General features: G+C 70.8%; 52 protein-coding genes and 4 pseudogenes. 31 read left to right on the top strand and 25 right to left on the bottom strand.

Going from position 1 to position 56659, the window contains the following annotated elements:
• The first annotated feature begins 32 nt into the window (after window positions 1-32).
• The 9 genes from pdxT (at window position 33) to ACWPOB_RS10635 (ending at window position 9101) form a co-directional block, all read left to right on the top strand.
• The gene (gene pdxT, locus ACWPOB_RS10675) at window positions 33-653 is read left to right on the top strand and encodes a pyridoxal 5'-phosphate synthase glutaminase subunit PdxT (RefSeq protein WP_455400793.1); all 621 of its coding nucleotides are present in this window, start codon (window positions 33-35) and stop codon (window positions 651-653) included.
• 64 nt (window positions 654-717) lie between these two features.
• A complete protein-coding gene (locus ACWPOB_RS10670) occupies window positions 718-1470 on the top strand; it encodes a YebC/PmpR family DNA-binding transcriptional regulator (protein WP_100057598.1) in 753 nt (250 codons plus the stop codon).
• 101 nt (window positions 1471-1571) lie between these two features.
• Window positions 1572-2150: a crossover junction endodeoxyribonuclease RuvC gene (ruvC, locus tag ACWPOB_RS10665; RefSeq protein ID WP_006941029.1), complete on the top strand. Its 579-nt coding sequence runs from the start codon at window positions 1572-1574 to the stop codon at window positions 2148-2150.
• Window positions 2147-2740: a Holliday junction branch migration protein RuvA gene (ruvA, locus tag ACWPOB_RS10660; protein ID WP_455400792.1), complete on the top strand. Its 594-nt coding sequence runs from the start codon at window positions 2147-2149 to the stop codon at window positions 2738-2740. Before ruvC ends, ruvA begins: the two co-directional genes overlap by 4 nt.
• A gap of 41 nt (window positions 2741-2781) precedes the next feature.
• Window positions 2782-3831, top strand: coding sequence for a Holliday junction branch migration DNA helicase RuvB (ruvB, locus tag ACWPOB_RS10655; RefSeq protein WP_455400871.1), 1050 nt, complete (start codon window positions 2782-2784; stop codon window positions 3829-3831).
• Window positions 3832-3948: 117 nt separating this feature from the next.
• A complete protein-coding gene (gene yajC / locus ACWPOB_RS10650) occupies window positions 3949-4290 on the top strand; it encodes a preprotein translocase subunit YajC (protein ID WP_100057596.1) in 342 nt (113 codons plus the stop codon).
• A 125-nt stretch (window positions 4291-4415) separates the two neighbouring features.
• Window positions 4416-6140, top strand: coding sequence for a protein translocase subunit SecD (gene secD / locus ACWPOB_RS10645; protein ID WP_455400791.1), 1725 nt, complete (start codon window positions 4416-4418; stop codon window positions 6138-6140).
• Window positions 6141-6142: 2 nt separating this feature from the next.
• Complete coding sequence (secF, locus tag ACWPOB_RS10640) at window positions 6143-7345, top strand: protein translocase subunit SecF (protein WP_455400790.1); 1203 nt, start codon at window positions 6143-6145, stop codon at window positions 7343-7345.
• Between the two features lies 1 nt (window position 7346).
• Entirely contained in the window at window positions 7347-9101 is a 1755-nt protein-coding gene (locus tag ACWPOB_RS10635) for an ABC transporter substrate-binding protein (protein WP_455400789.1), read from the top strand.
• Between the two features lie 96 nt (window positions 9102-9197).
• Here ACWPOB_RS10635 and ACWPOB_RS10630 read toward each other — a convergent pair.
• A pseudogene (locus ACWPOB_RS10630) lies at window positions 9198-9929 on the bottom strand (RNA-guided endonuclease InsQ/TnpB family protein); the annotation flags it as partial.
• 63 nt (window positions 9930-9992) lie between these two features.
• Window positions 9993-10307, bottom strand: a complete 315-nt coding sequence (locus ACWPOB_RS10625; RefSeq protein WP_455400788.1) for a helix-turn-helix domain-containing protein — start codon at window positions 10305-10307, stop codon at window positions 9993-9995.
• A gap of 89 nt (window positions 10308-10396) precedes the next feature.
• On the opposite strand from ACWPOB_RS10625, the gene ACWPOB_RS10620 reads away from it, so the two are divergent.
• From ACWPOB_RS10620 to ACWPOB_RS10595, 6 genes are all read left to right on the top strand, one after another.
• Window positions 10397-10954, top strand: coding sequence for an adenine phosphoribosyltransferase (locus ACWPOB_RS10620; RefSeq protein ID WP_100057047.1), 558 nt, complete (start codon window positions 10397-10399; stop codon window positions 10952-10954).
• Between the two features lie 91 nt (window positions 10955-11045).
• Window positions 11046-13352 carry a RelA/SpoT family protein gene (locus tag ACWPOB_RS10615; RefSeq protein WP_455400787.1) on the top strand — a complete coding sequence of 769 codons (2307 nt, stop codon included), beginning with the start codon at window positions 11046-11048 and terminating at the stop codon, window positions 13350-13352.
• 78 nt (window positions 13353-13430) lie between these two features.
• Window positions 13431-13655: a putative ATP-grasp target RiPP gene (locus tag ACWPOB_RS10610; RefSeq protein WP_065922608.1), complete on the top strand. Its 225-nt coding sequence runs from the start codon at window positions 13431-13433 to the stop codon at window positions 13653-13655.
• A gap of 95 nt (window positions 13656-13750) precedes the next feature.
• Window positions 13751-14776 carry an MvdC/MvdD family ATP grasp protein gene (locus ACWPOB_RS10605; protein WP_455400786.1) on the top strand — a complete coding sequence of 342 codons (1026 nt, stop codon included), beginning with the start codon at window positions 13751-13753 and terminating at the stop codon, window positions 14774-14776.
• On the top strand, window positions 14773-15852 hold the full coding sequence (locus tag ACWPOB_RS10600; protein WP_455400785.1) for a TIGR04500 family putative peptide maturation system protein: 1080 nt from the start codon (window positions 14773-14775) through the stop codon (window positions 15850-15852). The genes ACWPOB_RS10605 and ACWPOB_RS10600 overlap by 4 nt, the downstream gene beginning before the upstream one ends.
• A complete protein-coding gene (locus tag ACWPOB_RS10595; protein WP_455400784.1) occupies window positions 15849-17993 on the top strand; it encodes a peptidase domain-containing ABC transporter in 2145 nt (714 codons plus the stop codon). Before ACWPOB_RS10600 ends, ACWPOB_RS10595 begins: the two co-directional genes overlap by 4 nt.
• 14 nt (window positions 17994-18007) lie before the next feature.
• Here ACWPOB_RS10595 and ACWPOB_RS10590 read toward each other — a convergent pair whose 3' ends face one another.
• From ACWPOB_RS10590 to ACWPOB_RS10580, 3 genes are all read right to left on the bottom strand, one after another.
• Window positions 18008-18802: a peptidylprolyl isomerase gene (locus ACWPOB_RS10590; RefSeq protein WP_455400783.1), complete on the bottom strand. Its 795-nt coding sequence runs from the start codon at window positions 18800-18802 to the stop codon at window positions 18008-18010.
• A 112-nt stretch (window positions 18803-18914) separates the two neighbouring features.
• A complete protein-coding gene (locus tag ACWPOB_RS10585) occupies window positions 18915-19709 on the bottom strand; it encodes a peptidylprolyl isomerase (protein ID WP_455400782.1) in 795 nt (264 codons plus the stop codon).
• Complete coding sequence (locus ACWPOB_RS10580) at window positions 19709-20581, bottom strand: peptidylprolyl isomerase (RefSeq protein WP_455400781.1); 873 nt, start codon at window positions 20579-20581, stop codon at window positions 19709-19711. The genes ACWPOB_RS10585 and ACWPOB_RS10580 overlap by 1 nt, the downstream gene beginning before the upstream one ends.
• Window positions 20582-20748: 167 nt before the next feature.
• Here ACWPOB_RS10580 and ACWPOB_RS10575 point away from each other — a divergent pair, with 167 nt between their 5' ends.
• Genes ACWPOB_RS10575 through ACWPOB_RS10560 form a run of 4 tightly spaced genes read left to right on the top strand, consistent with a single transcriptional unit; the run spans window position 20749 to window position 24141 of the window.
• The gene (locus ACWPOB_RS10575) at window positions 20749-21432 is read left to right on the top strand and encodes an MBL fold metallo-hydrolase (protein WP_455400870.1); all 684 of its coding nucleotides are present in this window, start codon (window positions 20749-20751) and stop codon (window positions 21430-21432) included.
• A 54-nt stretch (window positions 21433-21486) separates the two neighbouring features.
• Entirely contained in the window at window positions 21487-22761 is a 1275-nt protein-coding gene (gene hisS, locus ACWPOB_RS10570; protein WP_455400780.1) for a histidine--tRNA ligase, read from the top strand.
• Complete coding sequence (locus ACWPOB_RS10565; protein WP_455400779.1) at window positions 22748-23392, top strand: hypothetical protein; 645 nt, start codon at window positions 22748-22750, stop codon at window positions 23390-23392. Before hisS ends, ACWPOB_RS10565 begins: the two co-directional genes overlap by 14 nt.
• Window positions 23393-23436: 44 nt before the next feature.
• On the top strand, window positions 23437-24141 hold the full coding sequence (locus ACWPOB_RS10560) for a phosphodiesterase (protein WP_455400778.1): 705 nt from the start codon (window positions 23437-23439) through the stop codon (window positions 24139-24141).
• Between the two features lie 71 nt (window positions 24142-24212).
• On the opposite strand, the gene ACWPOB_RS10555 is transcribed toward ACWPOB_RS10560, so the two are convergent.
• On the bottom strand, window positions 24213-24707 hold the full coding sequence (locus tag ACWPOB_RS10555) for a hemerythrin domain-containing protein (RefSeq protein WP_100058160.1): 495 nt from the start codon (window positions 24705-24707) through the stop codon (window positions 24213-24215).
• 98 nt (window positions 24708-24805) lie between these two features.
• Window positions 24806-26554, bottom strand: coding sequence for an aa3-type cytochrome oxidase subunit I (gene ctaD / locus ACWPOB_RS10550; protein WP_029543495.1), 1749 nt, complete (start codon window positions 26552-26554; stop codon window positions 24806-24808).
• 302 nt (window positions 26555-26856) lie between these two features.
• Here ctaD and ACWPOB_RS10545 point away from each other — a divergent pair, with 302 nt between their 5' ends.
• The 3 genes from ACWPOB_RS10545 to ACWPOB_RS10535 all read left to right on the top strand — a co-directional run bounded on the left by ACWPOB_RS10545 (window position 26857) and on the right by ACWPOB_RS10535 (window position 28208).
• Entirely contained in the window at window positions 26857-27273 is a 417-nt protein-coding gene (locus ACWPOB_RS10545) for an Hsp20/alpha crystallin family protein (RefSeq protein WP_100058830.1), read from the top strand.
• Between the two features lie 31 nt (window positions 27274-27304).
• On the top strand, window positions 27305-27622 hold the full coding sequence (locus tag ACWPOB_RS10540; protein WP_455400777.1) for a hypothetical protein: 318 nt from the start codon (window positions 27305-27307) through the stop codon (window positions 27620-27622).
• A gap of 307 nt (window positions 27623-27929) precedes the next feature.
• Complete coding sequence (locus ACWPOB_RS10535) at window positions 27930-28208, top strand: J domain-containing protein (RefSeq protein ID WP_455400869.1); 279 nt, start codon at window positions 27930-27932, stop codon at window positions 28206-28208.
• Between the two features lie 80 nt (window positions 28209-28288).
• Here ACWPOB_RS10535 and ACWPOB_RS10530 read toward each other — a convergent pair whose 3' ends face one another.
• The 7 genes from ACWPOB_RS10530 to ACWPOB_RS10500 all read right to left on the bottom strand — a co-directional run bounded on the left by ACWPOB_RS10530 (window position 28289) and on the right by ACWPOB_RS10500 (window position 38247).
• Window positions 28289-29452 (bottom strand): amidohydrolase, encoded by a 1164-nt coding sequence (locus ACWPOB_RS10530; RefSeq protein WP_455400776.1) that lies wholly within the window; start codon window positions 29450-29452, stop codon window positions 28289-28291.
• Window positions 29453-29482: 30 nt separating this feature from the next.
• Window positions 29483-31390 carry an alpha/beta hydrolase family protein gene (locus tag ACWPOB_RS10525; RefSeq protein ID WP_100057546.1) on the bottom strand — a complete coding sequence of 636 codons (1908 nt, stop codon included), beginning with the start codon at window positions 31388-31390 and terminating at the stop codon, window positions 29483-29485.
• Window positions 31387-33171 (bottom strand): N-acetylglutaminylglutamine amidotransferase, encoded by a 1785-nt coding sequence (locus tag ACWPOB_RS10520; protein WP_455400775.1) that lies wholly within the window; start codon window positions 33169-33171, stop codon window positions 31387-31389. The genes ACWPOB_RS10525 and ACWPOB_RS10520 overlap by 4 nt, the downstream gene beginning before the upstream one ends.
• 30 nt (window positions 33172-33201) lie before the next feature.
• On the bottom strand, window positions 33202-35817 hold the full coding sequence (locus ACWPOB_RS10515; RefSeq protein ID WP_455400774.1) for a glutamate--cysteine ligase: 2616 nt from the start codon (window positions 35815-35817) through the stop codon (window positions 33202-33204).
• A 131-nt stretch (window positions 35818-35948) separates the two neighbouring features.
• Window positions 35949-37169 (bottom strand): hypothetical protein, encoded by a 1221-nt coding sequence (locus ACWPOB_RS10510; RefSeq protein WP_455400773.1) that lies wholly within the window; start codon window positions 37167-37169, stop codon window positions 35949-35951.
• The gene (locus ACWPOB_RS10505) at window positions 37166-37534 is read right to left on the bottom strand and encodes a type VII secretion target (RefSeq protein WP_455400772.1); all 369 of its coding nucleotides are present in this window, start codon (window positions 37532-37534) and stop codon (window positions 37166-37168) included. Before ACWPOB_RS10505 ends, ACWPOB_RS10510 begins: the two co-directional genes overlap by 4 nt.
• 35 nt (window positions 37535-37569) lie before the next feature.
• Window positions 37570-38247: a TetR/AcrR family transcriptional regulator gene (locus ACWPOB_RS10500; protein WP_006930622.1), complete on the bottom strand. Its 678-nt coding sequence runs from the start codon at window positions 38245-38247 to the stop codon at window positions 37570-37572.
• Window positions 38248-38445: 198 nt separating this feature from the next.
• Between ACWPOB_RS10500 and ACWPOB_RS10495 the strand changes: the two genes are divergently transcribed.
• The 4 genes from ACWPOB_RS10495 to ACWPOB_RS10480 are packed head-to-tail and all read left to right on the top strand — an operon-like array spanning window position 38446 to window position 43457.
• Entirely contained in the window at window positions 38446-39990 is a 1545-nt protein-coding gene (locus ACWPOB_RS10495; protein WP_100058752.1) for an amino acid permease, read from the top strand.
• A 1-nt stretch (window position 39991) separates the two neighbouring features.
• On the top strand, window positions 39992-40831 hold the full coding sequence (locus ACWPOB_RS10490) for an urea amidolyase associated protein UAAP1 (RefSeq protein ID WP_455400771.1): 840 nt from the start codon (window positions 39992-39994) through the stop codon (window positions 40829-40831).
• 2 nt (window positions 40832-40833) lie between these two features.
• Complete coding sequence (locus tag ACWPOB_RS10485; RefSeq protein ID WP_455400770.1) at window positions 40834-41490, top strand: urea amidolyase associated protein UAAP2; 657 nt, start codon at window positions 40834-40836, stop codon at window positions 41488-41490.
• A complete protein-coding gene (locus ACWPOB_RS10480) occupies window positions 41487-43457 on the top strand; it encodes a 5-oxoprolinase/urea amidolyase family protein (RefSeq protein WP_455400769.1) in 1971 nt (656 codons plus the stop codon). Before ACWPOB_RS10485 ends, ACWPOB_RS10480 begins: the two co-directional genes overlap by 4 nt.
• Window positions 43458-43517: 60 nt before the next feature.
• On the opposite strand, the gene ACWPOB_RS10475 is transcribed toward ACWPOB_RS10480, so the two are convergent.
• Window positions 43518-43877 carry a RidA family protein gene (locus ACWPOB_RS10475; protein ID WP_029543516.1) on the bottom strand — a complete coding sequence of 120 codons (360 nt, stop codon included), beginning with the start codon at window positions 43875-43877 and terminating at the stop codon, window positions 43518-43520.
• 74 nt (window positions 43878-43951) lie between these two features.
• Between ACWPOB_RS10475 and ACWPOB_RS10470 the strand changes: the two genes are divergently transcribed.
• Window positions 43952-44971, top strand: coding sequence for an Rv2578c family radical SAM protein (locus ACWPOB_RS10470; RefSeq protein ID WP_455400768.1), 1020 nt, complete (start codon window positions 43952-43954; stop codon window positions 44969-44971).
• 78 nt (window positions 44972-45049) lie between these two features.
• Here the strand turns inward: ACWPOB_RS10470 and ACWPOB_RS10465 are convergent, their stop codons facing one another.
• The 6 genes from ACWPOB_RS10465 to ACWPOB_RS10440 all read right to left on the bottom strand — a co-directional run bounded on the left by ACWPOB_RS10465 (window position 45050) and on the right by ACWPOB_RS10440 (window position 51707).
• On the bottom strand, window positions 45050-46465 hold the full coding sequence (locus tag ACWPOB_RS10465) for an amino acid permease (protein WP_455400767.1): 1416 nt from the start codon (window positions 46463-46465) through the stop codon (window positions 45050-45052).
• A 301-nt stretch (window positions 46466-46766) separates the two neighbouring features.
• Window positions 46767-47192, bottom strand: a complete 426-nt coding sequence (locus ACWPOB_RS10460; protein ID WP_455400766.1) for an ATP-binding protein — start codon at window positions 47190-47192, stop codon at window positions 46767-46769.
• A complete protein-coding gene (locus ACWPOB_RS10455) occupies window positions 47182-47520 on the bottom strand; it encodes an STAS domain-containing protein (RefSeq protein ID WP_455400765.1) in 339 nt (112 codons plus the stop codon). The genes ACWPOB_RS10460 and ACWPOB_RS10455 overlap by 11 nt, the downstream gene beginning before the upstream one ends.
• Window positions 47517-49481, bottom strand: a complete 1965-nt coding sequence (locus ACWPOB_RS10450) for a glycosyltransferase (RefSeq protein WP_455400764.1) — start codon at window positions 49479-49481, stop codon at window positions 47517-47519. Before ACWPOB_RS10450 ends, ACWPOB_RS10455 begins: the two co-directional genes overlap by 4 nt.
• Entirely contained in the window at window positions 49478-50719 is a 1242-nt protein-coding gene (locus tag ACWPOB_RS10445; protein ID WP_100057016.1) for a PP2C family protein-serine/threonine phosphatase, read from the bottom strand. The genes ACWPOB_RS10450 and ACWPOB_RS10445 overlap by 4 nt, the downstream gene beginning before the upstream one ends.
• Window position 50720: 1 nt before the next feature.
• Window positions 50721-51707 carry a glycoside hydrolase family 26 protein gene (locus ACWPOB_RS10440; protein WP_455400763.1) on the bottom strand — a complete coding sequence of 329 codons (987 nt, stop codon included), beginning with the start codon at window positions 51705-51707 and terminating at the stop codon, window positions 50721-50723.
• 183 nt (window positions 51708-51890) lie between these two features.
• Between ACWPOB_RS10440 and ACWPOB_RS10435 the strand changes: the two genes are divergently transcribed.
• Window positions 51891-53711 carry an NAD(P)-binding domain-containing protein gene (locus tag ACWPOB_RS10435; RefSeq protein WP_455400762.1) on the top strand — a complete coding sequence of 607 codons (1821 nt, stop codon included), beginning with the start codon at window positions 51891-51893 and terminating at the stop codon, window positions 53709-53711.
• Window positions 53712-53833: 122 nt separating this feature from the next.
• Here the strand turns inward: ACWPOB_RS10435 and ACWPOB_RS10430 are convergent, their stop codons facing one another.
• The gene (locus tag ACWPOB_RS10430; protein WP_100057015.1) at window positions 53834-54271 is read right to left on the bottom strand and encodes an SRPBCC family protein; all 438 of its coding nucleotides are present in this window, start codon (window positions 54269-54271) and stop codon (window positions 53834-53836) included.
• Between the two features lie 143 nt (window positions 54272-54414).
• On the opposite strand from ACWPOB_RS10430, the gene ACWPOB_RS10425 reads away from it, so the two are divergent.
• Window positions 54415-54714 carry a protease inhibitor I42 family protein gene (locus ACWPOB_RS10425; RefSeq protein WP_455400761.1) on the top strand — a complete coding sequence of 100 codons (300 nt, stop codon included), beginning with the start codon at window positions 54415-54417 and terminating at the stop codon, window positions 54712-54714.
• Here ACWPOB_RS10425 and ACWPOB_RS10420 read toward each other — a convergent pair.
• On the bottom strand, window positions 54701-55159 hold the full coding sequence (locus tag ACWPOB_RS10420) for a hypothetical protein (protein ID WP_455400760.1): 459 nt from the start codon (window positions 55157-55159) through the stop codon (window positions 54701-54703). The genes ACWPOB_RS10425 and ACWPOB_RS10420 overlap by 14 nt on opposite strands.
• Window positions 55160-55313: 154 nt before the next feature.
• On the opposite strand from ACWPOB_RS10420, the gene ACWPOB_RS10415 reads away from it, so the two are divergent.
• Window positions 55314-55697 (top strand): VOC family protein, encoded by a 384-nt coding sequence (locus tag ACWPOB_RS10415; protein ID WP_100057012.1) that lies wholly within the window; start codon window positions 55314-55316, stop codon window positions 55695-55697.
• A 97-nt stretch (window positions 55698-55794) separates the two neighbouring features.
• Window positions 55795-55938, top strand: a pseudogene (locus ACWPOB_RS10410) (IS256 family transposase); the annotation flags it as partial.
• A gap of 138 nt (window positions 55939-56076) precedes the next feature.
• Here ACWPOB_RS10410 and ACWPOB_RS10405 read toward each other — a convergent pair.
• Both ACWPOB_RS10405 and ACWPOB_RS10400 read right to left on the bottom strand, forming a co-directional pair.
• Window positions 56077-56241, bottom strand: a pseudogene (locus tag ACWPOB_RS10405) (IS1380 family transposase); the annotation flags it as partial.
• A pseudogene (locus tag ACWPOB_RS10400) lies at window positions 56242-56606 on the bottom strand (IS1380 family transposase); the annotation flags it as partial.
• Window positions 56607-56659 lie beyond the last annotated feature (53 nt).

Here is a 56659-nt window from a genome sequence, read left to right as displayed (position 1 = left end):
GCGTCGGCCCGTCCCCGACAGAACAGGCGACAGTGGGAAGTTCTCCGACCATCGGCGTGCTCGCGCTCCAAGGCGATGTACGCGAGCACCTGGCCGCACTCGAGGCGGCCGGCGCCCGCGCGATCGGGGTGCGCCGGACCGCCGAGCTCGACGCCGTCGACGGCCTGGTGATTCCCGGCGGGGAGTCCACCACGATGAGCCGGCTGCTGCAGGTGTTCGACCTGCTCGAGCCGCTGCGCGCCCGGCTGAAGGCCGGCCTGCCCGCCTACGGGTCCTGCGCGGGCATGATCCTGCTCGCCTCGCAGGTGCTCGACACCCGCCCCGACGCCGAGCACCTCGACGCCCTCGACATCACCGTCCGGCGCAACGCGTTCGGCCGGCAGGTCGACTCGTTCGAGGCCGACCTCGACGTCGCGGGCATCGAGGGGGATCCGGTACGCGCGGTGTTCATCCGAGCGCCCTGGGTGGAGGAGGTCGGTCCCGGCGTGCAGGTTCTGGCCACCGTCCCCGAGGGACCGGCCGCCGGACGGGTCGTCGCGGTGCGGCAGGGGGCGGTGATGGCGACGTCGTTCCACCCCGAGGTCACCGGTGACCTGCGAGTGCATCGGCTGTTCGTCGACACCGTCCGTTCGGGGCAGGACGGCGCGGAGTAGAATCGACCCTCCGAACCAGTCGGACCCGGTCCGACCTCACCTCGCCGGAAGGGGCTCCAATCGAATGAGCGGCCACTCCAAATGGGCCACCACCAAGCACAAGAAGGCGGCCATCGACGCCAAGCGCGGCAAGATGTTCGCGAAGCTGATCAAGAACATCGAGGTGGCGGCCCGGACCGGCGGTGGTGACCCGGCGGGCAATCCGACGCTGTACGACGCCATCCAGAAGGCGAAGAAGAACTCGGTCCCCAACGACAACATCGAGCGGGCCCGCAAGCGCGGCGGCGGCGAGGAAGCCGGCGGCGCGGACTGGCAGACCATCACCTACGAGGGCTACGGACCCAACGGTGTCGCCGTCCTCATCGAGTGCCTCACCGACAATCGCAACCGCGCGGCGGGCGAGGTCCGCACCGCGATGACCCGCAACGGCGGCAACATGGCCGACCCCGGCTCGGTGTCCTACCTGTTCACCCGCAAGGGCGTCGTCGTACTCGAGAAGAACGGCCGCACCGAGGACGAGATCCTCGAGGTGGTGCTCGAGGCCGGCGCCGAGGAGATCAACGACCTCGGTGACAGCTTCGAGATCGTTTCCGAGGCCGGCGATCTCATCGCTGTGCGCACCGCGCTCGTCGAGGCCGGCATCGACTACGAATCGGCCGACCCGGACTTCCGGGCCTCGGTCGAGGTCCCCGTCGACGCGGACAGCGCCCGCAAGGTGTTCAAGCTCGTCGACGCCCTCGAGGATTCCGATGACGTGCAGAACGTCTACACCAACGTCGACGTCTCCGACGAGGTCCTCGCCGAACTCGACGCCTGAGTCGGACGGCTCCCGGCCGGGGCTGCGTGTCGATACCGCGACGCGCCGCCCCGGCCGCTATGCTCTCGAACAGTTGTTCGTAGCGGTCGAGAGGTGAACGGGTGCGCGTGATGGGTGTGGACCCGGGACTGACGCGATGCGGCTTCGGCATCGTGGACACCGGCCGCGGGCGCGAGGTCGCCGCCGTCGCGGTGGACGTGATCCGCACACCCCCCGACCTGGAACTGCCGTCGCGGCTGCTGCGCATCTCCGCGGCCGCCGAGGACTGGCTCGACCGATTCCGGCCCGATGTCGTCGCCGTCGAGCGGGTGTTCTCCCAGCACAACGTCCGCACCGCGATGGGCACCGCCCAGGCCGGGGGAGTGGTGGCGCTCTCCGCTGCCCGACGCGGCATCCCGGTGGCGTTCCACACCCCCAGCCAGGTGAAGTCCGCCGTGACCGGGAACGGCTCGGCCGACAAGAAGCAGGTCACGGCCATGGTCACCAAGATCCTGGGCCTCGCCACCGCACCGAAGCCCGCGGACGCGGCGGACGCCCTCGCCCTCGCGATCTGCCACTGCTGGCGTGCGCCCATGCTCGCACGCATGGCCGCCGCCGAGGCCGCCGCGGCCGAACAGAAACGACGGTACGAGGCGCGGCTGCGGGAACAGGCCGCCGCGCGGAAGGCAGGTGCACGGTGATCGCCTCGGTGCGCGGGGAAGTGCTCGAGATCGCACTCGACCACGTCGTCATCGAATCCGCGGGGGTCGGTTACCGGATCCACGCCACGCCCGCCACCCTGGCCACGCTCCGCCGCGGCGAGGACACCCGCCTGGTGACGGCGATGATCGTGCGCGAGGATTCGATGACGCTGTACGGGTTCCCGGACCCCGACGCCCGGGACCTGTTCGGGCTGCTGCAGACGGTTTCCGGTGTCGGACCCCGGCTCGCCATGGCCACCCTGGCCGTGCTGGATCCGGATTCGCTGCGTGCGGCCCTCGCCGACGGCAACACCGCCGCCCTGACCCGGGTGCCGGGCATCGGGAAGCGTGGCGCCGAACGCATGGTCGTCGAACTGCGGGACAAGGTCGCCGCGTTCGCCGGAACCTCCGCCCCGGCCGCGGTGGTCGGCTCGCCCATGCGCGACCAGGTGGTCGAGGCTCTCGTCGGACTCGGCTTCCCCGTCAAGCAGGCGGAGCAGTCCACCGACACGATCCTCGCGGGTGACCCGCACTGCGACACCTCCACCGCGCTGCGGTCGGCGCTGGCCTTGCTGGGCAAGAGCCGATGATCGAGGACTTCCCCCCTGCGGGCGCCCCCGACGAGGCGCCGATGACCGCCGAGTACACCCCCGCCGACGGCGACGTCGAGGCGAGCCTGCGGCCGAAGAACCTCGACGACTTCATCGGCCAGCCTCGGGTGCGGGAACAGCTGCAGCTGGTGCTGCGCGGGGCGAAGCTGCGTGGCGGCACCCCGGATCACATCCTGCTGTCGGGCCCTCCGGGCCTGGGTAAGACGTCGATGGCCATGATCATCGCCGCCGAACTCGGGTCGTCGCTACGGCTGACGTCGGGCCCCGCCCTCGAGCGGGCCGGCGACCTGGCCGCGATGCTGTCCAACCTCGTCGAGGGCGACGTGCTGTTCATCGACGAGATCCACCGCATCGCGCGTCCCGCCGAGGAGATGCTGTACCTGGCGATGGAGGACTTCCGAGTCGACGTCGTCGTCGGCAAGGGCCCGGGCGCCACGTCGATCCCGCTCGAGGTCGCCCCGTTCACCCTCGTCGGCGCCACCACCCGTTCCGGCGCGCTGACCGGACCGCTGCGCGACCGGTTCGGTTTCACCGCTCACATGGACTTCTACGAGCCGGCGGAACTGCAGCAGATCCTGTTGCGCTCGGCCCGGATCCTCGGCATCGACCTGGGCGAGGAGGCGAGCACCGAGATCGCCGGCCGTTCCCGCGGCACCCCGCGCATCGCCAACCGGCTGCTGCGGCGGGTCCGCGACTACGCCGAGGTCCGCGCCGACGGCATCATCACCCGCGAGATCGCGCAGGCCGCCCTGGCGGTCTACGACGTCGACGCGCTCGGCCTGGACCGGCTCGACCGTGCCGTGCTCGGCGCGCTGGTCCGCAGCTTCGGGGGCGGACCGGTGGGCGTGTCCACGCTCGCGGTGGCCGTCGGTGAGGAACCCGGCACCGTCGAGGAGGTCTGCGAACCGTTCCTGGTACGGGCGGGGATGATCGCGCGCACTCCGCGCGGACGGGTCGCGACCCAGGCCGCGTGGCTGCAGCTCGGGCTGACACCGCCGCCGGAGGCCGCCACCGGCGGCATCGAGGTGCGGGCCCGCGAACCGCAACCCGGCCTGTTCGACGACGAATGACGGGTCGGCCACCGGCGCCGGTACAGGAGCTGCGCCGGTAATGGCACACTGGTCTACTGCGCCGGTCCACGACCGCCGGCGCCCGATACCGGACGACCTCGAGGACTGACTTCAACGATGGAACTGCTCTTCCCGCTGCTGATCCTTGCCCTGCTGGTGCCGACGTTCCTCGGCATCCGGCGCCAGAAGAAGGAGATGCAGAAGACCACGGAACTGCAGGACTCGCTGCAGGTCGGCGACCGGGTGATGACCACGGCGGGGCTGCACGCCACCATCGTCGCGCTCACCGACACCACCGTCGATCTCGAGATCGCTCCCGGCGTGGTGACCACCTGGGCCCGGGTCGTGGTCCGCGAGCGGGTCACCGATCCCGGCTCGACGACGGACGAGACCGGTGGCCTCTCGCTGGACAAGGGCGACGACACCGAGCCGCCGGCCGGCCGGCCGACCGAGCACTGAACGGTCGGACACCGACCGGTCGACACCCCGGCCGATGTGCGGGCCGCGCCGGGGGCCGCGCCCGACGGGTGCGGTGGCCCCGTGACCAGCGCATCACTCACTCGCATCGAGGAGACTGACAGACCGTGGCACCTTCCAACGGATCGGTGCATCCAGTTCGCTCCCTCGCCCTGTTCGGGGCGATCCTGGTGGCGCTGTATGCCCTGATCTTCTTCACCGGGGACAAGTCGGCGACACCGAAACTCGGCATCGACCTGCAGGGCGGCACCCGGGTGACCCTCACCGCCCGCACCCCGGACGGCAGCGCGCCCAGTCAGGACAGTCTCCGGCAGGCCCAGCAGATCATCGAGACCCGCGTGAACGGCCTCGGCGTGTCCGGCTCCGAGGTGGTGATCGACGGTGACAACCTGGTGATCACGGTTCCCGGCGACGACAGCTCGCAGGCCCGCACCCTCGGCCAGACCGCACGGCTGTACATCCGGCCCGTGATCGGCCAGCCCATTGCCAGCGCGAACGCCGCGCAGCCGGCGCCCGGGCCCACGGACCCGCAGGCTCCCGCCCCCGCGACGCCGGCGCCCGACGCCGCCACGCCCGCTCCCGAACCGCAGGGCCGGCCCTTCCCGGCGCAGGATCCCACCGACACCCCGGCGCCTGCCACCGACACCCCGGCGCCCGCCACCGACACGCCCGTCCCGACGCCGGTCCCGGCGCCCGCTCCCGCGGAGGATCTCGACCCGCAGGCCCGGGCCGCCGCGGACATCGCCGCCGCCAAGGAGACCCGGCAGAGCGAGGACCCGGCCGTCCTGCAGCAGGCCATGGCCACCCTGGACTGCTCGGCCGCCGACCCGCTCGCCGGCAACGACGATCCGGCAAAGCCGCTCGTCGCGTGCTCCACCGACGGCACCGCCGTCTATCTGCTCGGCCCGAGCATCATCGACGGCCAGCAGATCACCGACGCCTCCTCCGGCTACAACACCCAGCAGTCCCGCTACGAGGTCAGCCTCACGTTCGATTCCGAGGGCAGCAGCACCTGGGCGCAGTTCACCGCCGCCAGCATCGGCCAGCAGGCCGCGTTCGTCCTCGACTCCAAGGTGGTCAGCGCGCCCGTGATCCAGGGCGCCACCCCCGCCGGCAGCGCGACCTCGATCACCGGCAACTTCACCAACACCCAGGCCACCGAGCTCGCCAACACCCTCAAGTACGGCTCGCTGCCCCTGTCGTTCGCCGCGTCGGAGGCCGAGACGGTGTCCGCGACCCTCGGCCTGGCATCGCTCGAGGCCGGGCTGATCGCCGGCGTCGTCGGCCTGGTCCTCGTGCTGCTCTACAGCCTCGTCTACTACCGCATGCTCGGCGTGCTCGTCGCGCTGTCGCTGGTGATGTCCGGGCTCGCCGTGTACGCGGTGATGGTGCTGCTCGGCCGCTACATCAACTTCACCCTCGACCTTGCCGGAATCGCCGGCCTGATCATCGGCATCGGCATGACCGCCGACTCGTTCGTGGTGTTCTTCGAACGCATCAAGGACGAGATCCGTGAGGGCCGGAGCTTCCGCTCCGCCGTGCCCCGCGGCTGGGCCCGGGCGCGCCGGACCATCCTGTCCGGCAACGCCGTGAGCTTCATTGCCGCCGCGGTGCTCTACGTCCTCGCGGTCGGTCAGGTCCGCGGCTTCGCCTTCACCCTCGGCCTGACCACCATCCTCGACGTCGTGGTGGTGTTCCTGGTGACGTGGCCGCTGGTGCACCTGGCGTCGACGTCGAAGTTCTGGTCCAAGCCGAGCGTGAACGGTCTCGGCGCCATTCAGCAGGTCGCCCGTGAACGCCAGCTCGCGGCTGCCTCGGCGAAGGAGGCGTGACGATGACCGACACCACCACGACCGCACCCCGGCACAGCGTCCTCTCGCGCCTCTACACCGGCACCGGCGCGTTCGAGATCGTCGGCCGCCGCAAGTTCTACTACCTGCTCACCGGCGCCATCGTGCTGGTGGCGCTGCTGAGCATGCTGATCCGCGGCTTCACGTGGGGCATCGACTTCGAGGGCGGCACCCGCATCCAGCTCCCGGCCGCCGAGGGCGTCACCACCGAGCAGGTGGAGACGGTGTACTCCGACACCCTCGGCACCGAGCCCGTATCGGTGCAGACCGTCGGGTCCGGCGCGGGCGCCTCCATTCAGATCCGTTCGGAGGCCCTCGACCTCGAGCAGGTCCGGACCCTGCAGAACGCCCTGTACGACGAGTTCCAGCCGACCGGGCCCGACGGCGTGCCGTCGCGCGACGCGATCAGCGTCGCCGACGTCAGCGAGACGTGGGGCGGACAGATCACCCAGAAGGCCCTCATCGCGCTCGCGGTGTTTTTGGTGCTCGTCAGCATCTACATCGCGGTGCGCTACGAGCGGGACATGGCGCTCGCGGCGCTGGCCGCGCTGTTCTTCGATATGATCGTCACCGCGGGGGTGTATTCGCTCGTCGGATTCGAGGTCACCCCGGCCACCGTCATCGGCCTGCTCACCATCCTCGGCTTCTCGCTGTACGACTCCGTGGTGGTGTTCGACAAGGTCGAGGAGAACACGCGCGGCATCCTGCACCTGCATCGTCGGACCTACGCCGAGCAGGCCAACCTCGCCGTCAACCAGACCCTCATGCGGTCGATCAACACCACGGTCATCTCGGTGCTGCCGGTGCTCGCGCTGATGGTCATCGCGGTGTGGCTGCTCGGCGTCGGCACCCTCAAGGACCTCGCCCTGGTCCAGCTCGTCGGCATCGTGGTCGGCGCCTACTCGTCGATCTTCTTCGCGACTCCGCTGCTGGTGACCCTCAAGGAATGGCGCGGGCCGGTGGCCGCACACACCCGCAAGGTGCTCGCCAAGCGCGGCGCCGCCGAATCGCGGACCGTGCCCCCCGCCGGGGAGGCCGTCGGCGCGCACGCCGCCGCGACACCCGTGTCCGTGACCAAGCGCATCGGAGCGACCACGACGGCGGGCGCCGGGACCGCGCCGGTGGCCGAACGCACCCCCAGACCGGGCGTCCGGCCCACCGGAAAGCGCGCCAAGAGAAGGCACTGACATGTCGGCACCCGAGCACACACGTCGAGCCCGGCGCCGCCGGTCCGTCCGCGCGGCGATCGCGGGCGCGGCCGCCGCGGCGGCGCTCGCCGCGACCACCGTCGCCTGTGGCACGACGGAGGAGTCCCTGCCCTCCATCGGGTATGCCGTCGACAACACGGTGACCACCTACAACGCCAACACCGTGGACGGTGCCGCCTCGGGAGCCCGGCAGGCCCTGGCCCGCGTGCTGCCCGGCTTCGGCTACGTCGATCCGGCCGGTCAGGTGATCTCCGACACCGACATCGGGGCGGCCACCGTCGTCTCGCAGGACCCGCTGACCGTCCAGTACCGGCTGTCCCCGGACTCCGTGTACTCGGACGGGGTGCCGATGTCGTGCGACGACCTGGTGCTGGCCTGGGCCGCCGCCAGCGGCCGATTCACCGCGCCCGACGCCTCGGGTGCTCCGGCGAACCTGTTCTCCGCCGCCCGGCGCTCCGGCTACGTCGACATCGAACGGATCGACTGCCAGACCGGGTCCAAGGACGCCACCGTCGTCTTCCGCGCCGGCCGCGCCTACGCCGACTGGCGAGCCCTGTTCGGCGCCACCGAGCTGATGCCGGCGCACGTCGCTGCCCGGGTCTCGGGGGTGCCCGACGTGGTCGCCGCCATCGGCGGTGGCGACGTCGAAGCGCTGCGCCGGCTCGCCGACTTCTGGAACACCGGGTGGAACCTGACCCCCGGCCGGCTGGACCTGTCGCTGCTGCCGGCCTCCGGCCCCTACCGGATCGAGTCGTTCACCGACGACGACGGGCTCGTCCTCGTCGCGAACGAACGCTGGTGGGGCAACAAGCCCGGCACCGATCGGATCGTGGTGTGGCCGCGCGGCACCGACGCCTCCGCGGCGGCCGCCGACGGCCGCGTCCACGTCGCCGACACCGGCACCGGGGCACTCGACCTGTCCCTCGGGGACGACGTGGAGACGACGGCCGCGGCGTCGCGCAACGTCGAGCAGCTCGTGCTGGGCACCGGCGGGGGCAGCCTCGGCGCCGCCGCCGCGCGCCGGGCGTTCGCGCTGTGCGTGCCCCGGTCGCAGTTGTTCGACGAGTTCGGCCGGGTCGGGGACGTACCCGCCACCGGACTCGGTTCCGGGACGACGTCGTCGCGGCTGCTGCCCGCCGACTCGCCGCTGTACCCGGGCGTGTCCGGGCCCGCAGCCCGCTACGACCGGGCGGACACGACCGCGGCGCAGGCCGAGCTCGCCGCTGCGGGGACGGACCGCATCACCGTGCGGATCGGGTACCTCGGCCCGGACCCGCGGCGCGCTCGCACCGTCGAGCTGATCGCCCAGTCCTGTCGCGAGGCGGGCATCGAGGTGGTCGACGCCGCCTCGGACACGTTCACACCGTCGCAGCTCACGGCGGGACAGGTCGATGCCGTACTGGCCGGGACCGCCGTCGCGGCAGGGGCGGGGGGCACGGCCGACATGCAGGACGCACGCGGCGCCCTCAACTCCGCGGCCGGCAGCAACGTCGGGCGCTTCGCCGACGCCCGGGTCGACCAGATCCTCGACGCCCTCGCCGTCACCACCGACGACGCCACCATCTCCGGTCTGGTGGGTGAAGCCGAGACGATCCTGTGGACCGCGATGCCGACCCTGCCGCTGTACGCGCAGCCCCGGGAGACGACGTTCGCCGGCGGCCTGCGTGCCGCCGTCGCCAACCCCAGCGCTGCCGGTGCGGGCTGGAACATGGACAGGTGGATCCTCAACAGTTGACTTCCTCCCCGACCTGAAGGACGGGGATTCCTGCTTCGACGGCAACTGCCGGAAAGGAGAACTCCTTTGCGGTCTTACGTCGCCTCCACAGGCGTTTTACCTCTCTGCCAGCCCGACAGCGAGGATGTTCCTGGCCGCGTTCACGTCCCGGTCGTGGACGGTGCCGCATCGGCAGGTCCATTCCCGAATGTTCAGCGGCAACCGCTCGTGCAGCGCTCCGCAGGCCGAGCACACGCGGGTCGACGGATACCAGCGGTCCACCACCCTCAGGTCGCGGCCGTACCAGTCGGCCTTGTATTCGAGCATGGCCCGCAACTGCCGCCAGCTCGCGTCCGAGATACTCCGGGCCAGCGTGTGATTGGCGACCATGTTGCGCACCGTCAGATCCTCGATGGCGATCGCTTGGTTTTCGCGGATCAGCCTCGTGGACAGTTTGTGCAGAAAGTCGGTGCGACGGTCGGTAGTCCGCCCGTGGACGCGTGCCACCCTGCGGCGCGCCTTCTCCCGGTTGTGCGACCCCTTCTGCTTCCGGCACAGGGCACGGTGGGCCCGCGCCAGGGTGCGCCGGTCGCGGCGTTCGTGGCGCGGGTTGGTGATCTTCTCCCCGGTGGACAGTGCCGCCAGGGCGGTCAGCCCCACATCGACGCCGACCACGCTCGTGGTCTCGGGCAGGGTCGTGACGGTTTCTTCGACCAGCAGCGACACGTGCCAGCATCCGGCACTGTCCCGGGAGACGGTGACCGTAGACGGTTCCGCGCCGTCGGGCAGTGGCCGAGACCAGCGGATGTCGAGAGGTGCCTTCATCTTCGCCAACGTCACCGCGCCGTCCTGGAAACGAAACCCGGATCGGGTGCACTCGGCGGACGCTCGGGACTTCTTGCGCGATTTGAATCACGGATACCGGGCGCGCTTGGCGAAGAAATTGGCGAACGCCGCCTGTTGATGGCGCAGCGTCGGTTGCAGCGGCACCGACGACACCTCGTTGAGGAACGCCAGATCGTCGGTCTTCTTCCACCCCGTCAGTGCCGCCGATGCCTGAACGTAGGTGGTCTTTCGGTGCTCAGTGGCGTACGCCCTGGTGCGTTCGTCGAGCGCCTTGTTCCAGACCACGCGAACACACCCGAACGTGCGGTTCAGTTCCGCAGCCTGGTCCGGGGAGGGGTAGAAGCGGTACTTGTATGCCCGCTTCACCACCCTGCCCGCCAAATCTCACACAATACACCGTCGCAATGTAAGGAAGGGGGAAGGCGCTTGCTCCCGGCTCCGAAGGACTGGGTTTCCGCGCCGAATCTCCGATGAACAGCAGCCCCCTCAGAGCAAGCTCCCTGATCGAACGTGCCGCCACGGCGGTCACCGCCCGTACCCGCTGGGTCGACGACTTCCCGACGCCCGGCGTCCGCTTCGCCGACCTGACCCCGGTCTTCGCCGACGGCGAGGCCTTCGGGGCGGTCATCGCCGCGCTGGCCGCCACCGCGCCGGACGCGGAACTGGTGGCCGGCGTCGACGCCCGCGGCTTCCTGCTCGGCGGCGGCATCGCCCACGCTCTGGGTATCGGCGTCCTCGCGGTGCGCAAGGCCGGCAAGCTGCCTCCGCCGGTGGACACCCGCGAGTACTCCCTCGAGTACGGCACCGCGGCGATCGAGATTCCGCAGGATTCGGTTCGGTTGCGCGGGCGGCGGGTACTCGTCGTCGACGACGTGCTCGCCACCGGCGGCACCCTCTCGGCGACGGCGGAGCTTCTCGACGCGGCCGGTGCCCTGGTCGTCGCGGTGGCGGTGGTGACCGAGATCGAGGCCCTCGGCGGGCGGGCGCGGCTGGAAAAGTACCCGGTGACGTCACTGGTTCGGCTCTGAGAGCTAGAGTTGGCGCAGGTGCCGGTGGTTCCGGACGACGAGGAATGTGCGGCGGTGCGTCCGGTGTGCATCGGCGACGGGAGGTGTGGGCATGACCCAGAATCTTGATCGGTCCCAGAACTCCGGTCCGACCCCGACCTCGGCGTCCACGTCGGCCTCCCGCCGGGTGCGGGCGCGGCTGGCGCGCCGCATCACCGGGCAGCGCAGCACCAACCTCAAGCCGGTGCTCGAGCCGCTGGTCACGATCCACCGTGAGCTGTACCCGAAGGCCGACCTGTCGGAGCTGCAGCGCGCCTACGACGTGGCGGAGGAGCGGCACGCGTCGCAGAAGCGCAAGTCCGGCGACCCGTACATCACCCATCCCCTCGCGGTCGCGACGATCCTCGCCGAGCTCGGCATGGATACCACGACGCTGATCGCGGCGCTGCTGCACGACACCGTCGAGGACACCGGCTACAGCCTCGAGCAGCTCACCGCCGAGTTCGGTGAGGAGGTCGCCCACCTCGTCGACGGCGTCACCAAGCTGGACAAGGTGGTGCTCGGCACCGCCGCCGAGGGCGAGACCATCCGCAAGATGATCATCGCGATGGCGCGCGACCCCCGGGTCCTGGTGATCAAGGTCGCCGATCGGCTGCACAACATGCGCACCATGCGCTTCCTGCCGCCGGAGAAGCAGGCCCGCAAGGCGCGCGAGACCCTCGAGGTGATCGCGCCGCTCGCGCACCGTCTCGGCATGGCGACGGTCAAGTGGGAGCTCGAGGACCTGTCCTTCGCGATCCTGCACCCGAAGAAGTACGAGGAGATCGTGCGGCTCGTCGCCACCCGGGCGCCGTCGCGCGACACCTACCTGGCCAAGGTCCGCGCCGAGATCAACGCGACGCTCGCAGCGTCGCGGATCGAGGCCACCGTCGAGGGCCGGCCGAAGCACTACTGGTCGATCTACCAGAAGATGATCGTCAAGGGCCGCGACTTCGACGACATCCACGATCTGGTCGGCGTGCGGATCCTGTGCAACGAGATCCGCGACTGCTACGCCGCCGTGGGCGTCGTGCACTCGCTGTGGCAGCCGATGGCGGGCCGGTTCAAGGACTACATCGCCCAACCGCGGTTCGGCGTGTACCAGTCGCTGCACACCACCGTGATCGGCCCCGAGGGCAAGCCGCTCGAGGTGCAGATCCGCACCCGCGAGATGCACCGCACCGCCGAGTTCGGCATCGCCGCGCACTGGCGGTACAAGGAGACCAAGGGCAAACACTCGGGCGACGTCGCCGAACTCGACGACATGGCGTGGATGCGGCAGTTGCTCGACTGGCAGCGCGAGGCCGCCGACCCCGGCGAGTTCCTCGAGTCGCTGCGTTACGACCTCGCCGTGAAGGAGATCTTCGTCTTCACCCCCAAGGGCGACGTGATCACACTGCCGTCCGGGTCGACGCCGGTGGACTTCGCGTACGCCGTGCACACCGAGGTGGGGCACCGCTGCATCGGCGCGCGGGTCAACGGCCGGCTCGTCGCGCTCGAACGCAAGCTCGAGAACGGCGAGGTCGTCGAGGTCTTCACGTCCAAGGACCCCAATGCCGGGCCGAGCCGCGACTGGCAGTCGTTCGTGGTCTCGCCGCGCGCGAAGGCCAAGATCCGGCAGTGGTTCGCGAAGGAACGCCGCGAGGAGGCGCTCGAGGCCGGCAAGGACGCCATCGGCAAGGAGGTCAAGCGGGTCGGGTTGCCGCTGCAGCGCCTGATGAACGCGGACCTGATGCAGGCAGTGGCCAAGGAGCTGCGGTACGCCGACGTGTCGGCGCTCTACACCGCGGTCGGTGAGCACCACGTCTCGGCGCACCACGTCGTGCAGCGCCTCGTCGCGCTGCTCGGCGGGGTCGGTGGCGTCGAGGAGGAACTCGCGGAGCGGTCCACCCCGTCGTCCATTCCGACCCGGTCCCGGCAGAGCGGTGACTCCGGCATCCTCGTGCCCGGCGCGCCGGGCACGGTGTCGAAGCTGGCCAAGTGCTGTACGCCGGTGCCCGGCGACGAGATCATGGGCTTCGTGACCCGCACCGGCTCGGTGAGCGTGCACCGCACCGACTGCACCAACGCCGGATCCCTGCAGCAGCAGTCCGAGCGGATCATCGAGGTCAAGTGGGCGCCGTCCCCGTCGTCGGTGTTCCTCGTGGCCATCCAGATCGAGGCGCTCGACCGGCACCGGCTGCTCTCGGACGTCACCAAGGCGCTCGCCGACGAGAAGGTGAACATCCTCTCGGCGTCGGTGACCACGACCGGCGACCGGGTCGCGGTGAGCCGCTTCACGTTCGAGATGGGCGATCCCAAACACCTCGGGCACGTGCTCAACGTCGTCCGCAACGTCGAGGGCGTCTACGACGTGTACCGGGTGACCTCCGCGGCATAGCAGGCCCGCGGCATAGCAGGATCGGCGACCCCACGTCGCCCATCCGCACGTCGCGGTCCGTGAGCCGACGCTAAGCGCATGCTAAGCGCGCTGCGCGATCGTTCTCCTCGCCGGACGGTCCGGCACATCCTGACAGAGGAGAACGCATTGCGTAACACCGTCATCACCGCCATTTCCGCCGAGGGCGCGGAGCTCGACGAGGCGCGCCTCGCGACCGTGTCCGGCGGTCGTGCGTGCGAGGATCGGTCGAGCAAGACGATCGACATGTCGACCGGCGCGGTCGGTACCGATCAGGACTTCTGACGGACTGAGGACGCCGGGTGGGGAGGCGGCTCGCCTCGCCCACCCGGCGCTCGTCCGTCGACCGATCCGATCCGATCCGCCCCGAGGAACAGCTCATGAGCGCGCATCCCGCCCGCATCCTGGTGCTCACCCAGCCGGGTGACCCGCACGCAGACCACGTCGTCGACCTGTTGCGCCGGCGCGGCGCCCGGGTCGTCGTGTTCGACCCCGCCGATTTCCCTGTCCACGCGTCGATCTCCGTCGGCTACACCGCGAGCGGTGCGGTCCGCCGCACCCTCGACCACCGCGGTGGGCGGAGCGACCTGTCCGCCGTCGACACCGTCTGGTTCCGTCGCCCACGCAACCCGCGGGCGCACCCGGAGGTCACCGCCCCGGCGGTCCGCGAGTACGTCGAAAAAGAATGCGAGGCAATGACCTCCGCACTCTGGGACGACCTGGACTGTCTCGCGGTGCCGGGAACGCGGGCCGCGATCCGGCTGGCGGCCCGCAAGACCGCCCAGCTCACCCTGGCCGGCCGCCTCGGGTTCGAGCTTCCGCCCACGATCGTGACCACCTCCCCGGACGAGTTCCTCGATTTCTGGGACCGGCACGAGGGGCAGGTGATCAGCAAACCGCTCGACCGGCCGTTCCTGATCGACGGTGACGACGGCTACTTCCGAATGTGCGAGCCTGTCACGACGACGGACCTGGGGCACGCGGAGGCGATGCGCCTGTGCCCGATGATCGTGCAGGGCTATGTGCCCAAACAGATCGAGGTGCGGGTGACGGTGGTCGGGCAGCGGGTCCTCGGCGCCGCTATCCACAGCCAGGACAGCAACCACACGCGGCTCGACTGGCGCAGCTACGACCCTTCCACGACCAACTACAGCCGGCACGAGTTGCCGGCCGCGCTCGCCGCGTTGTGCCGCAGTCTGGTGGCCGAACTCGAATTACAGTACGGGACAATCGATCTCATACTCACCCCGGACGGTCGCTACGTGTTCCTCGAGATCAACCCGTCGGGGCAGTGGTTGTGGATCGAGGACGCGACAGGTCTGCCCATCTCCGACGCACTGTGCGAGCTGCTGCTCGACGGTGCCCACCGCACCCGGCGCCCCGCCGTCCAGGAGGTGCCCGCATGATCGCCCCGGCCGGCGCGGCGCTCGACGACGCTGCTCTCGGGCAGGCGCTGACTCTGCTCGCGCGCCTCAACACCGACCCGGCTGCGGCCGGGTCCGCGGAGGAACTGCTGGCGGCCCTGCGGGCGGAGCACCCCGGACTGCGCCTTCGCCTGCTCCGGCACCGGGAAGCCTACGGGGACACCGTGCAGTTCGGCCTGCTCGTCACCGGGCCCCGCGGTGGCACCGTCACGCTGTCCTGGGCGCCGCCGTCGGAGGTGCCGTGGATGTTGCGCGGCGCGCAACGCAGCGCCGAATCGATGCTGCTACGCGTCAACGGCGAGGCGCTCGACATCCAGCACGCGATGGCGTATCTGGACGTGATGTGGGAGCAGACGGCCCTGCTCGACCGCCTCGTCGACGTGTGTCTCGTCCAGCAGGAACTCGCCGAGAACCCGGTGACGCTGACCGACGGTGAGCTGCAGGACGCCATGGACGCCTTCCGTCGCGCGCGCGGCCTGCTGACCCCGGCCGCGACCGCTGCATGGATGGCACGGCGGCACCTCGACCACGCGGCGCTCGAGGAGATGGTGGCACGCGAGGCCGCCGTTGCCGCGCTGCGCACGCGGGTGACGGTCGACCGCGTCGGCTCGTGGTACGCGGCACACCGATCGACGTGCGACCGGCTCCGGATCGCCCGCGTGCGCTTCGTCGACCGCGCCGCCGCCGAGCGGTTCGTCGCCGCGTTCGCCGAGCGACGACGCACCTGCGGCACCCCGGCCGACGCGTTCGGCGTGGCGCTGACGGCTGTCGCCCCGTCCATTCCGCTGAGGGCCGAGCTGGTCGAGCGGACCGTGGCCGACCTCGACCTGGGCTCCGGCCTGGCCGATGCGGTCGCGGTCGCGCCCGGCACGCTGCTGCCGCTGCGGTCGGTCGGAACGGAATGGGAAGTGGTACAGGTGCTCTCGCGCACCGCCGCGTCCGAGTCGGACCTGTTGGAGCAGGCCTCGCGGCGGTTGTTCGACGAGTGGCTCGCCGACCGGCGCCGCACCGCCCGGATCGAATGGTTCTGGGGCGAGGCGGAGAAGACGCCGCGGTGACGCGCCGGATCCGGCCGCTCGCTCAGACCGGGATGTCCGATTGCGGCGCGGCGTGCCTGGCGATGATCTTCGCCTACTTCGGCGTCCCACGCGGCGTCGCGGACCTCGTCGACGAGCTGGGAGTTTCCCGCGACGGACTCACCGCCCTGGCGCTCGTGCGATGTGCCCGCGGCCACGGGCTCGACGTCCGCGCCTTCGGTCGCTCCGCCGACTCCGTCGCCGGGGGCGGTGCACAGCTGCCCGCCGTCGTGCACTGGGACGGCAACCATTTCGTGGTGGTCGAACGGTGCACGGAGCGGCACGTGCACATCGTCGATCCGGCGCGGGGGCGCCGGCGCCTGACCCGGGCACAGTTCCGCGACGGGTACTCGGGCGTGAGCATCGAGTTCGGCCCCGGCGACCCGTCGGTCTATCCGCCGCCGGCCCCGCGCGCCTCCTGGCGACGAACGTTGCCGGCCCGGTTCCTGCACGGCCACCGCGCACTGCTCGCGTCGGTCGTGGTGGCCTCGATCGCGTTGCAGGCGATCGGGATGACGCTTCCGGTGGTCTCGGCGATTCTGGTGGACCGGGTCCTGCCGAGCGCCGACCGCCCGCTGCTGTACGCCGTGGTCGGTGCGACGGTCGTCGCGTGCCTTGCGCACGGTGCGGTCGGGGTGGTGCGCAGCCGGATGCTGGAGGCGCTGCGCCGGCGCGCCGACGGTGAGCTCACCGGCGCCGCCGTCGCGCACCTGCTGGCATTGCCGTATGCATACTTCGCTCGACGGGGAACCAGTGACGTGGTGCAGCGGGTCTCGAGCGTCGGGGCGATTCGGGAGCTGCTCACCGGACCCGTCGTTGCGGCGGTGCTCGACGGGCCGTTGGCGCTGACGTACCTCGCTCTGCTGCTGTGGTGGGCGCCGATGCTCGGCGGCACGCTGATGGTGCTCGCGACGGTGCAGATCGCCCTGATCGTGGGCACCGGCCGCCGGGTCGGTCAGCTCGGTCAGGAGGAATTGCGCGCGCACGCCCTTGCCGAGGGGCGCCTGCTCGAGACCGTGAACGGCATCGAGACGGTGAAGGCGTCCGGTTCCGAGGCGGCTGCGGCCGCGCAGTGGCACGCTCTGTTCACCACCGCCCTGGACGCGGCGTCGCGCAGTGGCCGCCTCGAGGGTGTGGTCGAGTCGCTGGTGGCCGGTCTCAGGGTGGCGGCGCCCGCGGTCCTGATGATCGTCGGCATCGTCGGCGTGCTGGACGGACGGCAGACGCTCGGCGCCATGATCGCCGCCAACGGGGTCGCGCTCGCCGCGCTCGCCCCGCTCGGCTCGGTGGTGTCGGTGCTGCAGCGGCTGCAGTTCGCGGCGGCCCACCTGGCTCGGCTGCGGGACATCGTCGACAGCGACGTCGAGCAGCACGGCCGGAGCGTGCGGCCCGCCCCGGCACTCAGCGGCGCGATCTCGCTGCGCGGCGTCGGATTCCGCTACGACCCGCGCTCGCCGTGGGTGGTGCGCGACATCGACTGCGACATCCGCGCCGGGTCGACGGTCGCGCTGGTGGGACCGTCCGGCTCCGGCAAGAGCACCCTCGCCCGCCTGCTGCTCGGACTCTACGAGCCGACGGAGGGACGGGTGCTGTTCGACGGACACGACGCCGCGGACCTGGAATCCCGTTCGCTGCGCGCCCAGTTCGGGGTGGTGACGCAGAACAGCGCCCTGTTCACCGGGACCGTCGCGCAGAACATCGCCGCGGGACGGGCGGAGGCCTCCCTCCCTCGCATCGTCGAGGCCGCGAAACTGGCGCACATCCACGACGCGATCGTCGCCATGCCGATGGGGTACGAGACGATGCTGCGGGACGGGTCGGGCCTGTCCGGTGGGCAGTGCCAACGGATCGCGCTTGCGCGGGCGGTGCTCGGTGCGCCCCGGGTGCTGTTGCTCGACGAGGCGACCAGCGCCCTCGACGCCGCGACGGAAGCGTCGGTCGTGGCGTCGCTGGGAGGTCTGCGCCAGACCCGGATCGTCATCGCGCACCGGCTCAGCACCGTCCGCACCGCAGATGTGATTCTCGTGCTCGACGACGGCAGGATCGTCGAAAGGGGCGACCATCACGAACTGCTGAGCCGGGACGGGCGGTACGCGGAACTCGTCGCCCTGCAGACGCGGTAGGTGGCCGGCCACACTCACCCGACCGCGACGATCCGCATCGGGGTCAGGGGGCGCCCACCGCCCAGGGGGCTCGAGCCGTCGTCGCCCGCCGCGGCGACCTCCTCGAGCGCCCGCAGGCCGGATTCTCCGACGGTGCCGAACACCGAATACTGCGGCTGCAGTAGGGAATCGCCGAACACGAGCAGGAACTGACTGCCGTTGCTGTCCCGGTGCCCGGCGTTGGCCATCGCGACGGTGCCGCGCGGATACACGACGGGGGACGGCAGGTAGCCGTTCTCCCCGCGGACGACCGTGACGGGGTACTCGTCGGCGAACGTGTAGCCGGGCCCTCCCGTCCCGGATCCGGTGGGGTCGCCGCACCGGAACATCTGCATCCCCGGTTCGTCGGTCACGTGATGGCACTCGGTCCCGTCGAAGAAGCCCTGCCGGGCGAGGCCGACGAAACTCTGCACCGCACACGGCGCTGCGGCGCGCTCGAGGACCATCGGGACCGGACCCGCGGAGGTCGTCAGCGTCAGCTCCACCGTCCCGGTCGCGGGTACGGACGTCGACGCGGGCACGGTCGCCGTCCTCGCGGCCGGCCCGGCGGCACGGAACGCGCAGGCGACGGTGGCGGCCGCCGGTTCCGGCCGCGGCGGCATCGCAACATAGGCGGACGGGTCGAACCCGGGGGAGGTGGCGGCCGCGGTGGTCGTCGCCCGCAGCGCGGCAGGGGCGGGCCCGGTGTCGGAAGCGGCACACGCCGCAGCCGCGAGTGCCGCGCCGAGGGTCGCGGCCAGGCGCGCGGCAATGGAGGTACCAGAGGTCACAGACACGGCACAGTAGACGATCCCGTCACAATCCGACAGACCCCTGCCGGCGGCGGGGACGCGAACGCCCCGCCCACCGGCGGGTGGGCGGGGCCTTCGGAGACGCGCCGGATCAGTCCGTGCGGACGGCGGTCAGCGTCGTCGGCGCCGCCGGTGGTCCGTCCGGTCCGCCGCCGTCCACCCCGGCCGCGGCGATCTCGTCGAGGGTCGCCAGGCCGGCCTCGTCGATGGTGCCGAACACGGTGTACTGCGGCGGCAGGATCGAGTCGCGGTAGACCAGGAAGAACTGGCTGCCGTTCGTGCCGGGGCCGGCATTGGCCATCGCGAGCGTGCCCCGCGGGTAGATCATCGGATTCTGCGCCTGCGGATCTCCGGCCGCGTACTGGTCGGTGGGGAACTCGTTGGCGAACTCGTAGCCCGGTCCGCCGGTACCCGTGGCGGTGGGATCGCCGCACTGCAGCACCGACAGCGTCGGGTCGGTCGTCAACCGGTGGCAGTCGGTGTCGTCGAAATACCCCTGGGAGGCCAGCGACAGGAAGCTGCCGACGGTGCACGGGGACAGCTCGCCCTGCAGGGTCAGCCCGATGTCGCCCTGGGTGGTTGCCACGGTGACGTCGGTGTCGGCGGTGGGGACGGCCTCGGCGCGCGGCGGCTGCACCGGCTTCGCGGCCGGTCGACCGTCGGACGGGTACGCGCAGCTCACCGTATCGGGCAGCGGCTCGGCCCGCTGGGCGGGCAGGGCCGGGAAGTCGGACAGCGACGGTGCGGACGTCGGCGCCGAGGCCGCGGCGCTCGACGTGGACGTCGCGGCCCCGTCTCCCGGATCGTCGGAGCAGCCGGTCAGCAGCAGCGCCGCACCGACCCCGGCCACGGCGGCCCGGGCAGCGCCGGAACGAGTACGGGTCATCAGTCCATCCTCACACTGGTCAGGGAGATCGGCTGGGCCGGCGCGCCGTCCTGGCCGCCGCCCTCGACCCCGGCGGCGGCCACCGTGTCGAGGGTCGCCAGGCCGGTCTCGTCGATGGTGCCGAACACGGTGTACTGCGGCGGCAGGATCGAGTCGCCGTACACGAGGAAGAACTGGCTGCCGTTGGTGCCGGCGCCGGCGTTGGCCATCGCGACGGTGCCGCGCGGGTACGTCAGCGGCTGCGTGGCCGCCGGATCCTCGGGCGCGTACTGGTCGGTGGGGAACTCGTTGGCGAACTGGTAGCCGGGGCCGCCGGCGCCGGTGCCGGTCGGGTCGCCGCACTGCAGGACGGCGAGCGAGTCGGACGTGGTCAGGCGGTGGCAGGCGGTGTCGTCGAAGTACCCCTGCGACGCCAGGGACAGGAAGTTGTTGACCGTGCACGGGGAGGTGTCGTTGTGCAGGACCAGGCCGATGTTGCCCCGGGTGGTCTCCACACTGACGCTGATGTCGGTATTGCCCTCGCCGGTGGTGAGGATGCCGTCGGTGCGCGGCGGCTGCACCGGCCTGGCCGGTTCCCCGCCGGGCGGGTACGCACAGTTCACCGATTCGGGCAGCGGTTCCGACCGGCCCGCGGGCAGGGCCGCGAACTCGGTCTGCGCCGGGTCGGTCGTCTCCGACGCCGCAGTGGAGGCGGCGTCGTCGCCGCGGCCGAGCACCCAGATGCCGACGCCCGCCGCGACGACCGCGGCCACACCGAGCGCCGACAGACCGATGGTCAACTGGCGGCGCTTGCGCGCCCGCTGTGCCCGCCGTTCGAGTTGCCGCTCGAGTTTGCGTTTGGCGGCCTGGCGCCGCTGTGCGTTGCTCGGCACTGCAGTAGTCCTCCCGTAACCGATCGTCGTTGCCGGTCCCATCGTCGCCGCTGGAACCCGGCTCGAGCCGGATCGAGTCTGCCACCCCAACCTGAGAACCGGGCGACGGGGAGCCCGGCCTAGGCTGTAGGGGCCACGCGAAGGCCCACACCGTAGGAGCGATGCCCGTGCTCGTCACCGGATTCCCCGCCGGGATGTTCCAGACCAACTGCTACATCCTTGCGCAGGACGACGCGAAGGAATGCGTCGTCGTCGACCCCGGGCAGGATGCCGCCGAGCCCCTCGCCGACTTTCTCACCCGGTCCGAATTGACGCCGCGCGCGGTGCTGCTCACCCACGGGCACCTCGACCACATCTGGTCGGCGCAGGCCGTCGCCGACCGCTACGACATCCCGGCCTATATCCATCCGGACGACCGCTACATGCTGACCGATCCCGGGCGCGGCATCGGCCCGACGTTGAAGCCGTTCCTCGAGGGCGCCGAATTCGCCGAGCCGCGGACCGTGATCGAACTGGCCGACGGGGACGAGATCGAGCACGCCGGCATCCGGTTCGCCGTCGATCACACCCCGGGGCACACCCAGGGCTCGGTGGTGCTGCGCACCCACGCGACGACCCCCGACGGCGACGACGTCGAGATCGCCCTCACCGGCGACACCCTGTTCCAGGGGTCGATCGGCCGCACCGACCTGCCGGGCGGCAACCACGAACAGCTGCTCGCGTCGATCGCGGCGAAACTGCTCGTGTGCGACGACGCCACCGCGATCCTGCCCGGCCACGGCCCGTCCAGCACCATCGGCCAGGAGCGGGTGTCGAACCCGTTCCTGGTGGGGCTGACCGGCTCCCGCTGACCCGGCCCGGGCCGGCCCGGCCTCCGATCCACCGACGAGAGAAAGCAGCGACAGTTGAGCAAGCCCTCCACGTTCTCGGCGCCCAAGGGTGTACCCGATTACGTCCCCCCGCAGTCCGCGGAGTTCGTCGCCGTGCGCGACGGGCTGACCCGCGCGGCGCGGCTGGCCGGCTACGGGCACATCGAGCTGCCGATCTTCGAGGACACCGGACTGTTCGCGCGCGGCGTCGGCGAGTCCACCGACGTCGTCAGCAAGGAGATGTACACGTTCGCCGACCGCGGCGACCGGTCCGTCACGCTGCGCCCGGAGGGCACCGCGGGCGTGATGCGGGCGGTGATCGAGCACGGCCTCGACCGTGGCCAGCTGCCCGTCAAGCTGAGCTACTCGGGCCCGTTCTTCCGGTACGAGCGCCCCCAGGCCGGCCGGTACCGCCAGCTGCAGCAGGTGGGCGTCGAGGCGATCGGCGTCGACGATCCGGCCCTCGACGCCGAGGTCATCGCCGTCGCCGACGCCGGATTCCGCAGCCTGGGCCTCGAGGGGTTCCGCCTCGAGATCACGTCCCTCGGCGACGAGACGTGCCGCCCGCAGTATCGGGAGTTGTTGCAGCAGTTCCTGTTCAAGCTGGACCTGGACGAGGAGACCCGCCGCCGCGCCGAGATCAACCCGTTGCGGGTCCTCGACGACAAACGCCCCCACGTGCGGGAGATGACGGCCGGCGCGCCGCTCATGCTCGACCACCTTTCCGACACGGCCAAGGCGCACTTCGACGAGGTGCTGTCGCATCTCGACGCGCTCGGCGTGCCGTACTCGATCAACCCGCGCATGGTGCGCGGCCTCGACTACTACACGAAGACGACGTTCGAGTTCGTCCACGACGGGCTCGGCGCCCAGTCCGGGATCGGTGGCGGCGGCCGTTACGACGGCCTGATGGCCCAGCTCGGCGGCCAGCCGCTCTCCGGTATCGGCTTCGGGCTCGGCGTCGACCGCACGGTCCTCGCGCTCGCCGCCGAGGGCAGGACCGCGGGCAGCCCCGCCCGCTGCGAGGTGTTCTGCGTGCCGATGGGCGAGGCCGCCAAGTCGACGCTGGTGCCGATCGCCCACCGGCTGCGCGCCGCCGGCATCCGCGTGGACCTGGCGTACGGCGGTCGCGGCGTCAAGGGCGCGATGAAGGCCGCCGACCGTTCCGGTGCCGTCGTCGCGCTCGTGCTCGGGGAGCGCGAACTCGACGCCGGCGAGATCGTCGTCAAGGACCTGCGCACCGGCGAACAGCACACCGTGCCGCTCGACGACGTGGTCGCCCGGGTCGGGGACGTCGTTGCCCGCACCTGACCCGTCGGCCCGTCCCGCGCCGACCCGTCTGGACCTGATCCCCACGCGGGTGCTCGCGCCCCGCGCCGGGAGAGTCGCGGTGTTCTCCCTCCTGATCGGCGTGGTGGCCGGTCTGCTGGTGTACCTGGTGGCCAGCCCGCTGGTTGCGGTCGTGTTCGGTGTGCTCGTCGGGGTGCCGCCCGCGGTGGGCGCGCTGGCGGTGCTGCGCCGGCACCGCTGGATCGACGGCACCACGGTCACCGCGAAGGGGGCGCTGCGCACCCGGCGGGTGCAACTGCGCAACCTCGCCGGGGTCGAGCTGGTGGTGTCGGCGGTGCGGGTGAGTCAGGTGGTGTTGCGGCTCAACGACGGGGACCGGCTCGTGTCGGTTCCGCTGGCGTTGTATGCGAACGGCGGCTGCCGGGAGCTCGACGTACTGGCGTTGCGCCGTCTCGCCGACGCGCTGGCGGCGAGCGAGCTGGCCTCGGCCGCCGCGATGTCGTCGGTGCTGGTGGAGCAGCTGCGGGCGGAGGCCCGCGACGCCGGGCTCGAGCAGCGGCCGCTGTACCGGGCGGTGCTGCTGGCCCGTGACGCCGGGCGCGTGCCGCAGACCACGCTCACCGACCACGAGGTGGCCTCGCTCGTCGAGTGAGCGCGGACCGATTGGGGTGTGGGCACCCCGGGTATGCGGGGCGCATGATCTCGCTGCACTCGGTGTTCTCCGGGCCGTTCCGAGCCGCCTCCGCGCTGCGCGGGGCGCGGGTGTTCCATCCACGTGGGGTGCTCTTCCGGGGCGTCGCGGAACTGGATTCGCGGTGGTGGCCGGTTCCGGCTCCGGCGCGGGTGCCGGTCACCGCGCGGCTGTCCGGCGCCGTGGGCACGCCCGACGGCGTGCCCGACATCCTGGGTCTGGCGTTGCGGTTCTCGCTCGAGGACGGCCCGTGGGACATTCTGCTCGCCACCCTGCACGTGCCCACCAGGGCGGTCCTGCTGCCGGCGCGGGGCTGGTCGACCGCGCGGTACGGCTCCCTGATGGCCTATCGCACGAATGTCGACCTCGCGCCGCGGTGGATCTTCGCGTTCCCGGAGGGCGACCAGCCGACCTCGACGTCCGTCCTGGAACTGGCCCGGCACGGCGTCCCGTTGGTGTTCTCGTTGCACGTGGCCCCGGCCCGCGGGCCGCTCGTGCCGGCCGGCCGCGTCACGCTCGAGTCCGCGGTGCCCGCCTCCGACGAGGCGCAGCCGTCGTTCGATCCGGTGCTCAACCACCCGGCGGCCGTCGAGCTGTGGCCGCGCTGGCTCGTGCCGTTCCGCCGCGACGCATACCGCGGCAGCCGCTCGGGACGCGGGGCATCCGACGGGTCCGCGCAGAGCGGTCTCCTCGACACGGCCGGAACGTAGTAGCCGGGGGTGCAGAGCAACTCTGCACCCCCGGCCTTCGTGGGCCGGACCGGAACCGGTCCGGCGACGCGTCAGCTGACGACGGCGTCGATCGTCTTCTTCAGTGCCGAGGGCTGCGCGGGGGAGCGCGGGACCTTCTCCTTCAGCTCGAGCATCCGCACCCCGATCTCCTGCAGCTGCTTCCGGCCGAGTGCCTCCCGCACCTTCGGGAACCACTCCTCTTCCTCCTCCTCGATGTGGTGCTCGACGTTCTCGATGAGGACGGTCGTCTTCGCGTCGAACCGCTCGGCGTCGGGCTGCATCTCGGCCAGTTCCATTACGAGCACGTCCGCGACGTGGTGCTCCTCGAACGATTCGAGGATGTCCGATTCGAGGTCGGGCAGCAGCGCGCGCACCTCGGGATACATGCCCTCGTTCTCGATGTAGGTGTGCACCGTCAGCAGTTCGATGATCCGGCCGACGATCCGGCCCTTCTCGTCGCCGTTGTCAGCTCCGCGGAACTCGCGGAACAGCTTCCGGATCTCCTTGTGGTCTTCCTTCAACAACACGATCGCGTCAGTGGACACCAGGCCTCCCGCCGATGTGGTTCTCGAATGCGCGCCGCCGTGAGGGGCGTGCGCTCCAGATACCCCGGCGGGAGCCCGATTACACCGATCCGTCCGATTCAGGTGCTCGGCGGTGTCCGCTCGGCGGTGTCCCGGACGTGGGGCTCCTCGGCCACCTCGGCGGCGTGGCGCCGGCCGACGCCGACGTGCGCCTCCGCTCGCATGGTCTCCACCATGTGCGGGTAGTGCAGCTCGAACGCGGGGCGCTCGGAGCGGATGCGCGGCAGTTCGTAGAAGTTGTGCCGCGGCGGCGGGCAGGTGGTGGCCCACTCGAGGGAGTTGCCGTAACCCCACGGGTCGTCGACGATCACGACCTGCCCGTACCGGTAGCTCTTGAACACGTTCCACAGGAACGGCAGGGTCGACACGCCGAGGGTGAAGGCACCGATCGTCGAGATGGTGTTGAGGGTGGTGAACCCGTCCGACGGCAGGTAGTCGGCGTAGCGGCGTGGCATGCCCTCGTTGCCCAGCCAGTGCTGCACCAGGAACGTGGTGTGGAAGCCGAGGAAGGTCAGCCAGAAGTGCCACTTGCCGAGGCGTTCGTCCATCAGCCGCCCGGTCATCTTCGGGAACCAGAAGTAGATGCCCGAGTAGGTGGCGAACACGATGGTGCCGAAGAGCACGTAGTGGAAGTGCGCAACGACGAAGTAGGAGTCGTGGACGTGGAAGTCCAGCGGCGGGCTGGCGAGGACCACGCCGGTCAGGCCGCCGAAGAGGAAGGTGATGATGAAGCCGACCGCGAACAGCATCGGGGTCTCGAACGTCACCTGCCCCCGCCACATGGTGCCGATCCAGTTGAAGAACTTGACGCCGGTGGGCACCGCGATCAGGAAGGTCATGAACGAGAAGTACGGAAGCAGCACGGCGCCGGTGGCGTACATGTGGTGTGCCCACACGGCCATCGACAGGGCGCCGATCGCCAGGGTCGCGTAGACCAGGCCGGTGTAGCCGAAGATCGGCTTGCGCGAGAACACCGGGATGACCTCGGAGATGATGCCGAAGAACGGCAGCGCGATGACATACACCTCGGGGTGGCCGAAGAACCAGAACAGGTGCTGGTAGAGCATCACCCCGCCGTTGGCCGGGTCGTAGATGTTCCCGCCCAGCACGCGATCGACCAGTACTCCCATGAACGCGGCGGTCAGCAGCGGGAAGATCAGCAGGATCAGAATCATCGTGATGAAGATGTTCCAGGTGAAGATCGGCATCCGGAACATCGTCATACCGGGGGCACGCAGGCACACGACCGTGGTGATCATGTTGACACCACCCAGGATGGTGCCGAGACCGGCGACGGCCAGACCGGCGAACCACAGGTTTCCGCCGACACCGGGGCTGTGCAGGTCGTCCGCGAGCGGAACGTAGGAGGTCCATCCGAAGTCCGGGGCACCGCCCGGGGTGACGAGGGAGAATGCCACGACGGAGGCACCGAACAGGTACAGCCAGTAGCTGAAGGCGTTCAGCCGGGGGAACGCGACGTCGGGGGCGCCGATCTGCAGCGGCAGGATATAGTTCGCGAACCCGAACACGATTGGGGTCGCGTACATCAGCAGCATGATGCCGCCGTGCATGGTGAACAACTGGTTGTACTGCTCGTTGGACAGGAACTGCATGCCCGGGACGGCGAGTTCGCTGCGGATCAGCAGGGCCATCAGCCCGCCGATCAGGAAGAAGGCGAACGAGGTCACGATGTACATCAGCCCGAGCATCTTCGGGTCGGTCGTGGTGACCAGCTTGTAGAACGTCGAGCCCTTGGGCGCATACCGCGGCGGATACGGGCGAACGGCCTTCGTCTCGGTGACAACCATGGTGCCTCCTTGCGCCTCCCAGGGGGCGGCGATGTCGCTGCGGCGCCGGGCGCTCCGCTCGGCCTGAGACGGCACCCCGGAACCACCGCGGCATCATGCGGTAGGTCGAGCGTAACCGGCACCAGCCGCGCGCGGGAGGTTTTGCGAGGCGGATTGTCGTCCGTCCGCGCGGAATTCGAGGGGTTTCCGGGAACAATCCCTTGTCTCGGTGTGTTGTGAGTGGTACAAGAAAGATGTAGCGGCCAGCATAGATCGACCGCTCTCCTCAACCGGCACGAAGAGAGTCAGTGGAGGTGGAAACGATGTTGATGCGCACCGATCCGTTCCGCGAGCTCGACCGCTTCGCACAGCAGGTTCTCGGCACGGCGGCCCGTCCCGCGGTGATGCCCATGGACGCCTGGCGTGAGGGCGACAAGTTCGTCGTCGAATTCGATCTGCCCGGCGTGGCCGAGGATTCGCTCGACCTCGACGTCGAACGGAACGTGCTGACGGTGCACGCAGAGCGCCCCGCACGCGACCAGGGCCAGGAGATGGTGGCGGCCGAGCGCCCGCGCGGTGTGTTCAGCCGGCAGCTGTTCCTCGGCGAGAACCTCGACACCGACAACATCGAGGCGACGTACGACGCCGGCGTGCTGAGGCTGACGATCCCGGTCGCGGAGAAGGCCAAGCCGCGCAAGATCGAGATCGCGGTAGGCGACAAGAAGGCGATCGACTCCTGATCCGTCCGAGGCGTGTCCCCGGGAGACGACCATGGACGAACTCGACCTGATCGCCGAACCGCTCCTCGGGCAGCAGCCCACCGTCGACGGCGTCGACCTCGAGCTGCTCCTGCTCGATCTCGAGCTGGACATGCTCGAGCGGCCCCGGCCGCGACGACCGGTGGACGGCCCGAGGTGCCGGACCGCCGCGCGCACGCACCACGGGACCGCCGGGTCGAGCCGGGACGCGGGCTCCGGGGGATGTGGTTGCCACGCAGCGCTCTCCTCCGGTCCGTACCGGATCGGCTCGTCGAAGCCACCTAGCGAAAGGACGGTGATACGACATCGCAGCAGAGTCGCCAGGCGTTGACGTGCGTGCCGCCCGCCCGGACGGCAGCCACGAGGCGCTGAGCGGGGCGCCGGCCCGGAGCCGGTGACCGGGCAGCGCACCGCCGGTATTCGGCACACACAGTGCGGGCCGCACCCGATCATCGCCGACGCCCGGCCACCCGCCCTTCGTACCCATCCACGAGGCGGGTGGCCGGGCGTTCGCTCCTGTCACGCGCCGTCACGCCGTTCGGGCGTCGACAACGGAAGAGAAGGGCGGGGCCGTGTCCGGCAGGGAACCCGATCTCTACGCCGCGCTGGGCTTGCCCGGGTCCGCCGGGTAGGCGGAGATCACCGCGGCCTTCCGTCGCAAGCTCCGCGAGCACCACCCCGACCTCCGCAGCCCGGATGTCCCTTTCGGCCCGGACCCGGACGAGCAGCTGCGCAGGATCGTCGCGACCTACGCCGTCCTGCGCGATCCGCGCCGACGCGCGGAGTACGACCGCCGCCGTGCCGAAACGGTCACCCGGCCCTCCGCGCGGTCCGTCCGGGTGACCGTGCGTCGCTCGGACCCGCCCGCCGCGGCGGATCCGCCCATCCGGGCCGGACCCGTCCGTCGCCACCGGTGACCCGGCGCCGCGCGGGCGCTTCCCCCGAGCGAATGTATCGCTCACTCGATCAGTCCGACAGCATGGTTCATTCGCTCGGGTCAGGCGCTCGGGTCAGGCGTATGAGGTTCGTACTTTCCTCCGTAGGCGAGGGCCAGCAGGGTACGCGCCCCGTACACCAGGGCTCGTTCGTCCAGTTCGAAGTCGGGCTTGTGGAGGTCGTGTCGCGGGCTCGTCCCGTCCCAGACTCCCAATCGCGCCATGGCCCCCGGGACGTGCTCGAGGTACCACGCGAAGTCCTCGCCGCCGCTGGACTGTCCCGCCTCGGCCAGATTCTCGAGGCCCACCACGGACTCGATCGCGGCGAGCATCTCGGCGGTTGCCTCGGCGTCGTTGACCACCGGCGGCACGCCCTGCACGTAGTCCAGTTCGTGGTCCACCGCGTAGGGTGCGAGCAGTTCCGCGACGCTGCGCCGCACCAGCGGCTCGACCGTCGCCCACGTCCGATGGGACGCGCTGCGCAGCGTGCCCACCAGTTCACCGGACTCGGGGATGGCGTTGCCGACGTGGCCGGCGTGGATCCGGCCCCACGTCAGCACGGTGGCGGTGCGGGCGTCGAGGCGCCGATCGAGCACCGACGCCAACCCGGTCACCAGCACGCCCGCCGCGTGGATCAGGTCGCCGGTCAGGTGCGGGCGGGCCGAGTGGCCACCGGGGGAGGACAACCGCACCGTGAGAACGGCCCCGGACGAGGTGATCGGCCCGGCGCGGGTGGCGAGCTTGCCCGCCTCGAGCTGGGGGGCGCAGTGCAGGGCGAAGATCCGGGACACCCCCGCGAGGCCACCCGCGGCGACGACCTCGAGGGCACCACCGGGGGTGGTCTCCTCGCCGGGCTGGAAGATCAACCGCACCCGCTGCGGGGGCGGATCCGCCGCGAGCACGGTGGCCGCCTCCAGCAGCATCGCGGTGTGGGCGTCGTGCCCGCACGCGTGACACACGCCCTCCACGGTCGACGCGTACGGCAACCCGGTGGTCTCGGTCAGTGGCAACGCGTCGAGGTCGGCCCGCAGCGCGATGCATCCGGTGGTGTCCGGGCCGACGTCGCACCACAGACCGGTGCCGCCGGGCAGCGTCACCGGGTCCAGCCCGAGCGAGACGAGCTGATCGCGCACGAGGGCGGTGGTCCGGAACTCCGCGAACGACAGCTCCGGGTGGGCATGCAGGTCCCGTCGCCAGGCGACGAGGCGGTCGTGGTCGATCGTCATCCGTCGAGAACTCCGTCGGTTCGGTGACATCTACGGGCCGGCCGTACCGAGCCGGCTCGTCAGCCAGTTCACCATGGCCTCGGCGAGCACGTCCCTGTTCTCGCGTTTGACGATGTCGTGGCCCTCGTCGTCGAACAGGAGGAACTCGGCAATCCCACCCCGGTCCCGTACCGCGGCGACGATCTGCTCCGACTCGCTGACCGGCACGTTGGTGTCGTGCGCCCCGTGCACCACGAGCAGGGGTGCCTGCAGTTCCGCGATCCGGTGGATGGGGGAGAGCTCGCGCAGCAGTTCCCGGTCGTGCACCGGATGCCCGTACTTGGGGTAGGCCGCCGCCGCGATCCACGGCTCGGTGTTGGCGTAGAAACTCTCGAGGTCGCTCATCCCGCAGATCGCTATCCCGGCGGCGAACAACTCGGCGTGGAAGGTCAGCGACGCCAGCGTCAGGTAGCCGCCGTACGATCTGCCCGCGCACGCCACCCGGGCGGGATCGGCGATGCCGTGGTCGACGAGGTACTGCACGCAGTCGGCCACGTCGTCGATCCCGGCGAACCGCCCGTAGCGGTCGTCGGCGTGCATGAACGTCCGTCCGAAACCGCCGGACCCGCGCACGTTCGTCCCGAAGACCGTGAATCCCGCCGCCACGATCGCCGGGTAGTAGTCGCTGTATCCGGGACGTTCCTGGGCTTCCGGTCCGCCGTGGAAGTACAGCAGCACCGGGCCCGGCCCGCTGCCCTGCGCCCGGTACAGCCAACCCGAGAGCGGCGTCCCGTCCCGCGCCGGGAACTCGAGCAGCGTCGGCAGATCGTCGTCGTCCATCCGGGTCCGCGCGGCCTCCGCAGGACCCCACTCCCCGGTCCGCGGATCGACGATCTCCACCGAAGGTGGCATTCCGGGACCCTGCACGGTCACTGCCAGCAGCGAGCCGTCCGCGCTGATGCTCAGTTCGGACGCCACCAGTCCGGGCAACCCGAGGGGATCGTCGAGCGAGCCGTCCGCCAGGTGCAGGATCTGCAACTGGCTCAGACCCTTGTGGTTCCACAGCAGGGCTACCGTGCTGTGGTCGTCGCTCACGGCGAACTCGTCGAGATCGCCGTCCTCACGCTCGGCCAGCACCCGGTACGACACGCCCTCCGACGACACCGCCACGCCCAGCAGCCGCGCGAACTCCGCGCCGTTGTCGCTGCGCACCAGCGCCCGCAGATATCTCTCCGGTTCGCCGTCGCTGGACGCCCACGGCGAACGAAGCTGGTCCACCACGCCGAGCAGCCGATGGTCGTCGAGAATGACCCCGGCGTCCGTGGTGGCACCGACGTCGTTGGGTAGCAGCGCAATCCGCGTGCCGTCCTCGTGCAGCAGCAGCAACTCCCGGTGACCGCGCGGACCGACCCGCAGCAACGCCGAACCCGCCCACGCGTCGACGAGGTGGCCGCCGACGCGGCGATCGAGCACCACGGTGTCCTGGGTGTGCGGGTCCACCAGCCGGGATTCCGCCACCCCCTCCTCGTCGGTGGCGACCGTCGCCACCCGGTTCCCGTCCCACCCGACGAGTTCCGTCGACGAGTCCCCGGCCGACCCGAGGCGGCGGGCGCCGCGGTCGTCGGGGTCGGTGCTCACCACCCATACCTGGGTGCGCGTACCGGCGTCGGGCGCCACCTCGCACGCCAGCCAACGGCCGTCCGCCGAGTGCATGATCCGGGTGACCGGCCCGTCCACCGGCAACTCGACCCACCGCGCCGCGCTCGTGTCGCGGCCGGACAGGAACCGCTGCACCGCACGGGGATAGCCGCCGTCGTCGACGAGATGAGCGATTGCCGTGCCGTCCGGCGCGACCGACGCACCCGACGTGAAGCGGATGTGGCGCGGCTGTGCCGCCGCGGTGGTCGTCGCGGTATCCGGTGTTCGCGCCACCGAGGTCGTCTCCGTCTCGCCGCTCACAACTGTTCCATCTCCTGGAGCCACATTTCCAGCAGGGCCACCTGCCACAGGGCGTTCGCCCCGAGGGTGGTCCGATGCCTGTTCGGGTCGGCGAGCAGCGCGTCGAGTGCCTCCGGCCGGTACAGCCCGCGGTCGCGGGCGCTCCGGCTGTGCAACGCATCGCGCACCAGGGTCAGTACGTCCCCGTCGAGGTGCCGGATGCCCGGCACCGGGAAGTAGCCCTTGGTCCGGTCGATGATCTCCGCCGGCAGGTGCTTGCGGCTCGCATCCTTGAGGACGCCCTTGCCGCCGGAGGCCAGCTTCAGTTCGGGCGGGCAGGTCGCGGCCAGTTCGACGAAGTCGTGGTCGAGGAACGGTACCCGCCCCTCGAGGCCCCACGCCATCGTCATCGTGTCGACCCGCTTGACCGGATCCTCGATCAGCATGACCGTCGTGTCGAGACGCAGCGCCGCATCGACCGCCGTCGCCGCCCCCGCCGCGGCGTGCTGCTCGGCCAGGAACTCGCCACTCGCGTCGTGATCGAGGGAGTACCGAGGGTCGAGCAGCGCGACGATGTCGGCGTGGGTACGGTCGGCGAACACCTTCGCGTACGCCTCGGCGGACCGTTCCCGGGCCACCTCCGTCAGCGGCGGATACCAGTCGTAGCCGGCGAGTATCTCGTCGGCGCCCTGCCCGGACTGCACCACCTTCACCGACTTGCTCACCTCCTCCGACAGCAGGTAGAACGCCACGCAGTCGTGGCTGACCATCGGCTCGCTCATCGCCGCCACGTTCTTCGGCACCGCCGGCAACAGCCGGGACGAGTCGATGTGGATCTTGTGATGGACGGTGCCGAACGTCCGCGCCACGAGATCGGAGTAGACATACTCGTCCCCGGATTCGCCACCGGCCGGATCGAATCCGATGCTGAACGTGGCCAGGTCTCGCTGGCCCTGCTCCGCGAGCAACGCCACGACCAGGCTCGAGTCGATGCCTCCCGAGAGCAGCACCCCCACCGGCACGTCGGCGACCATTCGCCGGCTCACCGCGGTCCGCAGCGAATCCAGCAGCGCTTCCTGCCAATCCACGGCCGTCCACGTCGTCCGCGCGGGGTCCCGCGTGAATGCCGGCTCCCAATAGCGGCGCTCGGTGCTGCCCCCGTCGGGCTCGATCACCCGCACGGTCGCCGGCGGCAGCTTCCGGATCCCCCGCAGCATCGTGTGCGGTGCGGGCACCACCGAGTGGAAGCTCAGGTAGTGGTGCAGCGCGACGCGGTCGACGGTGGTGTCGACCTCGCCGGCGCGGAGCAACGCCGGCACGGTGGAGGCGAACCGCAACCGCCCCGGCCCCTCCGCCAGATAGAGCGGCTTGATGCCGAGCCGGTCGCGGGCCAGGGTCAACGCGCCGGTGTCGGTGTTGTGCACGGCGAATGCGAACATGCCCTTGAAGTGCTGCACGCATTCCGCGCCCCAACGGTGGAAGCTCTTGAGCACCACCTCGCTGTCCGCCGTCGAGAAGAACCGGTAGCCGGCCCCCTCCAGCTCCGAACGCAGCTCCCGGTAGTTGTAGATGCACCCGTTGAAGACCAGTGCCAACCCGAGCTCACTGTCGATCATCGGCTGGCTGCCGCGCGCCGACAGGTCGATGATCGTCAGCCGCCGATGCCCGAACGCCACCGATCCGCGCGCGTGGAGGCCGGCCGCATCGGGGCCCCGGGCGCTCATGGCGTCGGTCATCCGCCCGACCGCGGCCACGTCCGGGGGAGCCCCGTCGAAGCGCATCTCCCCACACACACCGCACATCGTGCTCTCCTTCCGGCTCACACCCTCCGGTTATTCGTCGCTGCCCGCGCCGCGTGGGGGACCGAGCACCCAGGTGTCCTTCCCCCCGCCGCCCCGGGACGAATTGACGACCATGCTCCCGATAGGGGCCACCCGGGTCAGCGCCCCCGGAGCGACGTGGGCACGCACCGACGGCCCCTCGGCCCGCAGATGAACGAATGCGCGCAGGTCGATATGGTGCGGAAACAGGCCGCTCCCGTCGAACGTCGGATGCGTCGACAACGGCACGACCTCCTGCGCGACGTACCGCTCCGGGTGGGTGAGCAGGTCCCGCCGCCGCTCCAGCAGCTCGTGTCGCGACGCTTCCGGGCCGATGGTGATACCGGCGCCGCCGAACCCGTCGATCGGCTTGACCACCAGCTCCGCCAACCGGTCGAGGACGTAGTCGCGTTGCTCACGCTCGGCGCACACCCATGTGGGCACCTGCTCGAGGATCGGCTTCTCGCCGAGGTAGTACGCGATCATTGCCGGCACATACGAATAGACGGCCTTGTCGTCCCCGACCCCGTTCCCCAGGGAGTTGGCGATCGTCACGTTGCCGGCCTGCAGCGCGGCCCGGAGCCCCCTGCGCAGCGGGTTCCCGTCGTGCCCGATCGAGGACAGCAGCATGTCCTCGTCGAGGCGGACGTACAGCACGTCCACTCGCGTAGCCTCGCGGCCCCGGTGCCGGTACACGACGTCGTCGCGTACCGACAGTTCCCCGGTCAGCACGAGGGGCAGTCCGGACTTCTCGGCCAGCAACCGGTGCTCGAACCACGCCGAGTCCTTCCACCCGGCGCTGAGCAGCGCCACGGAGACGTCCGGTCCCGCGGCCGCTGCGGGCGCCGCCGCCTGCAGCGTCTGCCGCGTCATCTCCGGCATCGAGTCCACGGACATCACGTCGGCCGGCATGCCGAGGGCCCCGAGGAACCGTGTCGTCATCGCGCGATGCGCCATCGCATACCCCACGCCCGACGGAACCCTCAGGTTGTCCTCGAGCACCACGAAGTCACCCGGGCCCGTGCTGACGAGGTCGATCCCGCAGATGTGGGCGCGCACCGGGGGATTCGCTGCGGCGGCCCCGGTGGCCCGATAGCCGGGTGCACGGTCGAGCAACTCGGAGGGAATCACCCCGTCCCGCACCGCGGCCTGCTCGCCGTAGATGTCGCCGAGGAAGGCGTTGAGGGCCAGGGCGCGTTGCTGCAAACCCGGGACCAGGTGCGACCATTCGGTGTGCGGGACGATGCGCGGGACGATGTCCATGGGAAAGACCTGGGCACGGTCCTCGCCGCTCACCCGGAACGTCACGCCGTCGACGCTCTGTTCCCGGTCGATGGACTCCTGGATGCGGCGCAGTTCGGCCGCACCGACCCGCGCCACCGCGGCCAGGACCGCCTCGTACTCGCGACGGGGACGCCCGCCGACCTCGACGGCCTCGTCGTACCGGTCGTCCACGTCGCCCGCTCGCAGCGGAACGTAGCCGTGGAGCAGGGTTGCACCGGGATCGGCGATCTCCGGCACCGCGCGCACGCGCCCCGCGGTTTCGTCGAGAAGCAGATCCACCACGTCGGTCAGGCGGCCCCGTCGGCGCAGCACCCGCCGCTGGCGGGCGGCCGAACTGCCGACCTGCAGGGCGGTCTCCGCGAGCTCCGATACCAGGGCCCAGTCGTCGTTCGCCTCGAGCTGGGGCCGGAGCGACCGGATCAGTCCGTCGACGATCTCCCTTGCCGGCCGCGGGGTGGCCGACTGCACGTCGACCAGAGAATCCTCGAGGCCGGAGCGCGAGGCGCGCCACATGGCGGCGCGCACCAGGGTCGGCGAGACGTCGAGCCCCGGGACACCGGCCCGCAGGTCGGTCACCTCCCGATCGACCAGGGCGCGGAACAGCCCGGCGATCAGCGTGATCGTGTCCACCGACGGGCAGCTGTCGCACACGCGCAGCTCGAGGGTCGGATACCGGTCCGAGGGGCGGAGATCGAAGTACACCATGCCCGGGTCGGTGATCACGCCGGTCGAGACCAGGTCCGCGATGAGCCTGTCGTACTCTGCGGCCGACGACACCGGCGCGGCCGGCCCGGTACTCGGCCACCGGATCCACACCAGGTTGCGGACGCTGGCATATCCGGTGTCCGTGCCGTCGGCCCAGAACGGCGAGCTCGCGCTCAGGGCGAGGAAGATCGGCAGGAACGCGGCGACCCGATTGGCGACCTGCACCGCCTCGTCCCGGTCGGGAATGTCCACGTGCACCTGGGTGCCGCAGATCAGCTGCTCGCGGGCCAGGAGCTGGTAGTCGGCCAGCATGCGGCGATACCGCGGCGTCTCGGTGACCTGCATCTCCGCGGGCACGGCCAGTGGGACCGCGCCCGCGGCGGCGATGCCGAGGCCGAGCTCGGCGGCGGTGTCGACGAGAACGGACCGGCGGTGCACCAGATCTGCGCGGAGACCCGCGAGATCCGGAAACACACCGCTGTTGACCTCGACGACGCAGCGCTGCAGTTCCTCGACGTAGACGTCGCCGGGCAGGCGCGCGAGCAGTTCCGGGGCGCGTGGCGTGAGGCGCCGGGTCTTCGCGTCGATGAGGTGGAATTCCTCCTCGACACCAAGCTTGCGGGCCCCGCCGTCGAACATGCGTTTACACGGTACGCGGCCCGCATCGTCCTCGCAGAAGGAAACCGCGGGTCACGGACACCGCAGTGGCCGTCGACCGTGTCCCCGCCCCGCCCCACCCCGCCCCGCGCGCCGGGACGGGGGACTCGGAATCACCAGTCGTCGCCTGCCCCGATCACCGGGGCGGTCGCCGGCGGCACCTCGCCGATCACGGCGGTGGTGTTCGCCGCGGTCACCAGGATCGTCGGACGCGCCCGTCGCGGAGCGTCCTCGTCGGCGCGTCCGGTGCCCGGGACGGCGGCGGGGAGCGGATGACGTGCGGCCGCAGCTGCGGCCGTCACCGGAGCGGACGTGGGCGGTCGCGGTCCCGACGGCGTGCCGGCGAGACCTCCGCCCGCGGTCCCGAGGGCCGTGGCGCCGCCCGCGCCCAGCGCCACGGCGCTCCCGGAACCCAGCGCCACGGCGCTCCCGGAGCCCAGCGTCACGGCGCCGGTGCTCGCCGGTGCGGTCGCGGCGGTCATCGTGGGGCCGGCCGTGACGGTGCCACCCCCGAACGCCGCGGCGTGCGTCTGCGCGGGAAGGTCTCCGGACACACCGACCGCGTCGGCGACGGTATCCACAGCTCCCGTAGCCGCCGCTGCGACGTCGGCCGGAGCGGGCAGGCCGGGCGTGGCGACGGGGGCGGGCACGGCGATCGGTGCGGCGAGGGCGTTCATCGCCGTGGTGTAGCCGAGAAGCTCGCCGCGGGTGCGCGCGACCACCGCCAGTGCCGCGGATACATGCTCGGCGGCGGCGGTGAGCAGCGCGATCTGACCCGGCGGCGTCAGCGCGACGGGTGCGGTCGCGGTGGCGAAGGCCAGGAAGGACTGGGCGATCCCGCCGAGTTCGACGTTGCCCCGCTCGACACTCGCGGTGGCGGCGCGCGTGACGGCCCCGATCTCGTCGCCCCGTTCGCTCAGTTCGACCGCGCTGACCTGGGCCTGGCGACCCTTGTCGAGCGCCGCCTCGGCGGGTGCGCCCTCCCACGAGTCCGGCAGTGCGTGCAGTGCCGTGCGGGCCAGCGACGCCGCCCCGTCGAGCACCCGCGACGACTGCTGCAGGACCGCCGACGGATCGAGCGCGTCGACGATGCCGGTACCGAACAGGTCGCCGAGGTCGCGCAGTGGACACAGCATTTCGTCGATTCCCGGCACTGCCGGAACCGGAATAGACTGCAGCACTTCGGTTATCGGATCGATCCTGGGTTCGGGCAACCACGTCGGCGGGGCCGGTGGCGGCGCGGGCAGCGGCAGGTCGAGGACCGGGCCGGCGGGGGACGCGCGCAGCGCGTCGAGGACGGTGGGCGAGGCGACCGGCGTCTCCTGTGCGATCACCGCGCGCCCCCGAGTCCCGTCGCGGCCGCACCGAGGCCCGCGGCGACCGCTGCGTCGAGCGCCTCGTACCGGGTGGCGGCGTCGTGCGCGGCGACACCGCCGGACGTGTAGACGTATGCCAGCTGCGCGACGGCGCGGGTGTGCGCACCCTGCGTGACGGCGAACGCCGCGACGAAGTCCGCGCCGATCAGGCCCATGGCGGGGCTCAGCGACGAGACGTTGGCCTGCAGATCCATCGCGCCCGCGCGGGCGACCTCCTCCGCGGCGCGCAGGGATGCGCTGCCGAAGGCCCGGACCCCGTCGGGTACGACACGGACGCCGCCTCCCGTCGAGAACGAGCCGACAGCGTCGAGTAAACCGCTCATGATGACCCCCCAATCAGATTCGCGTGCGCAGCACTCTAACTCGAGTCGGCGACACGGGCGACGAGCGTGCGGGCGACGTCGCGCACGGGCTCTGCGGGCGCGGTGAATCCGAGCACGCGCAGCGCCGCCTCCGCCAGCACGTCGGGCAGGTCGGCGACGGCGTCCGTGCCCCGGTCCGCGCGGATGTTGATGGCGGATTCGACCAGCCGGAACGGCAGATCGGCGCGCGGGTCGTCGGCGTCCGCGCCGGCGCCGAGGCGGTCGAGGACGGCGACCGTGAGCCGCCGGTAGCACTCGCGCAGACCGGTCCGGGCGGTGTGGAACTGCGCGAAGCGCTCGGTGCGCACCTCCGGAAGCAGGTACAGCGCACCGAGATTCCAGCGTCCCGCGACGAGCTGCGCGGTGTCGAACAGTGCCAGGGCGTACAGCCGCGCCTCGGCGGGCGCGTCGTCGCCGAGGCGCTCGCAGAACGACAGGGTGGGCGCGACGGTCTGCTCGAGCAGCGCCGCGAGGATGTCGTCCTTGGTGGCGAAGTGGTTGTACAGGGAGGCCTGCCGGACGCCGACCGCCTCGGCCACGAGCCGCGTCGAGGTCGACGCGAATCCACGTGTGGTGAACAGTTCCGCTGCGGCGTCGAGAATTTCGGCGCGCGCGGTGGAACCGGGCCGGCGTGGCCGGTGCAGTCGGGGGCGTCCGGGACGGGCGTGGGTCACGTCCTCGACGATGGCACAGATCGGACGGTGACAGCGCCCCGGGCGGGCGGTGAGCAGACCGTCACACGGAGGAAACGTCGGTCACGAACTCGTTACGCCGCGGTCATTCGGACAAGACGTGACCTCGCGAAAACTGTCACTCGACAGTTTTTCGACGGTCACCCGGCCGCCGCCACCGCGCACAGAACGGACACCGCCATGAGCCTGACGCTCACCCGGCCGGCTGCCGCTGCACCGACCGCCTCGCACCAGGACGCGGGCGACCTGGGCGAATTCGGCTACCAGCAGCAGCTGCACCGCAACCTCGGCAAGTTCGCCTCCTTCGCCGCCGGCTTCTCGTTCGTCTCCATCCTGACGACCATCTTCCAGCTGTTCGGCCTCGGCTTCGGCTTCGGCGGCCCCGCCTTCTTCTGGACGTGGGTGGTGGTCTTCGCCGGTCAGTTCATGGTCGCCCTGAACTTCGCCGAACTCGCGGCCCGCTACCCGATCTCCGGGGCGATCTATCAATGGGCCCGCCGGATGGGCGGCGAGGTGGTCGGCTGGTTCGCCGGCTGGTTCATGATCCTCGCCCAGATGGTCACCGCCTCGGCCGCCGCGATCGCCCTGCAGGTGGTCCTGCCGAACATCTGGAGCGGATTCCAGATCATCGGCGACGACCCGTCGCTGACCTCCTCCTCCGGCGCCGCCAACGCCGTCCTGCTCGGCTCGGTGCTGCTCGTGCTCACCACGATCATCAACAGCATCGGCGTGAACTGGATGTCGCGGATCAACAGCATCGGCGTCACCTGCGAGATCGTCGGTGTCGTCGCCGTGATCGGCATGTTCTTCACCCACGCCGTCCGCGGCCCGCAGGTCGTCCTCGACACCGGCGTCACCGGGGAGGCCCCCGGCTACGGCTGGGCGTGGATCGTCTCGGGCCTCATGGCCGCCTACGTCATGGTCGGCTTCGGCTCGGCCGGCGAACTCGCCGAGGAGACCCGCAACCCGCGGCGCGTCGCACCCCGCACCATCCGCCTCGCCCTGTCGGTCTCCGCCCTCGGCGGCGGCCTGATGATCCTCGGCGCCCTCATGGCCGCCCCCAGTCTCACCGACGGCCGCCTCGCCGCAGAGGGCCTGCCCTACGTGCTCGGCGCCATCCTGTCCTCGCCGTGGGGCACGCTGCTCCTCGTCGACGTCGCCATCGCCGTGTTCATCTGCACCCTGGCCATCCAGACCGCCGCGTCGCGCCTGATCTTCTCGATGGCCCGCGACGAGCGCCTGCCCGCGTCGAAGATCCTGTCGCACGTCAACGCCCGCACCGGCACTCCCATCGCGCCGGCCGTGCTGATCGGCGTGGTGTGCATCGGCATCCTCGCGGTCAACATGGGCAACAGCGCGATCTTCGCGACCCTGTCGAGCGTGTGCATCGTGCTCATCTACCTCGCGTACCTGATGGTCACCGTGCCGCTGCTGCTGCGCCGGCTGCGCGGTTGGCCGCACGACGGCACGGCGACCGACGCCGATGGCAACCCGCTGTTCTCCCTCGGCCGATGGGGTCTGCCCGTCAACGCCCTCGCCGTCGCGTACGGCCTGCTGATGGTGGTCAACCTGTCCTGGCCGCGCGCCGAGATCTTCAACCCGGACGGCACCATGCCGCTGATGCAGTGGGCCGCGCCGCTCACCGTCGCCGCCGTCGTCGCCCTGGGTGCCCTGTGCTTCCCGCGCCGCGCCGCGCACCCGAACCCCGTCACGATCGGAGCCTGAGATGACCGACGTCCTCGACACCGCCACCACCCACGCCGCCAAGGCGCACGCCCGCGCGCAGGCCGGCACCGTCACCGACGGCATGCCCACCGTGCCCGCCACCGCGTACCCCACCCCGCCCGGCGGCCGCACCGCCACCATGACCTGGGCGGAGACCGTGCCCGGCGGCCGCTACACCGCCAAGGCCCTCGCCCGCGGCACGCGGCTGCGGCTGCGCGACATCGACGGCGCCGCCTGCGCCCACCTGCTGCTCTTCCGCGCCGACGCCCCGCACGAGCGGCTCAACGTCGCCGACACCGTCAAGGTGCCGTGGCAGGCCTACCTCGGCGTCGGGCACCCGCTGCTGTCGGACCAGGGTCGGGTGCTCGCCACCGTCGTCGCCGACACCTCCGGCCGCCACGACGCCCTGTGCGGCACCACGAACCTCGCCGGGAACACGGCGAAATACGGTGCGGGCAGCCTGCACTCGCACGCCCCCGCCGGGCGGGAGCTGTTCACCGTCGCCGCCGCGAAGCACGGCCTCGCCCCGCGCGACCTGCCGCCGTCCCTGTCGTTCTTCCACGGCGTGCGCGTCGCGGCCGACGGGGCCCTGACCAGCACCGGCACCGCCGGCGCCGGAGCCTGCGTCGAGCTGCTGATCCACCTGCCGGTGATCGCACTCATCGCCAACACCGCCCACCCCCTCGACCCGGCACCCGGGTTCCCCACCACCACCCTCGAGGTGCTCGCCTGGCACGCCCCGCGTGACCTCGACGTCCTGCCGAACACGGACCCCGAATACCGGCGCGCCGTCCTCAACGCCGAGGACGCCTGGACTGCCGCCACCGGAACGGAGCACTGATCATGACCTCGACCCTCGACCTGCCGGCGCTCGTCCCCGGGACCGTGATCCGCGACGAGATCGCCGGTGCCCGCGGACCGTGGTCGGCCGTCGTCGCCGCCGGCGACGTGCTCACCATCGTCGACCTGCACGGCAACCAGGCCGTCGACACCCTGATCTACGACGCCCACGACACCACCGTCCGCTACAGCGCCGCCGCCACCGTCGCCGCGCAGGGCAACCTGTTCCTCACCGCCGGCTCGGTGCTGCGCGCCGCCGACGGCGAGGAACTGATGACCCTCGTCGCCGACGAGGTCGGCAACCACGACACCGTCGGCGGCGCCTGCTCGCAGGAGTCGAACACCCTGCGCTACGGCCACCACACCAAGCACCAGCACGCCTGCGTCGAGAACTTCCTCATCGAGGGTGCCCGGTGGGGTCTGGGCAAACGCGACCTGGTTTCCAACATCAACTTCTTCATGAACGTGCCCGTCGACCCCGACGGCACCCTCGGCATCGTCGACGGCCTCTCCGCGCCCGGCAAGCGCCTCGCGCTGCGCGCCGACCGCGACGTGCTCGTCCTCGTCTCCAACTGCCCGCAGATCAACAATCCGTGCAACGGTTTCGACCCCACCGCGGTGCGGATGATCGTCACCCGACCGGAGGCCCGACCGTCATGACCACCAAGATCACCGTCGACCGTCCCGGCATGCTCACCACGGTGCAGGACTATCCGGGCCGCACCGGCTACTGGCAGATCGGGGTCCCGCCCTCCGGCCCGATGGACGACCTGTCGTTCCGCCTCGGCAACGCCGCGCTCGGCAACCCCGAGGGCGCGCCCGGCCTCGAATCCACCATGGCCGGACCGGCCCTGCGCTTCACCGACGCCACCGAGGTGTGCGTCACCGGCGCCCCGGCGACCGTGACGGTGAACGGCACGGTGGTCCCGCAGTGGCGTCCCGTCACCGTCCCCGCCGGCGGCGTGCTCGACGTCGGCGCCGTCGCCGGCCCCGGCCTGCGCGTGTACGTACTCGTCGGCGGCGGACTCGACGTCCCCGAATTCCTCGGCAGCGCAGCCACCTTCACCCTCGGAAGGTTCGGCGGCCACGAGGGCCGCACCCTCACCGAGGGCGACGTGCTCGTCGTCGGGGAGGCCGCGACCGGAGCGGCCGCCCCGGTGCCGGCCGAGCACGTGCCGGCCATGACCGCGCGCTGGGAGATCGCCGTCACCGAGGGCCCGCACGGCGCGCCGGAGTTCTTCACCCGCAGCGACATCGACACGCTCTACGCCACCGATTACGAGGTGCACTTCAACTCCGACCGCACCGGCGTGCGCCTGACCGGGCCGAAGCCGCAGTGGGCACGCACCGACGGCGGGGAGGCCGGCCTGCACCCGTCCAACATCCACGACAACGCGTACTCCGTCGGCGCGCTCGACTTCACCGGCGACACCCCCATCCTCCTCGGGCCCGACGGCCCGAGCCTGGGCGGATTCGTCTGTCCCGTCACCGTCGTCGCCGCGGACCGGTGGAAGCTCGGTCAGCTCGCGCCCGGGCACACGGTGCGGTTCGTGCCCGTCCGCGCCGAGCACGCCGCGTCGCGTCGCGCACTCGGCGTCGCCCGCCGCGCCGGGCTGTCGCTGGTGGTCTCGCCCGGTGGCGACGGCGACGACGGCGTCCTCGCCCGCCGCGACGGCGACACCGCCGTCACCTACCGGCGCAGCGGCGACGACAACGTCCTCGTCGAATACGGCGACATGACGCTCGATCTCGCGCTGCGGGCCCGTGTGCACGCGCTGCACCAGCGGCTCGACGCCGAACGTCCCGCGGGCCTGCTCGAGCTCACCCCCGGCATCCGGTCGCTCCAGGTCAAGGTCGACCCCGACGCGCTGCCGGTGCCGACGCTGCTCGACCTGCTCGGCGAGGCCGAGGAGCAGCTCCCGTCGAGCGACGAGCTCGTGGTGCCGAGCCGGCGGGTGCGCCTGCCCCTGTCGTGGGACGACCCGGCCACCCGCGAAGCGATCCAGCGGTACATGCACGGGGTGCGGGCGGACGCGCCGTGGTGCCCGTGGAACATCGAGTTCATCCGCCGGATGAACGGCCTCGACTCGGTGAACGACGTGTTCGACACCGTCTTCGCCGCCGACTACATGGTGCTCGGCCTCGGCGACGTGTACCTCGGGGCGCCGGTCGCGACCCCGCTCGACCCGCGGCACCGGCTCGTGACGACCAAATACAACCCGGCCCGCACGTGGACGCCGGAGAACGCCGTCGGCATCGGCGGGGCGTACCTGTGCATCTACGGCATGGAAGGCCCGGGCGGCTACCAGTTCGTCGGCCGCACGACCCAGGTGTGGAACCACCGCCACCCGCAGGCCGCCGGCCCGTTCGAGGCCGGCACACCGTGGCTGCTGCGCTTCTTCGACCGGATCTCCTGGTACCCCGTCGAACCGGAGGAGCTGATGGACCTGCGCGCCGACCTCGCGGCGGGCCGCGGCGGGGGAGTGGACATCACCGACGGCACGTTCTCCCTGGCCGAGCACCAGCGGTTCCTGGCCGGCAACGCCGCGTCGATCGACGCCTTCCAGCAGGTGCAGTCGGTGGCGTTCGCCGCCGAGCGCGCCCGCTGGGAGGCAGCGGCCGCGTAGCTCCGGTGTGCCCTTTGGGCGGCCCCTTCCGCCGGAAGGACACACCGGCGGCACAGCCGCCTACACGACGGCGTCGGCCTCGATCTCGATGAACAGGCCCTTGTCGATGAGACTCGAGACCTCGAGGATGGTGGAGGCCGGGCGGATCTCGCCGAACACCTCGCCGTGCACGAGCGCGGCCTCCTCCCATGTCGACATGTCGGTGAGGTACATGCGCGTGCGGATCACGTCCGTCAGCGAGGCGCCGGCCTCGCCGAGCGCGGCCTCGATGGTCTTCAGTGCGGCGCGCGTCTGGTCGGCGAGGGTGTCGCCGGCGCCGGTGGTGCCGGACACGGCGATCTGGTTGCCGATGCGCACGGCGCGGGAGTAGCCGATCCTGGGCTCCCATTCGGAGCCGGACGAGATGTTCACACGGGTCATGGCCCGGAATTCTGTCAGGCCGTCCCCGCCGCCCCGCGCTTGACTGTCGTTAGCACGTATGTTCGACTGACTGCATGCGGTGGGCGGCACAGACTCTCGACGTCGACGACGGCGCGCTCCCCGGCCTCGAACGGGCCGGGCTCGTCCGCAGCGTCCAGACCCCCGAGTTCGAGGGCATCACCTTCCACGAGGTGCTGTGCAAGAGCGCGCTCAACAAGACTCCCGAGGCATCGAACCTGCCGTTCCGCTTCACCGTCAACACTTTTCGCGGCTGCTCGCACGCGTGCCGCTACTGTTTCGCCCGCCCGACCCACGAGTATCTCGACCTCGACGCGGGCCGTGACTTCGACAGCCGGATCGTGGTCAAGACCAACGTCGCGGCCGTGCTGCGCCGGGAACTCGCGCGACGGTCGTGGAAGCGCGAGCACGTCGCCCTGGGCACCAATACCGACCCGTACCAGCGGGCCGAGGGCCGCTACCGGCTGATGCCCGGCGTCATCCGGGCCCTCGCCGAATCCGGCACGCCGTTCTCGATCCTGACCAAGGGCACGCTGCTGCGCCGCGACCTGCCGTTGCTCACCCTCGCCGCCGGGCAGGTCGACGTCGGCGTCGCCGTCTCCCTCGCGATCGGCGACCCCGACCTGCAGAAGCAGATCGAACCCGGCACCCCGTCGCCCAAGGCGCGCCTGGACCTGATCCGCGCCGTCAGCGACGCCGGCCTGCCCTGCCACGTCATGGTCGCCCCGGTCATCCCGTGCCTCACCGACTCCACCCGCCACCTCGACGACCTGCTCGGCGCGATCTCGGCGGCGGGGGCGACCGGCGTGACGGTGCTGCCGATGCACCTGCGCGGCGCCACCCGCGGCTGGTTCCTGTCGTGGCTGGGTCAGGAGCACCCCGCCCTGCTTCGGCGATACCGGCAGATCTACGGCCGCGGCGCGTACGTCTCACCGGAGTACAAGACGTGGTTGAAGGACCGCGTCGATCCGCTGGTGGCCCGCTACGGGCTCGGCGCGCGCGTGGCCGAGCACCGGCGCCCGGCCGCAGTGCCGCCACGGCCGGCAGCCGAGTCGGCGGACCCCACCCTGTTCTGAGCGGCGCTGCGGACCTCGGGACACGACGTCGCCCCCGGGGTGAGGGAGGTACCCGCGACGGCGACACCGGCCGGTCCGTCAGGTGGTTTCCGGGACCACGTCGGCGACCCCGGCGTTCGCGTCCACCGGCGCAATCGGAGCGGCACTGCGGCGCTGCCGGTAGACGCCGACTCCGACGACGACGGCGGCGAGGGCCGAGGACGTCAGCATCTGGCTGCGCGTGCTCTCCAGGGCGATCATGCCGGCGCACAGCGCGACGATCGCCGCGATGGTGAACCAGGTGAGGTACGGGAAGAGCCACATCCTCGGCGACAGCTCCCGGCCCTGGGCCTCGAGCGAGCGGCGCATGCGCAGCTGGGACGCGGCAATGACGAGCCACACGAACAGGGCGATCGCTCCGGAGGAATTGACCAGGAACAGGAACACCGTCTCGGGGTAGAGGTAGTTCAGGCCCACGGTGAGGAAGCCGACCACGGTGGAGACGAGAACTGCGTTGCGGGGCACACCGGACCGCCCGATGGTGGCCAGCGACGGCGGGGCGTCACCACGGCGCGACAGGGAGAAGATCATGCGGCTGGCGGTGTACAGGCCCGAGTTCAGGCACGAGAGCACCGACGTCAGCACGATGACGTCCATGATGGTGGCGGCCGCCGGGATGCCGAAGGAGTCGATGACCGCCACGTACGGGCTCAACGCCACCGAGGCGTCGTCCCACGGCAGCAGGGTGACGACGACGGCGATCGAGCCGATGTAGAAGATCAGGATCCGCCACACGACCGACCGCACCGCCTTGCGCACCGCCTCGGCCGGGTTGGCGGACTCGCCGGCGGCGATGGTCGCGATCTCGGCTCCGAAGAAGGAGAACACCACGACGAGGACCCCGGCGAGTACGGCACCTGTCCCGTTGGGGAAGAAGCCGCCGTGACCGGTGAGGTTGCTCAGTCCCGGCGCCTCGACGCCGGGCAGAAAGCCGCAGATCGCGAGGATGCCGAGCACGAGGAACGCCACGATCGCCGTGACCTTGATTGCGGCGAACCAGAACTCGAACTCGCCGAACGACTTCACCGACGCGATGTTGGTCAGCGTCAGCACGACCATGAGCACCAGCGCCCACGTCCACTGGGGCACGCCGGGAATCCAGCGGTTCATGATCACCGCGCCGGCCGTCGCTTCGATGCCCAGGACGATGATCCAGAACCAGGCGTAGAGCCATCCGATGGAGAACCCGGCCCATCGTCCGATGGCCCGGTCGGCATACGCCGAGAACGACCCCGTCTGCGGATTCGCCGCCGCCATCTCGCCGAGCATGCGCATCACGAGCACGACGACGACTCCGGCGAGTGCGTAGGCGACCAGCACCCCGGGACCGGTCTCCCGGATCGCAGCGCCCGAGCCGACGAACAAGCCCGCACCGATGACGCCCGCGATCGCGATCATCGACAGGTGCCGCTTCTCGAGCGTGTGCCTCAGCTCGGGCTGATCGCTGTTCGACATGGGAACCCCTTCACAACCAGGTTTGGTATCGAGTGTGATGTACCTCTCGACCGCCTGAGTCTGAGGTTCCCGCTCCGCCGCTGTAATAGACACATCGGCGAGCCGTCGATCCCGACGTTCGACGAAACGGCAGATGCGCGGCGCCGGCCTGGGATTTTCCGGCGGTCCGAGCGGTCGCGCGTGGGTCGACTTAACGGGAAGTTAACGGGCGTGGTCCGGACAAAGTCGGCATCTCGGTCGCCGCGGCGAGTGCGGACGCCGGGCCGGTCGCGTGGCCGGCCACGGGCGGACCGGTGCGCGGTTATGCCGGGTCGGTCCGTTCCCGCACGAGGATCCACCGGTTGCTGCTGCCCCGCCTGCGGTAGGACAACTCGTCCAGCGCCGCCAAGGCGATCGCCAGGCCCCGGCCCCGCTCGGCCATGTCCCCGGGCATCCGGACCGTCTCGAGGTCGACGCGCGCGGGCCGGCCGTCGTCGTGGAAGCGGGCCTCGATCCGGTCCGGGGACAGGCGCAGCTTCAGCCGCATCGTGACCGGAGCGCCGTCGCCGGCGTGCTCGACGATGTTGGCGGCGATCTCGGCCACCGCGATCTCGAAGGGGAAGCGATCCTCGTCCTCCACCTGCCCCGCGCACATCATCTCCTCGATCAGCGCGTGCACGTCGGTGAGTGTGTCGGCGCCCGTGACCGTCGTCAGAGCCCAAGATCCCGCGCCGGGGTCAGTCGCCATCGAACGCGGCGTCCGCGGAGTCGTACGTGCGCAGCACGCGGTCGAGGCTCGTCAGCGACAGCACGCTGCGCACCTGCGCCGTGGGCGCCGCCAGTCGCAGGTCCCCGCCGGCCTGCCGGGCGGCCTTGAGCCCCGACACCAGCGCCCCGAGCCCCGACGAGTCGATGAACTCGGTGCCGCCGAGGTCGACGACGACGCGGGCGGACCCGCCCTCGACGAGGCCGCGCAGCTGTTCCCGCAGCCGCGGTGCGGCGACCATGTTCAGCCGGCCCTCGGGCCGGACCACCACCACGTCCGAGCCGGTGGTGCGGGTTGCGAAGTGCGTCATCGTTTTCCTTCCATGTCGGGCCCGCGGTAGCGGACCGCCGGTATCACCACACTCAGGATCGCCAGGTCGAACAGCACCCAGAACAGGTTGACGCCGACGCCGAGCACCGAGCTCGCGCCCAGATACCAGCGCACCACGCCCACCGCCGACGCGATCACCAGCAGCGCCATCGCCGCGATCTGGTACCGCACCTTGCCCCACGGGAGCGTGGCGCGGCCCTGCCGCGTCTTCGGGGTCACCGCGAAGTCGAGGGGCTTGTGCAGGTACACGTTGCGAAATGCCGTCCAGCACGCCTTGATCCACACCGGGAACAGCGCCAGGCTGTACTGCTGCCCCCGCCAGGTCGGGGTGCCCCGACCGACCACGAAGAACAGCAGCTGGTTCAACAGCAGGAACGGGATGAGCCGGCCGAAGAAGTCCCAGCTGTAGGCCTGCACGGGCAGGACTCCGAAGATCAGGTAGATCACCGGCGCGGCGATGTAGGCGACGGCCGCGAAGCCGGCGAGGTAGCTCCACATCGTTGCCCAGTACATCAGCCGCTGCGGGATCGTCAATCCTCGCTGCACGAGCGGATTCTCCCGCAGCATCACCTGGATCGTGCCCTGCGCCCAGCGCAGCCGCTGGGTGAGCATTGTGCCCACATCCTCCGGCGCGAGACCGCGCGCGAGCACCTCGTGGTGGTAGACCGACTTCCAGCCCATCCCGTGCAGGCGCATCGACGTGGCCATGTCCTCGGTCACCGAGATCGTCGCCAGCGCCAGCGTCGGTTCGGCCTCGTCGTCGCGGCTGACGTCGACGGCGCGGATCATCGTGCGGATCGACTCGAGCGCCCCGAGCGGCGACCACTCGCGGTCGGCGAGGCGCGACAGTGTCGTCTCGTCGAGCAGAACTCCGTCGGCGTCGGACCCGGGGGTGGCGGTCAGGGCGGCGATCGCCTCCAGGTCTGCGCGGATCGATCCGGCGTCCGCGTCGACCACGGCCCGCGCGGCCTCGTCCACGCTCTGCTGGAACCGGTAGGTCACCTCGGCGAGTGGCTGTCCCTGCCGGACGGCCGCGCGGGCCGTGCGCACGGCCACCCGCACCGAATCGAGGGCGGCGAGAATCTCCGGCTGGTTCGCACCGGCCTCGGATCGCGCCCGGTCGAGCACCTTGCCGGCCGTGCGCAGCGCCCGCACCACGCCCTCCTCGACGGCACGGACGTAGCCGGTGATGCCCAGCTGCATCAGCGCCTCGCGGCGCAGGATCGCGTTCGAGCCGCAGAAGAAGGCGGCGTTCCAGCCGTCCTTGCCCTGCTGGATCGGGCCGTAGAACAGCGGGGCCTGGCTGCCCAGCGGATCGGAGTCCGGCACGTTGACGAAGTACTGCGGTGTCTGCACCAAGGCCGTCCGCTCATCCTCGAAGTAGCCGAGGGCGCGGTGCAGGATCTCCGGGTCGGGCACCTGGTCGGCGTCGAGGACGAGGATGAACTCGCCGTGAGTGTGCAGCAGGGCGTTGTTGAGGTTGCCCGCCTTGGCGTGGCGGGGCTTGTTCGTCCAGCTGGCCGCCCGCGTCATGTACCGGACCCCGAGTTCGGCTGCGGCGCGCTCCAAGTCGGGCCGCTCCCCGTCGTCGAGGATCCACGTCTCGTGCGGATACCGGATGCGTGCCGCCGCCTCGGCGGTCCCGATCACCAGGTCGACCGGCTCGTTGTAGGTGGTGATGAAGACGTCGACGGTCAGCCCGTCCGGCGGGATCGGCGGCGCGGCCCGCCGGCGCCACCGCCACATCGTGAGCCCGAACAGCATCGAGTCGATCAGGCTGTACGTCTCGGCGACGACGAGCGGCACCGCGATCCACCACGCGGACCAGTTGACGGAGAACAGCCAACGCCACACCACGTAGTTCACGCCGAGCAGCACCGTCGCGGTGATCAGGATCCGCAGCCCCGGCGACGGGTAGCGGTCCGCGCCGGCCGCACTCACGCGTCCTCGCAGCGACGGACCGCGACGACGGTGACGTCGTCCATCGGTGGGTGGCCTTCGGCCAGTGCCCGCGCCGCCTCGGTCAGGTCGTGCGGCGTCGCATGTTCCGCCACGAACCGGTACAGGGCCTCCCGGTCGCTGTGCTCGTCGAGCAGGTCGAGCAGCCCGTCGGAGCAGATCACCAGCGTGTCACCGGGTTCGAGGCGCGTGCACTGCGCCTGCCACGATGTCTCGCGGAGCACGCCGACGGGTAGCCCGGTGCCTGCCAGCGGCACCACGGAGCCGTCCGTGCGGCGGATCGCGGCCAGGCCGTGCCCGGCGTCGACGTAGTCCACCGACCCGGTGGCGAACTCGACCGCGGCATGGAACACGGTGACGAAGGTGCCGGTGTGTTCGCAGTCGTCCGTGAGGTTCTCGGCGGCGGCGCCGAGCGCGGCGCCCGTGTCCAGGACGCTGCACGCCTCGGCGTGGCTGAACCGCTCCATCACCCGGGACGCGCCGCGGAACGTGGAGCGCACCGCCGAGGACAGGATCGCCGCGCCGAGGCCCTTGCCCATCACGTCGGCGACGGTGACGACCAACCCGCCGCGCAACCGATAGTGGTCGTAGAAGTCGCCGCCGACCACGAACGCCGGAATGCACACGGCCTGCACCTCGAATCCGGGCAGCCCGGTCAACGGTCGCGGCAGCAGCTGGGACTGCATCGCGGCGGCGCGATCGAGTTCGTCGGCGCGCTGCAGTTCCCGCTGCGCCCATTCGGCAAGTTCGGCGAACGCGTCGAGCTGGTCGGGTTCGAGTGTCCGGGGCTCGGTGTCGTAGATGCAGAACGTGCCGACGGGATGACCCGCCGGACCGTACAACGGGTAGCCCGCGTAGAAGCGGACGCCGTCGTCGCCGCCGACACCGGGAATGCCGGCGAACCGGGGGTCGGCGGAGGCGTCCTCCACGATCAGCGTCGGATCGCCGGGGTGGTGGTAGGTGCGCGCAATCGTGGTCTTGCACATGCTCTCCTCGCGCGGCACCTGCACGAGGTCGAGCCCCTGGACGGACTTGAACCAGAGCCGGTCCCGGTCGAGCAGCGCCACACTCGCCATGGGCACCCCGAACACGTGCCGGGCCATGCGGGTGATGTGGTCGAACCGGTCCTCCGGCGGCGTGTCGAGGACCTCGAGCCGTTCGAGGTCGCGGACCCGCTCGTCCTCGAGGTCGTCGGGGAGGTGCGAGGTGTCGGTCGTCATGTCAGCGGTGCTCCCTCTGCAGGGCTTCCGCCAGCGCGGCAGCCGATTCCGGGGTGCTCGCCAGCCGCCAGTCGGTTTCCTTGTCGTGATCGAACCAGACGAACGCTGCCACGTCCGTCCGGTCGTCGAGGAAGGAGATCAGGTCGCCGACCCAGTCCGGCTTCGAACCGCCGACGTCGGTGCTGCCCACCTCGGTGACCACGATCGGCTTGCCCGGCGCGATCCGGCCGAGCTGGTCGAGGGTCTCCTCGAACAGCTCCCGCGGCGACCTCCAGCGGCTCCACGGCTGCGTGGCACCCCAGTTGTATCCGTCGACCCCGACCACGTCGACATACTCCGCCCCCGGGTACAGGTCCGCGATCGCGCTGCTGCCCTCGAACGAGACGTTCGGAGCCCACACCCATTTCACGTTGGCCACCCCTTTCGACGCGAACAACTCGTGCACGTGACGCCACGCGGCGACGTAGACGTGCGGCGGCGTCCCCCCGGCCGGACTCCAGGGGTACCAGGTCCCGTTCGGCTCGTGCGCGAAACGCAGGTAGACGGTCGAACCCCACGCGGCGAGCTCGTCGGCCCAGCGGTAGAGGTAGTCGTCGTGCACGCCCGCGGCGATCGACGCCATCGTGAACTCGCTGCCCTCGTACCGCCCGTCGCCGAGCCAGCGCCACGGCTCCCACGTGACGATCGGGTCGGCGCCCAGCCGCCGTACCGCGGCGAGCCCGGAGACGGGCGGCGGCGCGGCGAAGTCGGAGAACGACAGCACCACGGTCGGGGGAGTGCCCGCGATCTCGGCGACCCGTTCGAACTCGTCGACGGCGGTCGGGCCGCCGGGCGTGCTCACGCCGAATCGCAGGCACGCGCCGACCGGCTCGTGCAGCGGCGTGATCACGGCGCCGCAGTCGACGGCCGGCGCACATCCCACGGCGGTCGACACCGCGACGGCGAGGCCCGCCGCGACCGCTGCCGGGCGAGCATGTCCGTTTCTCACCGTTCCACCCTCGCATCCCGGACGAACCGTCGCCGGGTTTGCGGCTTCTCGGCGCGAGACGACCCGCGTCGATGCGGGGCCGCCGGGGTCCTGCGGCCGTGTGCAACACGATGCAACGCTGGCCGCACCCACCTGCCGTGCGGTGTGCTCTGTATCACAACAGTTCAGGACGAGGAGCACGCAATGACCGACACACTGACCCCACCCGACGCCGCGATCACCGGACCGCAGGAGAGGGTCGACGCGTGGCTGGCCGACTTCGAGGCCGCCCTCGCCGCGCGCGACGTCGAGGCCGCCGCGGGCATGTTCGCCACCGACAGCTTCTGGCGTGACCTGGTCGCCTTCACCTGGAACCTCAAGACCGTCGAGGGCCGGGAAGGCGTCGCCGACATGCTCCGCGCGCGGCTGCACGACGCCGACCCCAGCGGGTTCCGCACCACCGAGCCCCCCACCGAGGACGGCGGCGTCGTCAGCGCCTGGATCGCGTTCGAGACCGCGGTCGGCCGCGGCGTCGGGCACCTGCGGCTGAAGGACGAGGGCGCCTGGACCCTGCTCACCACCATGCAGGAGCTGAAGGGGCACGAGGAGAGCAAGGGCGTCCGCCGGCCCAAGGGTGTGCAGCACGGCGCCGACCGCAACCGCGTCACCTGGTCCGAGAAGCGCGAGGCCGAGGAGCGCGAACTCGGCTACACCACCCAGCCGTACGTCGTGATCGTCGGCGGCGGCCAGGGCGGCATCGCCCTCGGCGCCCGTCTGCGCCAGCTCGGCGTGCCCGCGCTCGTGCTCGACAAGCACGACCGGCCCGGCGACCAGTGGCGCGGCCGCTACAAGTCGCTGTGCCTGCACGATCCCGTCTGGTACGACCACCTGCCGTACATGCCGTTCCCCGAGAACTGGCCGGTGTTCGCGCCCAAGGACAAGATCGGTGACTGGCTCGAGATGTACACCAAGGTCATGGAGGTGCCCTACTGGTCCAAGACCACGTGCACCTCGGCGTCCTACGACGAGGCGACCGGCGAGTGGACCGTGAACGTGGTCCGCGACGGCGAACCCGTTGTGCTGAGGCCGAAGCAGCTGGTGCTCGCCACCGGCATGTCCGGCAAGCCCAACATCCCGACCTTCCCCGGCATGGACCGGTTCCGCGGGGACCAGCACCACTCCAGCCAGCACCCCGGACCGGACGCGTATGCGGGCAAGAAGGCCGTGGTGATCGGTGCGAACAACTCGGCGCACGACATCTGTGCCGCGCTGTGGGAGGTCGGCGCCGACGTGACGATGGTGCAGCGCTCGTCCACGCACATCGTCAAATCCGACTCGCTGATGGACCTCGGCCTCGGCGACCTGTACTCCGAGCGGGCCCTGGCCGCGGGGATGACGACGGCCAAGGCCGACCTGACGTTCGCGTCGCTGCCGTACCGGATCATGCACGAGTTCCAGATTCCCGTCTACAACGCGATCCGGGAACGCGACGCCGACTTCTACGCCCGGCTCGAGAAGGCCGGGTTCATGCTCGACTTCGGCGACGACGGCTCCGGGTTGTTCATGAAGTACCTGCGCCGCGGGTCCGGCTACTACATCGACGTCGGTGCCGCCGAACTCGTCGCCGACGGCGAGATCAAGCTGGCCCACGGCGGTGTCCGCGAGCTCACCGAGACCAGCGTGATCCTCGAGGACGGCACCGAACTCGAGGCCGACCTGGTGGTCTACGCGACCGGCTACGGCTCGATGAACGGCTGGGCGGCGGACCTGATCGGCCAGGACGTCGCTGACAAGGTCGGCAAGTGCTGGGGCCTGGGCTCGGAGACCACCAAGGACCCCGGCCCGTGGGAGGGCGAGCAGCGCAACATGTGGAAGCCCACCCGGCAGGAGGGCCTGTGGTTCCACGGCGGCAACCTGCACCAGTCGCGGCACTACTCGCTGTACCTGGCGCTGCAGCTCAAGGCCCGGCACGAGGGGATCCCGACGCCGGTGTACGGGCTTCAGGCGGTCCACCACCTGAGCTGATCCCGGAAAGCGACGAGCCGCCGGCGTACACGACGCGCCGGCGGCTCGTCGTGCCGAGGCCTGGTCGCTGTGTGGACCTGGCGTCGTGTCGGACCTGGTGCCGGGTCAGGCGTAGTGCCGGGTCAGGCGTAGTGCCGCAGGACGAACTCGGTCAGACCCTTGCGGATCGTCTTCACCGCGTGCTTCTGGCCCTGCCTGAGCATGAAGCCCGGCACCGGGATCTTCGGGTCGGTGGACATCGTCACCCGCACGCGCGTCCCGCGCTCGGTGCGGGTCAGGCGGTACTCGCCGTCCTGGGAGTGCTGCATCTCGCTCTCGATCAGCGTCCACGAGGTGGACTCTTCGGTCCACTCGTGCTCGATCACCTGCGTGTCCGAGATGCCGAACAGTGCGAGCGTCATGCGCACGAGGCGGGGCCGGCCGTCGTCGTGTCGCGATTCGACCCGTACGTCCTTGTGAGAGGACGACCACTCCGGGATGCGCTCGATGTCGGTCAACGCGCGCATCACCTGCTCGGGCGTCGCCTCGATCTCGAACTCGTCTGACACCGATGCGGCCATATGACTTCCCACTCCCTGGTCGATTCCCATGACGGTGGTCCGGATACCCGCCTCGCGGACCCTCGACACGTGTTCCGACGAACGAGGCCCCCGGATCGCTCCCGATAGTGACATAGATCACAAACCCGCCGTACTCTGGTCCAATGAGGCACGTGACGACCGGACCCCGGGACCTGCAGGTCGCCGTGGGCGACACCATCGAACTGCACCTGCCGGAGAACACCTCCCGCGACTACACCTGGTGCCCGACCCACATCGGCAAGGGTCTCCTGCTCAGCGACGTGCGATTCGTGCCGTCCCGGAATCCGCTCCCCGGAGCCGGCAGCGAGCGCATCCTCTACCTGCGCGCCAAGCGGCCCGGTACCTGGCCGGTGTCGCTGCAGCTGCAGCGGGCCCAGCACATGTCGGCGGACGAGCGGAGCATGACGGTCACCGTGACCTGACGGACCACCGCTCGTCGCCGCCGGCCGGTTGCGGTTCGCCCAAGCTCCGGCAGTGCGCCAGATAGCGCCGTGCCCAGTAGTGGACCGGCCGATGGTCGCCGGCCGCGGTGAGCCGAGCCAGCGCTCGGGTGCGGTCCACCAGCTGCTCGTGCAGGACCCGTTCCAGCACCGCCACCCGGCGCCCGTCGCCGGACGTCGCAATCTGCTCCACGCAGCGACTCAGGCGCGCGGCCCGCGCCGACGGGCGCTCGGCCGGCGCACCGCCATCCTGGAGGGCCTGTTCCAGAGCGTCCCGGTAGCCGAGCGCGTGCTCCAGATCGTCTGCGATCTCCCGCAGGCGCACCGGGTCGGCCGTGCGATCCCGGCGCGCCGCCAAGATCTGGATCTGCGTCCGCGTCAACTGCAGCACCGCCCGGAGGTGGACGGTCAACGTGCTCTCGTGCATGGTTCTTCCTCGCTCGACCGGGATGTTGCGGTCGAGTACACCCGCACCCTCTTAGCGGTGGCTTAGCGCCGATCGGCCTCGATCGGGCGGGTCCACCCGTTCGCGGAGGCTACGCTGAAACCCGGTCGTTCCGGTCGCACAGGAGGCGAACGCCATGGCAGGACGCATCGTGCACTTCGAGCTCCCCTACGACGACGGTGACCGCGCCCGGTCCTTCTATCGCGACGCGTTCGGATGGTCGCTCGCGGACGTCCCCGGCATGGACTACACCCTCGTCACCACCGGTCCCGTCGACGAGACCGGCACCTCCACCGAACCCGGGTACATCAACGGGGGCATGTTCCGACGCGACGAGTTGAAGAGTCCCGTCGTGACCGTCGACGTCGAGGACATCGACGCCGCGCTGCAGAGGATCGAATCGCTCGGCGGGAAGACGGTTACGGGGCGAATGCCCGTCGGCGACATGGGGTTCGCGGCGTACTTCTCCGATACCGAGGGGAACGTGATCGGGTTGTGGGAGTCGAGGCACGACGGGTAGCGGCACTCCGAGGTCGTCGCTTTCGAGAACTTTCCATGACTCGAGACACTTTCCATGACTCAAGACATAGGTGCGACAAGTGTAATTCTCGTCACTGGCGGAGCATTGGATCCATCTGCGCACGACGAACCCCATCGAATCTACTTTCGCGACAGTGCGTTTGAGGAGCAAGGTCACCAAGGGGCCGGGCTCGCGGACGGCCGGGCTCGCGATGGCGTTCAAGCTGATCGAGGCCGCTGAGCCCTGATCCACCGCCGTTGATCCGAGTCTGATATCCGATCGTTCTCGGACGTTGTTCCGGTTTCGGGCATGAGTGTCTCGCCGGTCTGCCCGGCGTTTCCACTGGTGTCCTCGGTCGTGACCCGTTCGGGGTCGGCGGTCAGGTGGTGGCTGCGGGTGGGCTGCTCGCGATGCGGAACAGGTTGGACCAGGCCTGTTTCCATGCCCAGTCGGTGGGCAGGTGCATGGTCAGCCGACGAGCGGAAGAGGCGATCCGGGCGGGGACGTTGATCAGGTGAGTGCGCAGCGTGGCCCAGCGGGCGCGGCGTGCCGCCACGGCGTCGAGCTGCTGAACATGCCCTGGGGTACCGCCCGCTTGCGGGGGAGGGTGAACGTGCGCAGGTAGGTGCCGAGCGTCGACGGCGCCCGCACCCCGCCGAACAGCCGGTTCATCGCCCCGTGGCGGAGAACATCGAGGTCGTCGATGCTGTCGGCACCGGCGAGCATCCCCGCGACGATGCTCGCGGACTTGACCGCCGGGTTCGGTGAACCGACGCTCAGATGGCGGCCGAACAGCTCGTGCAGACCGGCGGTCTCGGCCAGTCGCATCACCGGAACCAGCCCTGCGGCCGAGTCGGGTAGCGGGGACGCATTACTGCGTCCCCGCCCCCTCAGAACCGTACGTGCCACTCGTCGCGGCATACGGCTCAAGCAAGCCCCGCGGACGTCGCGGGCTGCTGGTT

Source organism: Rhodococcus sp. 2H158 (assembly GCF_053764755.1).
The sequence above is the reverse complement of the archived record's forward strand: the minus strand, read 5'-3'. Positions and strand labels throughout refer to the sequence as shown.

Bases quoted from the DNA above. Each gene is read 5' to 3' on its own strand.
- ACWPOB_RS10670 (WP_100057598.1), top strand. From the start codon at position 718: ATGAGCGGCCACTCCAAATGGGCCACCACCAAGCACAAGAAGGCGGCC.
- ruvB (WP_455400871.1), top strand. From the start codon at position 2,782: ATGACCGCCGAGTACACCCCCGCCGACGGCGACGTCGAGGCGAGCCTG.
- yajC (WP_100057596.1), top strand. From the start codon at position 3,949: ATGGAACTGCTCTTCCCGCTGCTGATCCTTGCCCTGCTGGTGCCGACG.
- secF (WP_455400790.1), top strand. From the start codon at position 6,143: ATGACCGACACCACCACGACCGCACCCCGGCACAGCGTCCTCTCGCGC.
- ACWPOB_RS10635 (WP_455400789.1), top strand. From the start codon at position 7,347: ATGTCGGCACCCGAGCACACACGTCGAGCCCGGCGCCGCCGGTCCGTC.
- ACWPOB_RS10620 (WP_100057047.1), top strand. From the start codon at position 10,397: ATGAACAGCAGCCCCCTCAGAGCAAGCTCCCTGATCGAACGTGCCGCC.
- ACWPOB_RS10615 (WP_455400787.1), top strand. From the start codon at position 11,046: ATGACCCAGAATCTTGATCGGTCCCAGAACTCCGGTCCGACCCCGACC.
- ACWPOB_RS10610 (WP_065922608.1), top strand. From the start codon at position 13,431: ATGCTAAGCGCGCTGCGCGATCGTTCTCCTCGCCGGACGGTCCGGCAC.
- ACWPOB_RS10605 (WP_455400786.1), top strand. From the start codon at position 13,751: ATGAGCGCGCATCCCGCCCGCATCCTGGTGCTCACCCAGCCGGGTGAC.
- ACWPOB_RS10600 (WP_455400785.1), top strand. From the start codon at position 14,773: ATGATCGCCCCGGCCGGCGCGGCGCTCGACGACGCTGCTCTCGGGCAG.
- ACWPOB_RS10585 (WP_455400782.1), bottom strand. From the start codon at position 19,709: ATGACCCGTACTCGTTCCGGCGCTGCCCGGGCCGCCGTGGCCGGGGTC.
- ACWPOB_RS10560 (WP_455400778.1), top strand. From the start codon at position 23,437: ATGATCTCGCTGCACTCGGTGTTCTCCGGGCCGTTCCGAGCCGCCTCC.
- ctaD (WP_029543495.1), bottom strand. From the start codon at position 26,554: ATGGTTGTCACCGAGACGAAGGCCGTTCGCCCGTATCCGCCGCGGTAT.
- ACWPOB_RS10545 (WP_100058830.1), top strand. From the start codon at position 26,857: ATGTTGATGCGCACCGATCCGTTCCGCGAGCTCGACCGCTTCGCACAG.
- ACWPOB_RS10540 (WP_455400777.1), top strand. From the start codon at position 27,305: ATGGACGAACTCGACCTGATCGCCGAACCGCTCCTCGGGCAGCAGCCC.
- ACWPOB_RS10530 (WP_455400776.1), bottom strand. From the start codon at position 29,452: ATGACGATCGACCACGACCGCCTCGTCGCCTGGCGACGGGACCTGCAT.
- ACWPOB_RS10520 (WP_455400775.1), bottom strand. From the start codon at position 33,171: ATGTGCGGTGTGTGTGGGGAGATGCGCTTCGACGGGGCTCCCCCGGAC.
- ACWPOB_RS10515 (WP_455400774.1), bottom strand. From the start codon at position 35,817: ATGTTCGACGGCGGGGCCCGCAAGCTTGGTGTCGAGGAGGAATTCCAC.
- ACWPOB_RS10505 (WP_455400772.1), bottom strand. From the start codon at position 37,534: ATGAGCGGTTTACTCGACGCTGTCGGCTCGTTCTCGACGGGAGGCGGC.
- ACWPOB_RS10495 (WP_100058752.1), top strand. From the start codon at position 38,446: ATGAGCCTGACGCTCACCCGGCCGGCTGCCGCTGCACCGACCGCCTCG.
- ACWPOB_RS10490 (WP_455400771.1), top strand. From the start codon at position 39,992: ATGACCGACGTCCTCGACACCGCCACCACCCACGCCGCCAAGGCGCAC.
- ACWPOB_RS10485 (WP_455400770.1), top strand. From the start codon at position 40,834: ATGACCTCGACCCTCGACCTGCCGGCGCTCGTCCCCGGGACCGTGATC.
- ACWPOB_RS10480 (WP_455400769.1), top strand. From the start codon at position 41,487: ATGACCACCAAGATCACCGTCGACCGTCCCGGCATGCTCACCACGGTG.
- ACWPOB_RS10475 (WP_029543516.1), bottom strand. From the start codon at position 43,877: ATGACCCGTGTGAACATCTCGTCCGGCTCCGAATGGGAGCCCAGGATC.
- ACWPOB_RS10470 (WP_455400768.1), top strand. From the start codon at position 43,952: ATGCGGTGGGCGGCACAGACTCTCGACGTCGACGACGGCGCGCTCCCC.
- ACWPOB_RS10465 (WP_455400767.1), bottom strand. From the start codon at position 46,465: ATGTCGAACAGCGATCAGCCCGAGCTGAGGCACACGCTCGAGAAGCGG.
- ACWPOB_RS10460 (WP_455400766.1), bottom strand. From the start codon at position 47,192: ATGGCGACTGACCCCGGCGCGGGATCTTGGGCTCTGACGACGGTCACG.
- ACWPOB_RS10455 (WP_455400765.1), bottom strand. From the start codon at position 47,520: ATGACGCACTTCGCAACCCGCACCACCGGCTCGGACGTGGTGGTGGTC.
- ACWPOB_RS10445 (WP_100057016.1), bottom strand. From the start codon at position 50,719: ATGACGACCGACACCTCGCACCTCCCCGACGACCTCGAGGACGAGCGG.
- ACWPOB_RS10435 (WP_455400762.1), top strand. From the start codon at position 51,891: ATGACCGACACACTGACCCCACCCGACGCCGCGATCACCGGACCGCAG.
- ACWPOB_RS10430 (WP_100057015.1), bottom strand. From the start codon at position 54,271: ATGGCCGCATCGGTGTCAGACGAGTTCGAGATCGAGGCGACGCCCGAG.
- ACWPOB_RS10425 (WP_455400761.1), top strand. From the start codon at position 54,415: ATGAGGCACGTGACGACCGGACCCCGGGACCTGCAGGTCGCCGTGGGC.
- ACWPOB_RS10420 (WP_455400760.1), bottom strand. From the start codon at position 55,159: ATGCACGAGAGCACGTTGACCGTCCACCTCCGGGCGGTGCTGCAGTTG.
- ACWPOB_RS10415 (WP_100057012.1), top strand. From the start codon at position 55,314: ATGGCAGGACGCATCGTGCACTTCGAGCTCCCCTACGACGACGGTGAC.